The sequence below is a fragment of the Hyalangium sp. genome (assembly GCF_045802625.1).
Lineage (GTDB): Bacteria > Myxococcota > Myxococcia > Myxococcales > Myxococcaceae > Hyalangium.
Genome location: NZ_JBJMQP010000036.1, coordinates 1 through 46,162, shown reverse-complemented (window position 1 = coordinate 46,162; position 46,162 = coordinate 1). Strand labels below are relative to the sequence as shown.

General features: G+C 68.8%; 40 protein-coding genes and 1 pseudogene. 22 read left to right on the top strand and 19 right to left on the bottom strand.

Annotated features, from left to right (window positions below; genetic code table 11):
- Together ACJ8AT_RS05865 and ACJ8AT_RS05860 are read left to right on the top strand one after the other, a co-directional pair.
- Positions 1-254: hypothetical protein (locus ACJ8AT_RS05865; protein ID WP_407736616.1), on the top strand; the 254-nt coding region annotated here is incomplete at its 5' end.
- A gap of 113 nt (positions 255-367) precedes the next feature.
- Positions 368-1,216, top strand: coding sequence for an SDR family oxidoreductase (locus ACJ8AT_RS05860; protein ID WP_407736615.1), 849 nt, complete (start codon positions 368-370; stop codon positions 1,214-1,216).
- 16 nt (positions 1,217-1,232) lie between these two features.
- On the opposite strand, the gene ACJ8AT_RS05855 is transcribed toward ACJ8AT_RS05860, so the two are convergent.
- On the bottom strand, positions 1,233-3,044 hold the full coding sequence (locus tag ACJ8AT_RS05855) for an ABC transporter ATP-binding protein (protein ID WP_407736614.1): 1,812 nt from the start codon (positions 3,042-3,044) through the stop codon (positions 1,233-1,235).
- A 104-nt stretch (positions 3,045-3,148) separates the two neighbouring features.
- On the bottom strand, positions 3,149-4,111 hold the full coding sequence (locus tag ACJ8AT_RS05850; RefSeq protein ID WP_407736613.1) for a universal stress protein: 963 nt from the start codon (positions 4,109-4,111) through the stop codon (positions 3,149-3,151).
- 337 nt (positions 4,112-4,448) lie between these two features.
- On the opposite strand from ACJ8AT_RS05850, the gene ACJ8AT_RS05845 reads away from it, so the two are divergent.
- Positions 4,449-4,607, top strand: a complete 159-nt coding sequence (locus ACJ8AT_RS05845) for a hypothetical protein (protein WP_407736612.1) — start codon at positions 4,449-4,451, stop codon at positions 4,605-4,607.
- A 67-nt stretch (positions 4,608-4,674) separates the two neighbouring features.
- Here ACJ8AT_RS05845 and ACJ8AT_RS05840 read toward each other — a convergent pair whose 3' ends face one another.
- The 4 genes from ACJ8AT_RS05840 to ACJ8AT_RS05825 all read right to left on the bottom strand — a co-directional run bounded on the left by ACJ8AT_RS05840 (position 4,675) and on the right by ACJ8AT_RS05825 (position 7,250).
- Positions 4,675-4,869, bottom strand: a complete 195-nt coding sequence (locus ACJ8AT_RS05840; RefSeq protein ID WP_407736611.1) for a CsbD family protein — start codon at positions 4,867-4,869, stop codon at positions 4,675-4,677.
- A gap of 118 nt (positions 4,870-4,987) precedes the next feature.
- Positions 4,988-5,815 (bottom strand): hypothetical protein, encoded by an 828-nt coding sequence (locus tag ACJ8AT_RS05835; protein WP_407736610.1) that lies wholly within the window; start codon positions 5,813-5,815, stop codon positions 4,988-4,990.
- Positions 5,816-5,902: 87 nt separating this feature from the next.
- On the bottom strand, positions 5,903-6,661 hold the full coding sequence (locus ACJ8AT_RS05830) for a hypothetical protein (protein WP_407736609.1): 759 nt from the start codon (positions 6,659-6,661) through the stop codon (positions 5,903-5,905).
- Between the two features lie 154 nt (positions 6,662-6,815).
- Positions 6,816-7,250 carry a response regulator gene (locus ACJ8AT_RS05825; RefSeq protein WP_407736608.1) on the bottom strand — a complete coding sequence of 145 codons (435 nt, stop codon included), beginning with the start codon at positions 7,248-7,250 and terminating at the stop codon, positions 6,816-6,818.
- A gap of 262 nt (positions 7,251-7,512) precedes the next feature.
- Here ACJ8AT_RS05825 and ACJ8AT_RS05820 point away from each other — a divergent pair, with 262 nt between their 5' ends.
- The 14 genes and pseudogenes from ACJ8AT_RS05820 (at position 7,513) to ACJ8AT_RS05755 (ending at position 20,381) form a co-directional block, all read left to right on the top strand.
- Entirely contained in the window at positions 7,513-7,692 is a 180-nt protein-coding gene (locus ACJ8AT_RS05820; RefSeq protein WP_407736607.1) for a hypothetical protein, read from the top strand.
- 121 nt (positions 7,693-7,813) lie between these two features.
- Positions 7,814-9,286, top strand: coding sequence for a sensor histidine kinase (locus tag ACJ8AT_RS05815; protein ID WP_407736606.1), 1,473 nt, complete (start codon positions 7,814-7,816; stop codon positions 9,284-9,286).
- Positions 9,268-10,638, top strand: coding sequence for a sigma-54-dependent transcriptional regulator (locus ACJ8AT_RS05810; protein WP_407736605.1), 1,371 nt, complete (start codon positions 9,268-9,270; stop codon positions 10,636-10,638). The genes ACJ8AT_RS05815 and ACJ8AT_RS05810 overlap by 19 nt, the downstream gene beginning before the upstream one ends.
- Before the next feature lie 40 nt (positions 10,639-10,678).
- Positions 10,679-11,350 (top strand): hypothetical protein, encoded by a 672-nt coding sequence (locus ACJ8AT_RS05805; RefSeq protein ID WP_407736604.1) that lies wholly within the window; start codon positions 10,679-10,681, stop codon positions 11,348-11,350.
- The gene (locus ACJ8AT_RS05800) at positions 11,347-12,756 is read left to right on the top strand and encodes a glycoside hydrolase family 1 protein (protein WP_407736603.1); all 1,410 of its coding nucleotides are present in this window, start codon (positions 11,347-11,349) and stop codon (positions 12,754-12,756) included. Before ACJ8AT_RS05805 ends, ACJ8AT_RS05800 begins: the two co-directional genes overlap by 4 nt.
- Before the next feature lie 53 nt (positions 12,757-12,809).
- Positions 12,810-14,051, top strand: a complete 1,242-nt coding sequence (locus ACJ8AT_RS05795; protein ID WP_407736602.1) for an ATP-binding protein — start codon at positions 12,810-12,812, stop codon at positions 14,049-14,051.
- A 90-nt stretch (positions 14,052-14,141) separates the two neighbouring features.
- Positions 14,142-14,975, top strand: a complete 834-nt coding sequence (locus ACJ8AT_RS05790) for a hypothetical protein (RefSeq protein WP_407736601.1) — start codon at positions 14,142-14,144, stop codon at positions 14,973-14,975.
- The gene (locus ACJ8AT_RS05785; protein WP_407736619.1) at positions 14,941-15,294 is read left to right on the top strand and encodes an AHH domain-containing protein; all 354 of its coding nucleotides are present in this window, start codon (positions 14,941-14,943) and stop codon (positions 15,292-15,294) included. Before ACJ8AT_RS05790 ends, ACJ8AT_RS05785 begins: the two co-directional genes overlap by 35 nt.
- 15 nt (positions 15,295-15,309) lie before the next feature.
- Positions 15,310-15,873: an imm11 family protein gene (locus tag ACJ8AT_RS05780; RefSeq protein ID WP_407736600.1), complete on the top strand. Its 564-nt coding sequence runs from the start codon at positions 15,310-15,312 to the stop codon at positions 15,871-15,873.
- A 43-nt stretch (positions 15,874-15,916) separates the two neighbouring features.
- The gene (locus ACJ8AT_RS05775; protein WP_407736599.1) at positions 15,917-17,296 is read left to right on the top strand and encodes a serine/threonine-protein kinase; all 1,380 of its coding nucleotides are present in this window, start codon (positions 15,917-15,919) and stop codon (positions 17,294-17,296) included.
- Positions 17,297-17,706: 410 nt separating this feature from the next.
- Positions 17,707-18,065: pseudogene (locus ACJ8AT_RS05770) on the top strand (ISKra4 family transposase); the annotation flags it as partial.
- A gap of 482 nt (positions 18,066-18,547) precedes the next feature.
- Positions 18,548-18,886, top strand: coding sequence for a hypothetical protein (locus tag ACJ8AT_RS05765; RefSeq protein WP_407736598.1), 339 nt, complete (start codon positions 18,548-18,550; stop codon positions 18,884-18,886).
- Positions 18,887-18,915: 29 nt separating this feature from the next.
- A complete protein-coding gene (locus tag ACJ8AT_RS05760) occupies positions 18,916-19,455 on the top strand; it encodes a hypothetical protein (RefSeq protein ID WP_407736597.1) in 540 nt (179 codons plus the stop codon).
- A 74-nt stretch (positions 19,456-19,529) separates the two neighbouring features.
- Positions 19,530-20,381 (top strand): hypothetical protein, encoded by an 852-nt coding sequence (locus ACJ8AT_RS05755; protein WP_407736596.1) that lies wholly within the window; start codon positions 19,530-19,532, stop codon positions 20,379-20,381.
- A gap of 138 nt (positions 20,382-20,519) precedes the next feature.
- Here the strand turns inward: ACJ8AT_RS05755 and ACJ8AT_RS05750 are convergent, their stop codons facing one another.
- Positions 20,520-20,687 carry a hypothetical protein gene (locus ACJ8AT_RS05750; protein ID WP_407736595.1) on the bottom strand — a complete coding sequence of 56 codons (168 nt, stop codon included), beginning with the start codon at positions 20,685-20,687 and terminating at the stop codon, positions 20,520-20,522.
- A 350-nt stretch (positions 20,688-21,037) separates the two neighbouring features.
- On the opposite strand from ACJ8AT_RS05750, the gene ACJ8AT_RS05745 reads away from it, so the two are divergent.
- Positions 21,038-21,691, top strand: a complete 654-nt coding sequence (locus ACJ8AT_RS05745; protein WP_407736594.1) for a dihydrofolate reductase family protein — start codon at positions 21,038-21,040, stop codon at positions 21,689-21,691.
- Positions 21,692-21,772: 81 nt separating this feature from the next.
- Complete coding sequence (locus ACJ8AT_RS05740; RefSeq protein ID WP_407736593.1) at positions 21,773-23,755, top strand: acyl-CoA-binding domain-containing protein; 1,983 nt, start codon at positions 21,773-21,775, stop codon at positions 23,753-23,755.
- Positions 23,756-23,789: 34 nt separating this feature from the next.
- Here the strand turns inward: ACJ8AT_RS05740 and ACJ8AT_RS05735 are convergent, their stop codons facing one another.
- The 9 genes from ACJ8AT_RS05735 to ACJ8AT_RS05695 form a co-directional block, all read right to left on the bottom strand.
- Entirely contained in the window at positions 23,790-25,178 is a 1,389-nt protein-coding gene (locus ACJ8AT_RS05735; protein ID WP_407736592.1) for an MFS transporter, read from the bottom strand.
- Positions 25,179-25,431: 253 nt separating this feature from the next.
- Positions 25,432-26,469 (bottom strand): chemotaxis-specific protein-glutamate methyltransferase CheB, encoded by a 1,038-nt coding sequence (cheB, locus tag ACJ8AT_RS05730; protein WP_407736591.1) that lies wholly within the window; start codon positions 26,467-26,469, stop codon positions 25,432-25,434.
- The gene (locus tag ACJ8AT_RS05725) at positions 26,466-27,314 is read right to left on the bottom strand and encodes a CheR family methyltransferase (protein WP_407736590.1); all 849 of its coding nucleotides are present in this window, start codon (positions 27,312-27,314) and stop codon (positions 26,466-26,468) included. The genes cheB and ACJ8AT_RS05725 overlap by 4 nt, the downstream gene beginning before the upstream one ends.
- Positions 27,290-29,644 carry a HEAT repeat domain-containing protein gene (locus tag ACJ8AT_RS05720; protein WP_407736589.1) on the bottom strand — a complete coding sequence of 785 codons (2,355 nt, stop codon included), beginning with the start codon at positions 29,642-29,644 and terminating at the stop codon, positions 27,290-27,292. The genes ACJ8AT_RS05725 and ACJ8AT_RS05720 overlap by 25 nt, the downstream gene beginning before the upstream one ends.
- Positions 29,641-32,187 (bottom strand): methyl-accepting chemotaxis protein, encoded by a 2,547-nt coding sequence (locus tag ACJ8AT_RS05715; protein ID WP_407736588.1) that lies wholly within the window; start codon positions 32,185-32,187, stop codon positions 29,641-29,643. Before ACJ8AT_RS05715 ends, ACJ8AT_RS05720 begins: the two co-directional genes overlap by 4 nt.
- A complete protein-coding gene (locus tag ACJ8AT_RS05710) occupies positions 32,177-32,614 on the bottom strand; it encodes a chemotaxis protein CheW (RefSeq protein ID WP_407736587.1) in 438 nt (145 codons plus the stop codon). The genes ACJ8AT_RS05715 and ACJ8AT_RS05710 overlap by 11 nt, the downstream gene beginning before the upstream one ends.
- A complete protein-coding gene (locus ACJ8AT_RS05705) occupies positions 32,611-34,653 on the bottom strand; it encodes a chemotaxis protein CheA (protein WP_407736618.1) in 2,043 nt (680 codons plus the stop codon). Before ACJ8AT_RS05705 ends, ACJ8AT_RS05710 begins: the two co-directional genes overlap by 4 nt.
- A gap of 2 nt (positions 34,654-34,655) precedes the next feature.
- Entirely contained in the window at positions 34,656-35,033 is a 378-nt protein-coding gene (locus tag ACJ8AT_RS05700; RefSeq protein WP_407736586.1) for a response regulator, read from the bottom strand.
- 198 nt (positions 35,034-35,231) lie between these two features.
- Positions 35,232-37,217, bottom strand: a complete 1,986-nt coding sequence (locus ACJ8AT_RS05695) for an ATP-binding protein (RefSeq protein ID WP_407736585.1) — start codon at positions 37,215-37,217, stop codon at positions 35,232-35,234.
- 400 nt (positions 37,218-37,617) lie between these two features.
- Here ACJ8AT_RS05695 and ACJ8AT_RS05690 point away from each other — a divergent pair, with 400 nt between their 5' ends.
- The 3 genes from ACJ8AT_RS05690 (at position 37,618) to ACJ8AT_RS05680 (ending at position 42,723) form a co-directional block, all read left to right on the top strand.
- Complete coding sequence (locus ACJ8AT_RS05690) at positions 37,618-38,148, top strand: hypothetical protein (protein ID WP_407736584.1); 531 nt, start codon at positions 37,618-37,620, stop codon at positions 38,146-38,148.
- A 41-nt stretch (positions 38,149-38,189) separates the two neighbouring features.
- Complete coding sequence (locus tag ACJ8AT_RS05685) at positions 38,190-41,036, top strand: DUF6851 domain-containing protein (protein ID WP_407736583.1); 2,847 nt, start codon at positions 38,190-38,192, stop codon at positions 41,034-41,036.
- Positions 41,037-41,283: 247 nt separating this feature from the next.
- Positions 41,284-42,723 carry a glutamine synthetase family protein gene (locus ACJ8AT_RS05680; RefSeq protein ID WP_407736582.1) on the top strand — a complete coding sequence of 480 codons (1,440 nt, stop codon included), beginning with the start codon at positions 41,284-41,286 and terminating at the stop codon, positions 42,721-42,723.
- A gap of 95 nt (positions 42,724-42,818) precedes the next feature.
- Here the strand turns inward: ACJ8AT_RS05680 and ACJ8AT_RS05675 are convergent, their stop codons facing one another.
- Genes ACJ8AT_RS05675 through ACJ8AT_RS05665 form a run of 3 tightly spaced genes read right to left on the bottom strand, consistent with a single transcriptional unit; the run spans position 42,819 to position 46,128 of the window.
- The gene (locus ACJ8AT_RS05675; protein WP_407736581.1) at positions 42,819-44,312 is read right to left on the bottom strand and encodes a DUF4215 domain-containing protein; all 1,494 of its coding nucleotides are present in this window, start codon (positions 44,310-44,312) and stop codon (positions 42,819-42,821) included.
- 32 nt (positions 44,313-44,344) lie between these two features.
- Positions 44,345-45,379, bottom strand: a complete 1,035-nt coding sequence (locus ACJ8AT_RS05670; RefSeq protein WP_407736580.1) for a hypothetical protein — start codon at positions 45,377-45,379, stop codon at positions 44,345-44,347.
- Positions 45,376-46,128, bottom strand: a complete 753-nt coding sequence (locus ACJ8AT_RS05665) for a hypothetical protein (RefSeq protein ID WP_407736617.1) — start codon at positions 46,126-46,128, stop codon at positions 45,376-45,378. The genes ACJ8AT_RS05670 and ACJ8AT_RS05665 overlap by 4 nt, the downstream gene beginning before the upstream one ends.
- Positions 46,129-46,162 lie beyond the last annotated feature (34 nt).

Here is a 46,162-nt window from a genome sequence, read left to right as displayed (position 1 = left end):
TGGGCAAGGGCCAGGAGGCGCGCCAGTTCCTGCTCAAGTCGTTGGACCTGGAGGGAGCGAACACGCTGGCGGGCTATGACTGGTACGTGGTGGGACGGATCGCCGAGAGCTACGGACTGCTGGAGCAGGCCCGGTCCGCCTACGCGCGGGCGAAGAGCGCCAAGCCGGACATCAACAGCGTGGACTCCCTGGCCAGCACGCGGCTCAAGACACTGGAGACAATGCCCAAGGCCGTGGCCAAGCCGCTTCCGTGACGCCCCGCCGTTGCTTCGGGGATTGAGGGATCAGCACCGTAGGAGTTCCCTCCGGCGCTCCAGGCCGAGGTACGCTGCCGGGCCTTGCGTTCAAGGAGTGTCACATCAGCCGCATGGATGGAAAGCAGTGCCTTATCACCGGTGGGACCAACGGCATCGGCCTGATCGCGGCCCGGGAGCTGGCCAGGCAGGGCGCGCACGTGGTCATCGTCGGCCGCAACCCGGAGAAGACGGCTCACACCGTCGAGCTCCTGCGCCAGACGACGGGCAACCCGAACATCTCCAGCCTCCTCGGAGACATGTCCTATATGGCCGACGTCCGCCGCGTGGCGCGCGAGTACACGGCGAGCCACTCGCGGCTGGACGTGCTGCTCAACAACGCGGGCGCCTTCTTCGGCAAGCGGCTGGTGACGAAGGACGGCTATGAGATGACCTTCGCCCTCAACCACCTGGGCTACTACACGCTGACGCGGGACTTGATGGACCTGCTCAAGCGCAGCGCCCCCGCCCGCGTGGTGAATGTCACCTCCGAGGGCCACAGGCTGGGCCGCATCGACTTCGACGATCTGATGAAGGAGAAGCGCTTCTTCAACCAGTGGGCCTACACCCAGTCCAAGCTGGCCAACATCATGTTCACCCTCGAGCTGGCGCGGAGGCTCGAGGGCACCGGCGTCACCGCCAACTGCGTGCACCCAGGCATCGTGGCCACCAGCTTCGGCAAGGAGCACCCGAGCGGCCTCATGAACTTCCTCATCGCCCTGTTCGGCCCTCTCATGCTCACCTCCGAGCAGGGCGCGGACACGCTGATCTGGCTGTCCTCGAGCCCCGAGGTGGAGGGCGTCACCGGCAAGTACTTCATCAAGCGCAAGGAGCGCAGGCCGAAGAGGCAAGCACGCAACCCCATGGCGTGCGCCCGGCTGTGGGAGGTGTCCGAGCAGCTCGTCAACAAGGCCGCGCCCTGAGCGCGCGGCCCCCGCTTCAGTCCCGGTAGCCGCGCGCCTGCAGGTGGAACAGGTGCGCGTAGCGCCCGTCCTTCGCCATCAGCTGGTCGTGGCTGCCCAGCTCCTCCACCTGCCCGTTGTGCAGCACGGCGATCTGATCCGCCATCCGCACCGTCGAGAACCGGTGCGAGATGACGATGGCGATCCGGTCCGCCGCCAGCGCCTGGAAGCGCTCGAACAGCGCGTGCTCGGCCTCCGCGTCGATGCTCGCCGTGGGCTCATCCAGGATGAGCACCTCCGCGTCCTCGCGCATGAACGCCCGGGCCACCGCCAGCTTCTGCCACTGGCCCGCGCTCAGCTCCTGCCCCTTCTCGAACCACCCGCCCAGCATCGTGTCGAACTGCTGCGGCAGCGCCGTGATGACCGGGCTGGCGCCGCCCAGGTCCGCCGCTTGGATGATGCGGTTGCGATCCTCCAGCGCCGGCACGTGCCCCAGCCCGATGTTCTCCGCCACGCTGAACTGGTAGCGCACGAAGTCCTGGAACACCGCTCCGAAGCGGCCGCGCAGATCCTCCACGTCCATGTCCCGCAGGTCCACGCCGCCATAGAGGATGCTGCCCTCCGTCGGCTCGTACAGCCGCAGCAGCAGCTTCACCAGCGTGCTCTTGCCCGCCCCGTTCTCGCCCACCAGCGCCAGCTTCTCCCCCGGCTTCAACGTCAGGCTCACGCTCCGCAGCGCCCACGCCTCCTTGCCCGGGTACCTGAAGGACACCTCCCTCAGCTCGATGGAGTTGCTGCGCCCATGCGGCGGCTTCGCGGGCGGCATCAGCCGGGGCCGCTCGGCTCCCGTGGGGATGTCCAGGTACGCGAACAGGTTGCTCATGAAGAGCGCGTCCTCGTACATGGAGCCCAGGCTCGACAGGATGCCCTGGAACGCCGCCTGCCCCTGCCGGAACACCATCAGGTACATCGTCATGTCGCCCACCGAGATGGCCGCCGAGGCCGCCTTGTTCGCCACGAAGGCGTAGCAGCCATAGAAGGCTCCCAGCGACAGCACGCCCAGCCCCAGGCCCCAGCCCATCCGCTTGACCGCCAGCGCCCGGTCCTCGTTGAAGAACTTCTGGAAGAGCGTCCGGTAGCGCCCCAGCACCAGCTGCCCCAGCCCGAACAGCTTCACCTCCTTCACGTGGTTGTCCCGGGTGAGGATCCACTCCAGGTAGTTCAGCTTGCGGCCCTCGGGCGCGCGCCACGAGTACAGCCGGAAGCCCTCCGCCGCCAGCCGCGCCTCCGCGATGAACGCCGGAATGGAGGCCACCACCAGCACCGCCACGCTCCAGGCCGACAGCGACACCAGCAGCACCGCGTACGTGGACAGCGTCACCACGTTGCGGCCAATGGTGAACACCTGCATCACCAGCGACAGCGGGCGGCTGCTGGCCTCGCGCCGCGCGTTCTGCATCTTGTCGTAGGTCTCCGAGTCCTCGAAGTGCCGCAGCTCCAGCTCCAGCGCCTTCTGGAGGATGCGCTCGTTGAGCAGGTTGCCCAGGTTGGCCCGCAGCAGCTCGCGCGTGAGCGAGAGGCTGCGCTCCACCAGCGCCGAGCCCAGCATCAGCCCGAACTCCAGCCCCACCAGCTCCATCACCCGGGTGCGCAGCGCCGGGTCTCCCCCGCCCTTGGCCGCCGTCACCACGCCGTCGATGATCAGCTTGCCCACGTAGGCGATGCCCGCGGGCAGCACCGCCGCCACCAGGGTCAGCGCCCCCAGCACCACCGCCAGCCGGGGACCGGACTGCCAGAAGAGCCGGAACGTGCCCGGGAGCTGTTTGAAGAGACTGCCCGCGTTCTTCAAGCGGGACTTGAGGGAGGCCGGAGGGGAAGCGAGCGGTGGAGCCAAGATTCCCCGTTACTAATCGATCCGCGCTCCGTCCGCTCGCCCGTGAGTGCCGAGCCCCCTCATAAGGGGTGAGCCTTGGCCACCAGCACGTCGCAGTTGGCCCTCATCACCATCTGCTCCACCACCCCCGTCCGCGACAGCCCCTCCTCCGAGCCGCTCATCCCCACCGCCAGCAGGTCCGCCCCCCGCTCGGCCGCCTCGGCCAGCAAGGCCTCGTCCAGCGGCTCGCCACAGCGGATGGAGATCTCACAGTCCCGGCCCAGCTCCCGGTAGGGTGCCAGGAAGTGATTCACCGCCTTGCGCGCGGCCAGCTCCAGCTCCTGCCGCACCGCCAGCCAGTGCTCCCGCGACGTCATCCCCGCGTGCCACAGCCCCTGCGACAGGCAGGGCTCGGGCACATGCAGCACGTCCACTCCCACCGGCGGAGGGCACAGCCGCAGCACCAGCTCCAGCGCCCGCCGCGAGTCCTGCGAGAGATCCACCGCCACCAGCGGCCGGTGATACGCCCGCGCCGGGTGCGCGCTCACCACCAGCAGCGGCGCCTCCAGCCGGCGCACCATGCCTCGCACCGTGGCGCCGCGCCGAGACAGCTCCTGGCCCCGAGGCACATGCGGACGCCCGGCGATCACCAGCTCCACCTCCTGCTGCCGAGCCACCCCCACCGCCTCCTCGACCGCATCTCCAGCCCGCAGCTCCTCCTTCACCTGCACGGACTCTCGCTCGTGGAGCCTGCGGCGCGCGGCCCCAGCGGCCCGCCTCAGGCACCGCTCCTCCAGCGACATGTCCCCGGGCTCTCCCCGCCCCGGCACCGGCCGCGGCGCGTGGAAGAGCGTCAACGAGGCCCCTTCTCCCACCGGCAGCCTCAGCGCCCGCGCCAGTGCCAGGTCCGCGCCCATCGAGAAATCCGTCGCCACCAGCAGCCGCGTCAGGCCCCGGCTCTTCTGGCTGGCGTGCAGCAGCCGCTCGAGGAACGGAGGCGAAGCGGCCGCGGTCCCTGAGTTGTGTTGTGAAGTTCCGGCCATCACGCACCTCCCTTCCCCCTCTTCTCAAGCTTCCGACTGCGAGACGTTGCCGCCACACATTCGGGCACAGCCCGCTCCCTTGCTCGCACAGCCAAAGGCTCCGTCCTCCAGTCCACGCCCTGCCTGAAGGAATTACAGGACTGTGCGCAGTTCCGCGCACTTGAGCGTAGGCAGGCGTGCATGCCCCAACGCGGAATCGCCGCCTTGCCACGTTCGCTGAGCGACACGCCGAGGCCCGGCGCCAAGCCGAAGGTCGGCCAGACCTTTGCAGAGAGCTGGGGTGTCAGAGCTGAAGCACCCGCGGTGACAGAGCGGGGGCGTAGAAGGGGGAGCAGCCATGCGCGGGGTCATCACAGGTCGAGAGGTGGTCGCCAACCTGGGTCTCATCTACCGGGAGTTTGGCGCCAGCTGCCTGATGCGCTGCTTGTGGGCTCTCGTCAGCGGCAAGTCCACCACGTTCCTCGAGGTGGCCTGCAGCTGCGAGCGCCACCGCTGAAAACACAAAGGGCCGCGGGCAGCACAATGACCCACGGCCCCTCGTTCCCCCCCATGCCGGTGTGAGGTTACGGCTCGTCCCGGTGAATCTTCCGGTCCGGCTCCACCGCGTCCTTGATGACCCGCTTGGCGTCCTCGGCCTTCTCCTTCACGTTGCCCTTGAGCGTGTCGGCCTTGCCCTCGGCCTCGAGTTCCCGGTCGCCCGTCGCCACGCCCGCGGTCTCCTTGACCTTGCCCTTCACCTTGTCGGTCCACTCACCCATGGTGCTCCTCCTTGCGTGCTGCGCGGTGTTGCGCCCTGACTGAGGGAAAGCTGGGCACTCACTCGCAGGCTGACAGGAGCCGAGCCCTCGTACGCCCGCCAGCCCTCGGAGGCGGGGCTCAGTCCGGCAAGGGCTCGGGGAGCGGCGCGAGCCCACCGCTCGCGGTCAGCACGGGGAGCCGCAGGGACTCGGCCAGCGCACCCATGAGGACACCGAGCCGCAGCAGGCGATCTCTCGGCTCGGGGCGGCCCTCCTCGAAGCTGGCCGCGTCCAGGTACTCGAGCTGGGCGGAGGCCCGGCCGTGGAGCGTCGCCACCCTCGCGTCCAGCGCCTCCAGCCGCACGTGCGCCGCTTCCAGGAAGGCCACGGCGCGGCCGAGCAGCTCGCACGCGGCCTCGAAGGCGCGGAGGGCTTCGGCCTCATTCTCGGGCCCCGGGCTGCAGGCCGCCGCTGGATAGAGCGAGACGCCATCCATCCTCACGCCGGGCGCTCCCTCCGAGAGCCAGCCCCGGTCGAGCCACTCGAGCACCGGCGCCAGCAACGGCGGCTCCACCGCGCCCACGCCCAGCAGCGCCCAGGCCCGGCGTGCGCTCTGGGACACGGGGTGCAGAGGGAGCGTGCTCAGCGCGGACGTGCCACTCGGAGTCAGCACCTCGGCGGCCCGCGCGTGCTCCCAGCGCTCCAGCCGCTCCAGCAGCGCGCGGAAGGGCTCCACCGTCTCGCGCAGCACCCGCCCCTGCCGCTCGGCGTAGACGCGGGCGAGTTCCTTCAAGTGCTGGCGCGAGGCTCTCAGCGCCTTCACCGCCTCCTGGTGCCGAGCCCAGGCCTGCCGGGCGGGACTGCCCTCCGGAAAGGCCGGGGGCGCCAGCTCCTCCAACACCCGCTTCAGCCCGAGCCCGAGCGTCGTCACGAGACCGCCGAGCGCGGCGGGCACAAGGAAGAGCACGTGGACACCTCCTGCTTCAGCCTAGCGCCCTCGGGCCGAGGAAGGGGCACGCCTCGGGGACGAGCCCCTTCCACCTCGGAGGGAGGGCTAGCCAGTGCTCACCCGTGCGGCGGCCTGCCCCGCGAGCGGCGGCACCTGGGGAGGCGCTGGCGGTGCGGGCTTGAGGATGGACCGCAGCGCCTCGAGCAGCCGCCCCAGCTCCCACAGCCGCAGGTGGCGGATGCGCACGTGGAGCCGCCGGTTGTGCACCCGCGCGTCGATCTTCGGAGGAAACTGGGTGTTCTCCTCGAAGTGCTGCTGGAGCGTCTCGAGGTAGGCCTCGACCGGCTTCTCTTCCGGCTCCAGCCGCCCCTGACCGGGCCAGGCCCGCCGGGCCTTGATGGCATCCCTCAAGTCCTCCGCGGTGCAGTCCGCGAAGGGCTTGCTGATCTCCAGCCCGCCCTTGCGAGGAATCCACACCGGCGTGGAGCCCGGATCACGCCAGCTCACATGCGTGCACGAGAGCCTCGCGTACTCCAGCAGCGCCCCGAGGTTGGCCATGCCGTACTTCTCACACTCCTCCAGGGAGAACTGGCGCGCCACCGCGCCGTACATCGTCAGCGTCGACTGCGAGAGCACCCGCACGTGCCGACGAAAGTAGCGGCGCGTGGTGGCGTAGCCCTGACTCACGGCCAGGCGGTTGCGCACGATATGGTTGTAGAGCTTGCCGATCCGGTAGTGGCCCGCCGGGCCCTGCATGAGGCACTGGAGGATGGCCTCCTGGGCCTGCTCGAGCGTCATCGCCGGGGGAATGCTCGGCGGGGGGTTCGGCAAAACGGTGATCTTCCTCAACACGTCCAGGTCCATGGGTGCCTCCGGGTGCCGCGAGTGGTGCATCGCCCCAGAGCAGGATCCAGACCAAGACAAACCGCCGTCATTCCAAGCACTTACCCGGCGGCCGAGAAACGAGGAGTCTCGCGGCGTGGACAGGCCCGTCCACGAAAGCGGACGCTCGGACCGCTCACTCGCCGGGCGAAGGGACGCTCACCGCCAGCACCGCAGCCTTCAGCTCGTCCATGTCCACGGGCTTGTCCAGCAGCGCCTTCGCGCCCAGCTTCCGGGCCTCCTCGCGCGTGGGCTCGTCCGCGAACGCGCTGAGCAGCAACACCGGACACGTCATCCCCATCTGCCGCACCTGCGCCAGCACCTCCAACCCCGTGCGCCCCGGCATCCTCACGTCCGAGAGGATCAGATCCGGCAGCTCCACCCCACCCCCCGAGCGAACCAGCTCCAGGTAGTCCGCCAGCTCGAAGCCATCCTCCACCGCCACCACCGTGTGCCCCGCTCGCGTGAGCACCTGTTGGATCATCACCCGCATCGCGTCGTCATCCTCGGCCAGGATGATCCGCAACCCCCGCCGCGAGGAGGGGGGTACCGCCGTGGGAGCTGCCGCCATGAGAGGACACCCGGAGAGATGAAGGCTCCCTCCTGCGTAGAGCACTTCGCATGCCAGCGGCTCCCCCGGGCCACAGCCCTCTTGAAGCTCCGGGGCATCCTGCCTCACGGGGCAATGTGCCCCAGGGTTTGCGGGCCTTCCGTGCTGGGTTCTGGTCCGCCCCGCTCGGGGCTGCTAGAACCCAGCACTGGCACGGGGGCTGCTTTAGCCCTGCCCAGTCCCGCATTCCCGCGGGCCTGACTCCCACCAAAGGATTGAATCCATGAAGCGTACCGCGCTCGTTCTCGGCCTGGCCCTGTCCCTGTCTTCCGTCAGCGCGCTCGCTGCGGACTCCAAGCCCGCCGCCGAGAAGACCGAGAAGAAGGCCAAGGCCCCCAAGGCTCCCAAGGCCCCCAAGTCCAAGAAGGCCCCGACTGCGGCCGACCAGGGCGGCATGAAGTAATTCAGCGCTTGTCTCGCTCTCGGGTCCGTGCGCTCCTGCCTCGCGCACGGATGGATGAGTCCGTGACAGGCCGCGAGGGTGCCTCCCCAGGTGCCCTCGCGTCCGTCCCCCCGAGGACCTGTTGAAGCTCGCGCGAAAGATCACCCTCGCCCTGGCCCTGCTCGCCATCGCCGTGCTGGCGACCATGGAGACCTTGGAGGTGAGGCGAGAGCTGGCGCGCTCCGCCGTCGACATGCGGCATGACCACCGCCTGATCGGCCACACCGTGGCTGGCTCCATCGGCAAGGCGTGGCAGCAGGAGGGGGAGGCCGAGGCGCTCTCCCTGCTCGAGCAGACCAACCGCTTCCAGGAGCAGGTCCGCCTGCGCTGGGTGTGGCTGGATGAGGCGCCGGACCACCCGCCCCTGTCCACCCTCTCCCCGGCCATGCTGGAGCGGCTCGGCGACGGAGAGGACGAGGCGCTGACGGACCTGAGCCAGCCCCCCGGCGTGCTGCGCACCTATATCCCCGTGTCGGTCGGCGAGCGGCAGGGCGCCATCGAGGTCTCCGAGTCCCTCATTGAAGAGCGCCGCCACGTGCGCAGCACCGTGGTGGGGACCACCATCGCCACGCTGGCCATCGCCGGGGCGTTCCTGCTGGTGGCCATGGCCATGGGCAACCGGCTGGTGGGCCGCCCTATTGATCAGCTGGTGCAGCTGGCCCGGCGCATTGGCGAGGGGCAGCTGGAGGCCCGCGTGCAGCTCCACCAGCGCGACGAGCTGGACACGCTGGCCCTGGAGATGAACCAGATGGGCGAGATGCTCCAGCGCGCCCGGGAGGACATCGCCGCGGAGACGGCGGCGCGCCTGGCCACGCTCGAGCACCTGCGCCACGCGGACCGGCTCACCACCGTGGGCAAGCTGGCCTCCGGCGTGGCCCACGAGCTGGGCACCCCGCTCAACGTGGTGCTCGGCCGGGCGAAGATGATCTCCTCCGGCGAGGCGGTGGGCGAGGAGGTGGGCGAGTGCGCGCGCATCATCTCCCAGCAGGCGCAGCAGATGACGCGCATCATCCGCCAGCTCCTGGACTTCGCGCGGCGCAGGGCGCCCCAGCGCAACCCGGAGCAGCTCTTCAACCTCGTCACGCGGACCTTGAGCCTGCTCCAGCCCATGGCCTACAAGCGCGGCGTGAAGCTGACCCCCGAGGTGCCCGAGGCGCTGATGCTGGAGGTGGATGCCGGGCAGATTCAACAGGTGCTCACCAACCTGGTGATGAACGGGCTGCAGGCCATGAAGAACCCCGGCGCCCTGCGGGTGCGCGCCGAGCCCACCCGGGCCACGCCTCCGGCGGACGTGGGCGGCCCCGAGGCGGACTGGGTCCGGCTGGACGTGGAGGACGAGGGCGAGGGCATCTCCCCCGAGGTGCTGCCCCACATCTTCGAGCCCTTCTTCACCACCAAGGACGTGGGCGAGGGCACCGGGCTGGGGCTGTCCGTGTCCTACGGCATCATCCGGGACCATGGCGGGTGGATCGCCGTGCGCAGCGAGCTCGGGCGTGGGAGCTGCTTCTCCATCTACCTGCCAGGGGGCAACACCGCATGCCAGGCCGTGTCCTGATCGTCGAGGACGAGCGCGAGATGCGCGTGATGCTCGAGAAGGGGCTGGCGCGCCGGGGCTTCGAGCCGCGCGCCTGCGAGACGGGGGACGAGGCGCTGGCGCTGGTGGCCACCGAGACCTTCGACACCGTGCTCACGGACCTGCGGATGCCGGGCATGAGCGGGCTGGCGCTGTGTGAGCGCATCGTCCTCAACCGGCCGGACATCCCCGTGGTGGTCGTCACCGCGTTCGGCAGCATGGAGACAGCCATCGCCGCCATCCGCGCCGGGGCCTATGACTTCATCACCAAGCCGGTGGACCTGGACGCGCTGGTCCTGGTGTTGGAACGCGCCGTGCAACACCGGGCGCTCCGAGAGGAGGTGCGACGGTTGCGGCAGGCACTCGATCAAGGTGGAGAGACCGGTGGACTCATAGGCCAGAGCATCGCGCTGCGTCAGGCCTACACGCTCATCGACCGGGTGGCGGACGTGGACACCACGGTGCTGATTACGGGCGAGAGCGGCACGGGCAAGGAGGTGGCGGCCCGGGCGCTCCACACCCGGAGCCGGCGCCGGACCGGCCCCTTCGTGGCCATCAACTGCGCGGCCATGCCCGAGCAGCTCCTGGAGAGCGAGCTGTTCGGCCACGTGAAGGGCGCCTTCACCGACGCACGGATTACCCGCACCGGCCTGTTCGTGCAGGCCAGCGGCGGCACGCTCTTTCTGGACGAGGTGGGCGAATTGCCGCTGGGGCTCCAGCCCAAGCTGCTGCGCGCGCTGCAGGAGCGCAAGGTGCGGCTGCTGGGGAGCAACGAGGAGGTGGAGTTCGACGCGCGCATCGTCGCCGCCACCAATCGGGATTTGGAGCTGGCGGTGGAGGAGGGGCGCTTCCGGGAGGACCTGTACTACCGGCTCAACGTCATCAACATCGAGCTGCCGCCGCTGCGCGCCCGAGGCAATGACGTGCTGCTGCTCTCCCAGCACTTCGTGGAGCACTTCGCCGCGCGCACGGGCAAGCGCGTGCTGGGGCTCAGCCCCGCGGCGGCGCAGAAGCTCCTGGCCTACAGCTGGCCGGGCAACGTGCGCGAGCTACAGAACTGCATCGAGCGCGCCGTGGCGCTCACCACCTTCGAGCAGCTCACGGTGGAGGATCTGCCCGAGCGCGTGCGCAACTACACCGCGCCCCAGGTGCTGCCCGAGGTGGCGGACATGTCCGAGCTGGTGACGCTCGAGGAGGTGGAGCGCCGCTACATCCACCGCGTGCTCGAGGCGGTGGGCGGCAGCCGGACGCTGGCCGCGCGCATCCTCGGCGTGGACCGCAAGACGCTCTACCGCAAGCTCCACCGGGGCGCGGAGGAAGAGCCGAAGGCCTGAGGCGCTCCAGGGGCTGCTCAGGGTATCGTGCCGGCCTTCCATGCGTCTCCTGCTCCTTGTTCTCGTCCTCACCGCGGGTGTGAGCGCCCGCGCCCAGGACGGCTCGGGCGTCCTGCCCTACGAGCCACCGCCGCGGGCCCTCACGAACGAGATCCACTCCCAATGGGGCCTGCTCCGAGGGGGCTACTCCTTCGCTGGGGGAGGCTGGGATGATCTCTATCTGGCCAGCCTCACCGGAGGGCACTACCTGTTCAACGGCTTCACCGTGGAGGCCGCGCTGGTGTCGCTCACGCCGCTGGAGAGCGGCGGCCCTGGCCCCAGCGTCAACCTCGGCGTGCGCCTGGGCTACACCGGCGAGCGCTGGAGCGTGCTGGCCGGCCCCGTGCTCCAGGCGGCGTACCCCTCCACGCCCATCGTCACCTTCCTGCCCTCGGTGAGGGGGCTCTACCGGCTCGGAGCGGTGGCGCTGGACGCGGGCCTGCTGGACATGGCGGGCATGGTGCCCGCGCACGTGGGCGTCTCGTACGGGCCGGTGGGGCTGGCGTACGTGCTGCCCCTGGGCGTGAAGGCCTCCGCGCGCATCCCCCTCTCCGCTCGAGCGGGCATCCTGGTGGATGGCTTCGCCTTCCGCGTGGGCAGCTCCCACAGCGCCATGCTGATCCTCGGACTGGTGGGCAACCCTCCGTCCTCGCGCCCGGGAGGCAAGTCATGAGCCGCGGGCTCCTGCTCGCCCTGCCCGTCCTGCTGGCCGCGTGCGGGGATCGGCCGAGCTTTGATCCGGACGTGGTGAAGGCGGCCCCCCTCGGTAAGGGCCTGCCCACGGGCTTCATGCTAGGCACCTCCACCGCCGCCCATCAGATCGAAGGCGGCAACCAGAACGACTGGGCCGTGTGGGAGCGAGGCCAGTGGCCGGATGGCCGCCCGCATATCAAGGATGACTCGGTGTCCGGGGCGGCCACGGACTCGTGGAACCGCTTCGACGAGGACGTGCGGCTAATGGAGAGGCTGGGCGCCAACGCCTACCGCTTCAGCGTGGAGTGGGCCCGGCTCCAGCCCACGCCGGACACGTGGGACGAGGCGGCCCTGGCGCGCTACCAGCAGTGGGCTCGCACGCTGCGCCAGAAGGGCATCACCCCGCTGGTGACGCTCTACCACTTCACCCTGCCCACCTGGGTCATGGACGCGGGCGGCTGGGAGAACCCCGCCACGGTGGACTTGTTCGAGGCGTACGTGGCGCGCGTGGCCGAGGCGCTCGGCGGGGACGTGGACTGGTGGTGCACCATCAACGAGCCCAACGTGTACGCGGTGCTCGGCTACCTCAATGGCGAGTGGCCTCCAGGCAAGAAGGACATGAAGGCCACGGCCACGGTGCTCGCCAACCTGATGGAGGCCCATGCGCGCGCCGCCCGCCAGCTGCGCGAGCGGGACACGGTGGACGCGGACGGGGATGGCTTCGCCACGCGCATCGGCCTGGCCCACCACGTGCGCGTCTTCCAGCCCGCCACCGGCTCCACGGCGGACCTCACCGTGGCGGCCCTCACCGACACCTTCTTCAACGAGAGCGTGCCGGAGGCCCTGCGCACCGGCCGCATCCACCTCTCCGTGCCGGGCCAGGTGACGCTCGACCGGGAGGTGGCCGGCCTGAAGGGCTCCATCGATTATTTCGGCCTCAACTACTACACCCGGGACTATGTCCGGCAGTACCTGGGCGAGCCGGCGCTGTCCCGCCAATATGTGCCTCGCGGCCGGGAGAGGAATGATCTGGGCTGGGAGCTCTACCCGGAAGGCCTCTACCTCTTCCTCATGCGATACGCGAAGTTCGGCCTGCCCCTCATCGTCACGGAGAACGGCATGGCGGACCGCGGCGGCGAGCGAAGGCCCTACTACCTCCAGAGCCACGTGTACGCCGTGGAGCAGGCGGTGGCGCAAGGGGCGGAGGTGCGCGGGTACTTCCACTGGAGCCTGCTGGACAACTTCGAGTGGGCCGAGGGGTATGCGCCCAAGTTCGGGCTGTTCTCCGTGGACCTGGAAAGCCCGGAGAAGACTCGCACGGAGACGCCCGCCGTGGCCACCTTCCAGGAAATTGCGCGCAACCTGGGCCTGGCGCCCAGTCCCTAGCTTTCCCAGGCGCACACAGGGCTCCGTTGCCGCTAGGATGATCTGACCCCCGAATGTCCGAGCCTCCCGCCAAGAAGCGCTCCAGGCGCACCGAACCCGCCCCGGCCTCTGCCCCGGCCTCGGGTAAGCCCACCCTGGCTGTGACGGAGCCCGCCCCGGCGCCCGAGCTGGCCCTGCTGCGCGAGCAGCTCCGCCTCAGCCTGGAGGCGAGCCAGCTCGGCCTGTGGGACTGGGACGTCCAGGCTGGGCGGATCCGCTGGTCCGAGAACATCGACTCCCTCCTCGGAGGCGTGCCGGGAGGGCCGGGAGACACGTACGAGGCCTTCCTGCAGCGGGTGCTGGCCGAGGACCGGACCCGCTTCGCGCAGCAGGTGGCCGCCGCGCTGAAGGCTCCGGCGGACTTCGAGGCCGAGTTCCAGGTCTACGTGCCCACGGGGGCGCCGCGCTGGATGCGGGCCAAGGTGCGGGTGCTGGCCGAGAACGGCAAGGCCACGCGGGTGCTGGGCACGCTGAGGGACGTGACACGCGAGCTGCAGCTGGAGGAGGAGTCCCGGCGCGCGGTGGAGTTCCAGGAGCAGCTGGTGGGCATCGTCAGCCATGACATCCGCAGCCCGCTGGGAGCCATCATCTCCTGGGCGCGCATCATGGCGGTGGGAGGCCCGCCACCCGAGGAGAACCAGCGCACCTTCAAGCGCATCACCTCGGCGGCGCTGCGGATTGAGCGGCTGACGCGGCTGCTGCTGGACTTCGCGCGGGCGCGGCTGGGGGGCGGGATTACCCTGGAGCCTCGGCGGTGCGAGATGCGCGACTTGCTCCAGAAGGTGACGCACGAGTTCCGCGTGGCGTACCCGGACCGGTCCGTGGTGTTCGAGGTGGAGGGAGACGACGTCCAGGGGACGTGGGATCCGGACCGGCTGGCGCAGGTGCTGTCCAACCTGCTGGAGAACGCGCTCAAGTACAGCCCGCCGGACACGCCGGTGCGGCTGTGGGCGCGCGGGGAGAAGGAGCGCGTGGTGCTCGAGGTGCACAACCAGGGCAAGCCGATTCCGCCCGAGCTGGTGCCCCACATCTTCGAGCCCTTCCGGCGTGGGCCGCAGGCCTCGCGCACGGCGAAGACGAGCTATGGGCTGGGGCTCTACATCGTCCAGGAGATCGTCCACGCGCACGGGGGCACCATCGATGTGCGCTCCAACCTCGAGGAGGGCACCGCCTTCACCGTGAGCCTGCCGCGCCTGCCCGAGGTGGCAGCGGAGCTGATGCGGCGCCCCTCGCCGGCGGGACCGAAGGGCCCCTGAGCCCGGCCCCGCGGCCCACTCCGCTTGGGGTGTTGTGAATCGCGGGGGCGGCCTCCTCACCTGAGCCCCTGCTCACAAGAAGGAGTGCCCATGAGGCCGTGGCGGATTCTCTGGAAGGCCGAAGCGCTGTTCCTTGCCCTGCTGGTCGGGTGCAGCGCTACTCCGCAAGTGGTGCGGATGGAAACCGGCGCCGAGGGAGAGACCCTCCTTCACATCCCCCGCACCGCCACGGTGGAGCCGGTGGAGGTGACGCCGGAGGAAGTGACAGCGGCCCTTCGGAGACTGGCGCGCCAGGTGCGCCTCACGGGCTCACCCCGTGAGACAGTGGAGCGCCTGTTTCAACTCGACGCGCTGTACGGGGATTACCTCTACCTGCTCCGAGAGCGAAAGCTTATCCCTCTGGAGTCGGGCGTGCCCCTGAAAGGGGCGTTGACGGAGGGGGAGCAGAAGCTCGTCAGCCGGTACAAGGCGTGGTGCCGGAGCGCCCAAGGCTTCGAGGGCGACTGCCTGGGAGGCGCGCTCGTGGGCGGCAAGTACCTGGACATGCAAGGCCGCTACATGCTGGCCATGGCCTTGAGCAAAAGCCCCGTGCTGGAGGAGTTCCAGAAGGCGCTGGGAGAGATGGTGAGCATGCGGGCCGTTCTGCAAGCAGCGGTTGGAACGGTCGTCACACTGCTGGTCTTGCTCGCGTTGCCCGAGCCTGTGACGAAGTTCGTGGCCGCATGGGCCACCGCGGCGCTCGTGCTCTGGGTCGTTGCCCGGTTCCGCGCAAGTGTCGATGCAGGCAGCCAGCCAGGAAGGAGTGCTGCTGTCGGAGGTGGGCGCGGTGGAGTCGGTGGCGGTGACGGACGAGGGCTTCAGCGTGGCCCTGGCGCCGGGCGCGGTGGCCATGGCAGCGCGCGGTGGGCGCCGGAACCGGGTTGAGAATCACCACATCGGAACCAACGCGAATGAGATCTCTGCCTTGCGTGGTGGCCCGTGGACCCCCAGGCTTCGGGAACTCTACGCCCGGGCGGGAATGCGGCTGGAGGACACTGAAAACATCGTGCCCATCGAGGGGCACAAGGGGCCTCATCCGCAGCGGTATCATGAGCTCGTCTACAAGCGCTTGCGGGAAGCGCTAGGGGATTGTCGCAGCATCGCGGCATGCCGAGCACGGTTACTGCCCGCGCTGGATGAACTTGCCCGGAAGATCGCCACACCCGGCACGGAGTTGAACCGGCTCGTCACCCTGGGGCAATGACGCTAGAACTTCTCCATGCCCCGGCGCTTCTTCGATCTGTCCGACGATGTTTATGTCCCCCACCGCTGGCATCTGAAGACCCCCATCGGCAAGCGGGGCCGCAAGGTCCACGACTGGGACTTCACGAAAGGAACGCCCGTGCATGTGGAGGGACGGTTGAAGATCCCCATCGAGATTGCGGGCAGGCCGTTGGACTTCTCCGAGGCAGGATTGGGCATTCCCGTTGTCCACATCAAGGTAGCCTCTATGCTGTCAGAATTGGCCCCCAGCGATGTGCAATTCATCCCTGCGGACATCAAGGACCAACCGGATCAATACCTCGTCCTCGTGGTAACACGCCTCATTCGCTGCATCGACGAAGCGGTGTCCGAGGTGAGTTTCTGGACGCCAGAGCACGGAGTTCCCGAGAAGGTCGGGCAATACATGGGCGTGGATCGCCTGCGCATCGACAGGGCCAAGGTAGGGAACGCCAAAGTGTTCCGCCCCGAGGGCTGGGAGGTCGCCCTCATCGTCTCCGGGCAGATCAAAGATGCTTTAGAGCGCATGGGCGCTACGGGCACGAGATTCACGGAGGTCTGAGCAGTCGCGTCAGAGCACGACGCCTCATTGCTCCACGCACGCCATGGACAGCCCCCTTCCCCTCGCGCTCCACCCCGCGGCGCTCCCTCCGGGCACGGTGATCGGGTCCTGGCGCGTACAGGCCTGGGCCGGCCGCGGCGCAAACGGCGCCGTCTACCGCGCCGTGCACCGGTACAACGAACACGCCTCCCCCGTGGCCCTGAAGCTGGCACTGCACCCGGACGACCCTCGCTTCGCCCGCGAGGGGGCGCTGCTGTCCCGCTGCCACCACCCCAGCATCCCGGGCCTGGTGGATCAGGGCTCCTGGCCATCTCCCGCTGGCACGCTCCATCCTTTCCTTGTCATGCAGTGGGTGGACGGCGAGCCCTTGTATGAACAGGCCCGGCTTCAGCCGCTGGCCGCCGAGCGGGTGCGGCGCTGGCTGGGCCAGCTGGCTCAGGCGCTGGCCACCCTCCATGCTCAAGGCGCCCTCCACCGAGACCTCAAGGGCGACAACGTCCTGGTGCGCCGCTCCGATGACCGAGCCATGCTCATGGACTTCGGCACCGGCCTCTACCCGGGCGCCGCCGCTCTCACCCCGGCCATGGGCTTTCCGGGCACTCCGCTCTACCGCTCTCCACAGTCCTGGCTCTTCGAGATTCAGTTCCACGGCAGCACCACCGCTCGCTACAGGCCCTGTGCCGCGGATGATCTCTATGCCCTGGGCGTCACCGCGTGCCGACTGCTCACCGGAGAGTACCCGGAGCTCTCCGAGCCCTTCCGGGATGAGCAAGGCACCTGGCACTTGGAGGGCGTGCGCCAGCCTCGGGCGCTGCTGAGCAGCCCCGACGTGGAGCCCTCCCTGCGCAACCTCATCCTGCGCCTGCTCTCGGTGCACCCCGGGCAGCGCGGCACCGCGGCGCAATTGGCGCGGGAGCTGGAGCCCGCCTCACCGGTGAGACACTCCCGGCAACCCTTCAGGATCCGAGCGCCTCGGAGGCGCGCATGGCTCTGGATACCAGCGGCAGCGTCGGGGCTGGCTCTGGCCGTCTGGCTGGGGCGGACGGTCTCCCATGAGCTTCTGGAGCAGCCCTCCGTGGCACGCGCCGAGCCCGCGAGGCCCGGCTCCGCGGATGCAGGCACCACAGGGCTCGGGGAAGCCGCAACGGTCGCGGCCCTGGACAAGCCGCCCTCTGGCTCGACGAATGAGGGGATGAGCGAGGACACTCTGCCCGAGCCGCAACCAGGACAGATACGGCCCGACGGGAAGGGGCTTTGCCCTCGCAAGTGGCTGGTTGCCCTCAACGGAGCGTGCTGGGCAGAGTGGGAGCCTGAGAAATGCCAAGAACTCGGCGGCCAGATGTTCAAGGGCACCTGCTACGTGCCCTTCATCCCTCCCGGGCGCAAGCATCCTCCCACCTCCGAACCCCTGAAGAATCCGTGAGGACCTGACCCATCACATCGGGTCCTCGGAAACGACGGGGCAGGTTGTATAGATCAGCGGGGTTCACTCCTGACCGGTCAGTACCAACAGGGCCGCTCCGACTGGTCGGTACCGGCAGGTCTGTTCCTGAACGTTCAGGACCGGCATGCGGTGGCCCAGCAGCAGGCACCCATACGCAGATGACTGAGCGGCTCTGCGCGGCATCCTCTTCGTTCTCAGAACCGGGTAGACTTGCCCCAGTTCCGTGGCTCTCCCGCACTTTGTGTGGCTCCCCTGCTCAAAGTGGAGAAGCCCGAGCCTAAATTTTTGTGCACGATCTGCTACCGAATCGTGCATTTTGCTAAAGCCCCATTTGAGTTTGGTGCACATCCACAGGAAGTTCGACCGAGTTGGCCTGCGCGATCTTCTGTCTCAACAAGCCCGGCGCCATCTGGCGCATCGCCAGCGAGCTGCACCAGTCGGGCAGCGCGAGGTGGTGGTAGGCGACGGACGGCCCGTCCACGAGGCGCTCACGTACATCGAGAACCACGGCGAGCGCATGCACTACGCCGATGCCCGAAAGGCAGGACTGCCCATCGGCAGCAGCAACGTCGAGGCCACCTGCAAGTGCCTCATCGGCGTGCGTATGAAACGGCCGGGCAGCAGGTGGAAGCACCAGAGCGGCCAGCACGTCATCGACCTCCGCTCCCTCGCCCTCTCCGACTGCTGGGATACCGCAATGGACCTCACCCTCGCTCCCCTGCGCGCTCAGGTACGACGGGCTGCGTGATCAGGACGGCAGCCACACCCCATAGCGAGGGCAAAGATTGATCCAGGGTTGCTTCGCTCTCGTGTTGACTTGGTGAGGTACCATTACCTACACTTGCCACACCGCTTAATCACCCATCGGTTCCTATGGAGGCTTCTTCGCCTATGCCGCCGTCGCCTCAGAAGAAGTCGGCGTGGTTGCGCGCAATCCTCTGGTCTTTCTTTACAGCGATGATCATTATTCCGTTCTTCGTAAGCTTGGCCGCGAGCTTGGTCGCGACAAACAGAAGCCTCAACAATTGGTGGTGCACTACCGCCTTGGGGAAGGACGCGACCGGCTGCTCGAACCAACCACAACCACAGTCATCCTCATCACCGCACACATCCACACCTCCGGATCCACAGACTCCAGATCCAGCCATCAAGCCAGGCTCCGGTCCAGGGCCCAAAAAGAAAGTGCGCCCTCAACCTGCGCTCCCAGACGATCAGGAGCTTGTCGAGAAGATGGAAGCGCTCTTGCGGGCAGGCAGCGCTGAGCAGTCCGGGGCCATCAACACCGCACTGCAGGAAAAGATCAAAACTAGGCACGTGCGAGTCTTCTTTACCAGCGCCACCATCCAGACCGCTGCCAAGATGTGCCTTCGACTGTCACGACTCGGAGGAATTGTCGAGTACCAGGCTGTCTCTCCTGAGCAGGTCGCCAACCGCGATGGCCTGCTACTGTATTCCGGCTCAAGCCCCAATACAGCGAAAGCCGTTCAATCCGCCTTGTACGACCTTGCAGAGCTATCTCCCATCAGCCGAGGCGATAGCAATCCTGAGATGCAAATATGGCTCAAATGAGCTCATGGCGGAGGCCTTGGACCCTTCGAATGCTGGCAGTATTCGTCCTTGAATCCTTGCTCGCTGGCGGATGCGTCATCGAGCGAGACCATGCCAGCCGCACCACTGTTTCGCCGATCTTCGACGCACGGCCCTACGAAAAGATCGCCATCGTCGTGATGGATCAGGATGGGCGCGTCCAACAGAACGGCGAGATGAGGCAGATAGAGGGTATCTTCCTGAAGGAGTTACTCGGCAAGGGCTATGCAGTTGCCGCGCGCTCCGACATGGATAGCGTCCTCTCGGAAATCGCTCTTCAAATGGCGATGATCACCGAATACGACGCGATGCACATCGGCCAGATGATCCGCGCGAGAGGCATCCTCTTGATAAGCATCGGCCATGCCCTCAACACCTTCAGCATCACCGCAAGACTTCTAGACACAAGCCAGGCGCAGATCATGTGGGTCTCCAGCTACACTGGCAGTTACTGGACGTATCCGGTGAACGCCTCCGCCATGTCGTCCGAATTGATGACTGTTGCCAAGGTCATAGCCAAGGATTTTCCGTCGTCCGCACCCAAGCCCTAATCCCGCATCGCAGCAACTCTTGCGCCATCTCCTCGGCACCCCGAAAGAGCATGGCATAGAGGAGCGACATGACCATGACTCACCCTCTCCAGGCGCTGCGGAGACTTGCTCTGCTTCTGGCTCTGTCAATCCATTGCACTCCCCAGCTTGTCCAGGGCAAGCCAGTAGAGACCACCGTCTCTCCGGTTTTTGATGCGAGGCTTTATGAGAAGGTCGCCGTGGTTGTCACGGATCATAGCGGGACCATAACTCAAAAGGTCATTCTAAGGCCCGTGGAGGATGAGTTTTTTCACGAGCTGCTCGCAAAGGGGTATTCCATCGCCTCTCGATCGGATCTCGACAAGGTCATCAAGGAGCGCAGCCTACAGGTGATGAATCTTGTCGAACGCGATATGCCATGCGTTGGACGCCTACTTCATGCCAAAGCCATCTTGATAGTCAGTCTGGACGACGTTTCGCAGGGCGATATCGTGCACGTGTTCGACTCAAACGGGAAAGAAACGTTTGCGACACTCAAAATGACCATTGGCGCACGAATGATAGATAGCGAGAGCGCTCAGGTGCTTTGGACCTCCAGTTATTCGGGCGAATACTTCACGGGTAATATGCACCCCGATGAAGTCTCGATTACGGCTTTGGCTCTCATGGCCCGAGCCGTCGCGGCTGAGCTTCCAGCCCCCAGGCCGGCCGGCACGGAAAAAGAGCAGGCTCCTCCGAAATCAACGGTCCGGGTCGTGGCTTCCAAGCAAAACGTCCCGGATCCGTACGTTGAATGCCTCAACAGGCTCGCGCCTCCTCCCCCCGAGCCCAAAGCCCCAAAGCCCCAAACGAACAAACCCAAGAAGTCAAAGAATCCCCGCTCAGGGAAGCGCAAGGCAAAACAGCCAACCACCTCCGGGCAGGCCTCCACGAAGACAACTCCCTGAAGCTGGGGGCCTGAAGCATCTACCGGGCTGAGCGAGGCGCCTCATCCGCCAGGTGGAGTTGATCCGGTTTCGTGGAGTCCCTCCCGCTGTGGGAGCTCGCCTCCTCCGCTTGGGGGAGTGGGTGCCTGGGCAGCGGCCCTACTTCAGGCGTACCTTGTGACGCTCCACCGTGGCGTTGGGCCGCCCCATGAAGGTGTCGAGCAGGCGCTGTTCCACCCCCACCTCTTCCCAAACAGAGGAGCGTTCAAGCCCGATACATTCTTGGGGGTCGGCACTTCTCGTATTACCGGCAGTGTCGAAGATCACTCAGCGACGGAAATTCACCCGGTCCTGTTTGAAGTGCACAATCGGTTGGAAGAATGGCTCTACACGCCTGCCCAGGCCGCCCTCCCATGGGGTGCGCGCTAGGGGACGGGGCCTTTTGGCTCTGGGCAGGCGTCAGCCTCAACACCCCGCGGCCTGGGTTGAGCGGCGTCCTCTGCTTCATCCGCTCCTTCCGGGCCGCTGCCTCTCTCCTCCCGCTCGCCTCCTCCGCTTGGGGAGCGTGTACTGGCACACGCAGACCACGAACACCGCGGGGCGTGCGCTGTATGACAAGGTTGCCAAGCACCTGGGCTTCATCCTTTATTCGCGCGACCCGATTTGAGGAGCATCCGATGGCACGCGTCCGCGTTGAAAGCTTTTCCCTGTCGCTCGACGGCTTCGGCGCCGGCGTCGACCAGAGCCTGCAGAACCCGCTGGGCGTGCACGGCTCCGACTTGCACCAATGGTTCATCGGCACCCGAACCTTCCGGCGCATGGTGCTGCGGCAGCAGGACGGCAGCACGGGCCTGGACGAGGAGTTCGCTCAGCGCGGGTTCCAGAACATCGGTGCGTGGATCCTGGGGCGCAACATGTTCGGGCCGGTGCGCGGGGCGTGGCCGGACGAGAGCTGGAAAGGCTGGTGGGGCGACGAGCCGCCGTACCACGTGCCGGTGTTCGTGCTGACGCATCACGCACGGCCTTCGCTGGCGATGAAGGGCGGTACGGTTTTCCATTTCGTCACGGGCGGTGCCGATGAAGCGCTGGCCCGCGCGCGCGAGGCCGCGGCGGGCAAGGACGTGCGCATCGGCGGCGGGCCGCACACCATCCGCCAGTACCTGCAGGCCAAGGCGATCGACGAGCTGCACCTGGCGATCTCGCCTGTGCTGCTGGGGGCGGGCGAGCGATTGCTCGAAGGCGTGAACCTGCGCGAGCTGGGTTACCACTGCGTGCGCACCGCGGCTTCGGAGAAAGCCACGCACGTGATCCTGGCCAAGGAGGGCGACTGAAGTACCGCTACCTGGAGAAGACTCGGGAATCTCGCCGGGGGTACCATTCGGGCCGCACCCCTTCACATATCGAGACTGCACATGCTGGATCCCCGACGCGAGAAGCTCCACCCCCATAACAGCCACCCGGACCTCAGCACCTGGTCCGACTCCGAAGTCGAGGCGGAGTTCCTCGATGTGGCCAATGTCCGCATCCGCTACCTGGACTTCCGCGCGCTTGAGGACACGGACAAGCTGAGCCTCTACGCGCACTACAAGCAGGGCACCGTCGGGGATACCTCCGAGCGCACCACGCCCCTCGACGACAAGGGCGCCATCAAGAACCTCTTCTGGAAGAGCCTGCAGGGGATGTCGCGGGCCGACGCGCAACGCAACTACCTCGCCACCTACCACCGGCTGCGCCGGCAACTCCACGGCGAGGACGAGCTCCCCAAGATCCAGGAGATCCTGCTCGACACCATCATCCAGACACGTCACCGCAAGCAGTGGCTGCGCGAGGGCTACGCGCGGCAATCCCTGATCCCCTTCAAGACGGAATACTTCACCACCCTCTACCCGGATCAGCTCTCCCCGGAGATGGCGGCGGAGTACGCCTCGAAGGTAGGCGTCCGCTACAAGCACACCATCGCGCAACGCTATCTGATCGATCTCCGGGCGACCCGGCCCCCCACGCCCGTCAACGACGCCCAGTTCCAGTTCTTCCTCACCGGGATGAGCTACTCGAAGCTCATCTTCCCCTTGAGCTCCCTGGAGCGCTCGAAGCAGCTCCCGTACCTGGAGCTGTTCGGGCTGAAGGGCGACAGCGGGGACATCCACCTCATCGACACCACGCCCGTTCACGCCCTGCCCATCCAGCCCGAGAGTGGATGCCATCTCGGTCCCGCGGTCATCTGCCTCGTCAGGGACCCCGCGACCCGGGAGCTGCGCCCCACCGCGATCGCCCTCGAGAACATCAACGCCGTAGAGCGCTTCCCGCCCCGGGTGGACTTCCCGGAGACGCTGAAGACGCTTCACGTCGTCCACCCGGACCATGGGCTCGCCTGGGATCTGGCGAAGCTGTACGCCCTGCAGGGTGTCGACTACGTGCTGGGATTGGGCGGGCACGTCGTGTTGCACGTGTCGCTGATGACCCCCATCGCGCTAGCGCTGCAGGACACCCTGCGCCAGTGCGGTGCGCACTCCGTCTACGCCCGGATGCTCGAGGAGCACACCTACCTGCTGCTGGCGACGAACTCCTTCGTCCTCCACTCCGAGTATTCGGTGCTCTGGCCGGACTACCGGCAGCAACCTTATGACGCGTTCTGCGTCTCCGCCGACCTGGAGAAGGAAGACTTCGACGATCTGGGCGGGGCCTTCCAGATCGCCCGGCTCATGTTCAGCGGGTGGAGGAACCATCCGTTCTTCACGGAGGTGGACGACGCGCGGCTGCTCCACAACGTGGACGGGGCCAGCGATGTGGGGACCTACCGGTCCTTGTTGCGGCGCGTGAAGGAGACCGTGGACGCGTTCGTCCAGGGCGTCGCGGCGCTGGTGGGGAGCGATGACGAGGAGCAGCGCTTCGTCCGCGTCTTCCGCGAACGGCTGATGGCCCACCTGCCGGAGAAGAGCACGCTGGCGGGTGAGCTGCGCGCCGTGACGGACGACGGCTGGATGCGCGAGGTCCTCTCGTACGTCCTCTGCAACTCCATGGAGCACTCGATCGACCACTTCCACGCGGGGATGATGGCGGAGGCGACACACCCCAGGCTCCGCCAGCCCATCGACTTCGCGGACCGGAGCCGCGACCCGGCGCACATCCACACCCGGGTTGGAGCGCTCAACACCCTGAGCGATCGCTCGAAGTACTACCTGCTCAATGAGATCACCAAGAAGGACCTCACCGTGAAGACGTACGGCGACCTGTTCTTCAAGGAAGGAGGATACTTGGGTGGCCGCGCGCATGGGCGGAAGGAGGCTCTGCGGGGACTCGAGCAGCGGTTCGCGGCGCGGATGACGGAGCTGTGCGCCGCGAGCGGCTCGGACCACGTGGAGTTCTGCGACATCGCCACGAGCATCCAGTTCTGACGCCCAGCACTTCCACGCGCGCTGAGCAGAGCGCTCAGTGCCCGGCGGTCCGCCCGCGGGGCAGCACGTTCCACAGGGTGGCCATCACCGCCGCGCCGACCAGCGCGAAGGGCAGGGGCCACAGCTTCCACACCTGCCAGCCGTAGTCCTGGGTGATCCAGCCCACGAGCAGGCCCGTGAACGGCGCAGCGAAGAAGTACTGCATCCCATCAAAGAGGCCGGCCGCGGTCGCCGCGCCGCGCCTGCCGCCAAAGTCCATGGAGGCCGCGCCACCAATGAGGCCGTGCGCGCCGTTGACGAAGAACGAGAGCAGCGCCATGCAGAGGCACGCCGCCACTCCTCCGAGCGCCAGGGCGTCAGCTCCCCAGAAGAGGGCCAGGCAGGTCGCCATCCCCAGGAAGCCCATCACGACGACAGGAGCGCGGCGGGTTTGGAACACGCGATCCGACAGTATCCCCAGGGTGAAGCCCCCGGCGATGCCCGCCAGAGCGATGCCCCAGGCGGTGGCCTGGTACAGCGCGTCGCTGCCCTGAACGTGGTGAACCTCCTTGAAGTAGGCAGGCCACCAGGCGTCCACCACGCTGCGGCGCACGAAGCCGATCATCACCGAGGCGAGCGCGATGGTCCACATCGTCCGGGTGCTCAGCACCTTCTTCACCACGACGAGCACGCCCACGCGCTCGCCGGGCTCGCCCATCAAGGCATCTCCCGTGTCGAAGGGAGGAAAGCCCGCGTCCTCGGGAGTCTCCACCACGTAGGCCCACGTCAGCACCCCAAACAGCGTGACGCCGGCAGCCGGGATCCAGAAGCCCCAGTACCAGGGCAGGAGGGAGGCGATGAAGGGCACCACGGAGAAGCCCAACACGAGCCCGAGCCGGATGAGCACGCCGAAGATCGCGCCGAACGTCCCGCGCTCGCTGGTGTGGAACCACTGCGCGTTGATCTTCACGATCGACAGCGCACCGAAGGACTGGAAGTAGGCATTGCAGGCCCACACGCCAGACAGCACATAGGCCAGTTGCCTGGGAGTGAGCCCACCGGCGATCTGCGCCGCGGTGACGATCACCCGGGCCTTCCCCTCCCCCGTGATGACGGGCGGGGCGAGCACCAGCAGATGGCACAGCCCGAAGAGGATGTTGAACACCACGACGCCCACGGCGCCAATGAGGAACGCCTTGCGCCCCCCGATCTTGTCGGCGAGGGGCGCGTTCACCAGGACGGAGAGCCCGTAGATGAAGGGCATCGCTGTCTCCAGGAAGGAGAGATCCTTCTTCGTCCACCCGAACGCGTCGAGCAGGAGGGGACCGAGCGCGGTGTAGTTGTACCGCGTCATGTAGAAGAACGCGTAGAGCAGCCCCACCAGCATCCAGTTCAGGATACGGCGGCTGCGGTAGCCGTCGGCAAAGGCAGGGGCGGCGGACATGGGCACTCCGAGTCCAGGGGCGCGCTTGCCTACCACGGCAGAGAGCGCCTGCTCAACCGGGCTCTCCAGCAAGCGCCTAGGGAGAGATCCAGCGAGCGCGGCGAGCGGGGCCTCGCAGGGGTGGAACTCAGGAGGCAGAGGTGGGTTGGATCGCTCTCGCCAGAGGCTCCGAGCGGCGGGTTCGAATGCCGCCGCTTCCACTCGCTGATCCCATTCTCCTGCGCTGATCTCTTTACTCGCCTCCCTTGGCTTCTCAGCGCACGTAGCGCGCGAGCAGCGCCGCCATGTCCTCCAGCGGAGCGCTGGCGTTGGAGAGGCCAGCTTCCACCACCACGCGCGGCATGCCGTACACCACGCAGGACTCGGCCGACTCGGTCAGCACACTCCCGCCTGCTGCACGGATGGCGCGCGCGCCCGCCAACCCGTCATCCCCCATCCCCGTGAGCACCACTCCCACGGTGGCCGAGCCCCAGCTCGCCGCCGCGCTCTCGAAGAGGACGTCCACCGAGGGGTGATGCGGCGCCTGGACCGGCACCCGATCCAGCCGTGTCCAAGCTTGATCCCCGTCCCGCTCCACGCGCAGGTGCATGCCGGCCCGCGCCAGCACCGCCCGCCCAGGCTTCAGCTCCACGCCCTCCGCGGCCTCCACCACCTCCAGCGCGCTCTGGTTGTCGAGCCGCCGCGCCAGCGCCTCCGTGTAGCCCGCGGGGATGTGCAGCGCGAGCGCCAGCGGCGCCGGGAAGTCCTCTGGCAGCGCCGAGATCAGCCGGGTGAGCGCGGCGGGGCCTCCCGTGGAGGTGCCCACCACCACCAACTGCTGCGCTGGCGCCGCTACCACGGGGACAGCGCGCTTCTCCCGCGGCTGTAGCTCCACAGCCGGGCGCACCACCGCCCCCGCCGCCGTGCGCACCTTGGCCACCAGCTCCGCGCCCAGCTCGTAGAGCCGATCCGTGGCCAGCGCCGTGGGCTTGTGCACCAGCTCCACCGCCCCCACCTGGAGCGCGGCCATGGCCAGCTCGCTCTCCTCGCCCGCGCTGCTCACCACCACCACGCGCGGCGAGGGCACTCCCGCCAGCGCCTTCAGCACCCCCAGCCCATCCAGGTGCGGCATCACCAGATCCAGCGTCACCACGTCCGGGCGCAGCTCGGCGATCTTCTCCAGCGCATCCAGCCCGTCCCGCGCCGTGTCCACCACCTGGATCCCCGGCGCCGCGGAGAGCACCTGCCGCAGCACCTTGCGCGCGAAGGCCGAGTCGTCCACGACCAGCACCTGGATGGGGGAGGCAGTCACGGGCCCTCCTTGGGGCGGGTATAGAAGAAGGCGCCGCGCCGCTCCTCGCACACCAGCGCGGTGCCGAAGCGCAGCAGCGACTCGGAGGTGCTCACCAGCAGGCTGCCGCCGGGCACGAGGGCGCGCGTGAGCGAGTCCACCACGCGCCGCGCGGTCTCGTCCTGGAAGTAGATGAGGACGTTGCGGCAGAGGATGGCGTCGAAGGGGCCCAGGGCCGTGATGGCCGCCGCGTCCACCAGGTTCAGCCGGCGCCACTCCACCGCGGCGAGGAGATCCGCGCGGACCCGCGGCCGACCGTCCACCACGGTCAGGTACCGCCCCTCGATGCCCGCCGGCAGCGCCCGCATCGCGCGCAGGTTGTGCTCGCCCGTGCGCGCCCGGTCCAACGCCCGCTGGCTGTAGTCACTCGCCAGCAGGGCCACCCCGTCCAGCACGCCGCGCTGGTCGAGCATCATCGCCAGCGTGAGGGGCTCCTCGCCCGTGGCGCACGCCGCGCACCAGAGCCTCGGCCGACGCCCCGCGCGCACCGCGAGCGCCACCTCGTCCGCGAGCACCTCCAGCGGCAACGGATCACGGAAGAAGTAAGTCTCGTGGACCAGCAGCGTGTCGATGAGCGCGTCCAGCTCGGTGGTGCCAGCCGGGTCGAACTTGAGGAAGCACCAGTAGTCATAGAGCCGCGCGAACCCCGCCTCCTGCGCCCGAGCGGAGATCTTGTCCGCCAGGATCTCCCGGTCCTCTTGCGAATAGTGCAGCCCCGCGCGCTCCTCGATGAGCGTCGCGAGGATGGAGAAGACCGGGGGAGACAGCGGTAGCGAGGGCATCAGCGGCTCAGCGCAAGGAGGCATGCACGACGCACCTCCGCGTCCTCATCCTGGGCGGAGGCCCGCTCCAGCGCTTCTCGAGACTCCACCGTGCCCAGCGCCGCCACCGCCGCCGCCGCCGCACGCCGGCCCGCGGGGCTGCTCGACTCGAGGGCGCTGATCAGCGCCGCCCGCGCATCCGCGCGCTGCATCCGCGCCAGGGCCGCCACCAGCAGCGGCGCCACACTCTCGTCCGCCGACTCCAGCGCGGTGAGCAGTCCGGGGATGCGTCCCTCGGCCGGCAGCGCCAGGGCGCTCACCACCCGCTCGCGCAAGGCCGGATCCCCCAGCAGCGAGACGAGCGCCTGCGTGGCGGCCGTCCCCGCGCGGGTGGCCAGGAAGCCCACCGCCGCGCTGCGCACGCTCTCATCCGGATCTCCCGCCGAGCGCAGCAGGGCCGTCACCGTCTCGGGCGTGTCGTACTCGGCCACCGCCGAGAGGGCCACCAGCCGCGTGGCTGGATCTCCCTGCGAGGCGGCCTCCATCAGCACGGGCAGCGCATCCGGCCGCTTGGAGACGCCCAGGCCCAGCAGCGCCGCCCGCCGCACGTCCGAGTCCCCCGACGAGGCCGCGCGACGCAGCGCCAACATGGCGCTCTCGGTGTGCAGGTGGGCCAGCGCATCCACCACCGCCACGCGCACCTGGCCCGCATCGTCGTTGGCCAGCGCGACGATGGCGTCCGCGGCGGCCTCTTCGTTCAGCTTCCCCAGGGACTGGCACGCGTAGTAGCGCACCCACGGATCCTTGTCGTTGAGCCCGCCCAGCAGACACGAGGTGACGCGGGCCTCCTTCTCCGTCTGTCCCAGGGCCCGCATGGCCGCCGCTCGCGTGCGCTCGGAGTCGTGGCGCGAGGCCTCCAGCAGCGCGTCCACCGCGCGGGGATCATCGATGAAGGGCAGGCCGTAGATGGCCGCGTCCCGTAGCCGCTCGTCCTGCTCGCGCATGGCCTGGAGGAGCACGTCCAGCCCGCGGGAGTAGCCGAAGTAGGAGATGATCCGCAGGGCCGCGCGGCGGCGGCGGGGATCCGCGGAGCGCGCCGCGGTCAGGGCCAGCTCCTCCGTCTCCTCGTTGCCGAGCGACTGGATGGCGCCCACGGACGCCTGGGCCACGCGCTGATCATCGTCTCCCAGGCGCTCGAAGAGGGCACCCACGGCGGAGGGATCTCCAATCCGGGAGAGGGTGTCCGCGGCCAGGGCTCGCACCGTGGGATCTCGATCCTCCAGGCACAGCATCACCTCCGGCACCGCCGCTGCGCGCCGGGCGACCAGGGGCAACAGCACCAGCCGCCGCGCGCTGTCTCCCTCGCGCAGGGCCTGGAGAATGGGGCCGTCCGCCTCCGGGCCCAGCTCGATGAGGGCGCTGGCCGCCGCGCGCGCCACGGTCGGCTCCGCGTCCAGCAGCGCCAGCAGCCCCATGGCCGCATCCGGGCCTCCCGCCCAGCCCAGCAGCCGAGAGAGGGCCGCCTTCTCCGCCGCGTCCGCGCCCGAGAGACACCGGGCCAGCCGGCGCCCCAGGTCTCCCGGGACCGAGCGCGAGCGCAGCGCCGACTGCACCACCCGCGCGCCGCCGAAGCGCTGCACCTGCGCGTCGTGGATCTCCACCAGCGCCACCGCCGCCACGCGCATCATCGCATCGGTGCCCCGCTGGAGCAGCCCCACCAGCGCGGGCACCGCGGCCTCCTGGCCCGTACGCCCCAGGGCGCGCGCCGCCTCGGTCGCGTAGAAGGGATCCGCCAGCAGGCCCAGCAGCGACGGCACCACGGAAGGATCCCCGGAGCGCCCGAGCACGTCGATCGCGGGGAAGATGCGGAAGAAGTTGCCGCTGCCCAGCGCCGCCAGCAGCGCGTCCACCGCGGCGCCGCCGCCAATGCGCCCCAGCGCCTCGATGGCGGCCACCGCGACGTTGTCATCCGGGTGCACCGTCAGCGTCGCCAGCAGCGGCACGGCGCGCCGGCTCCGGCGCCGGCCCAGCACCTGGGCCGCGTCACAGACGACGGCGGGGCTGGACTCCCCTCCGAGCGAGATGACCGCGTCATCCACCTCCCCCGTGGAGGCCACCAGCGCCTCCACGGCCGCGGCGATCCGGGCCTCGTTGTCGCGCCGGTGACGGAGCAGCTCGCACAGCGGCGCCACGGCCGGAGCGCCCATGCGCGCCAGCGCGCCAATCACGGCCCGGCGCACCGCCCAGCTCGGCTTGTCCAGGTCCGCCAGCAGCGCGTCCAGGCTGGTGGGCCCGCGGCGCGCGAGCGCCTCCACCGCCTCCACCTGGAGGCGGTCCTCCGAGGACAGGGACAGCGGATGACTGGGAGCCCTCACGCCTTCTCCATCGCGCGAGCCGGCTTCCCCTCCGGCCTCCACGCGCCTCCGAGCAGTCCGTTCAACCGCGCCAGGTGCTCCACCTGCTCCCCCTGCATCCGCGACAGCTGCGTCAGCCGCGCCGTCACCTCACGCACCTCGCTCGCGGTGGTGGCCGTGCCGCGCGCCTGCTGCACCGTGGTGGAGGCGATCTCCCGGGACCTGGCGCGCATGTCCTCCACCGCGCGGGCGATCTGCTCGCTCATGCTCGCCTGCTCCGTGGAGGCGCGCGCCACCGCGGCCAGGGTGGACACCTGGCGGTTGGAGGTGGTGGTGATGGAGGAGAGCACCTCGGCCTGCTCGTCCAGCGCGCGCGCCGTCTGCTTCGACACCCGGCGCACCTCCTCGCCGCTGCGGGTCAGCGCGGAGAGCGCCTGGCTCTGCTCCTCGGTGGCGCGCGTCACCTCCGTGGCCAGCTTCGCCACCTGGCGCGCGGCCATCTCGCTCTGCTTCACCGCGCGGCCCTGCTCGGTCACCGCCTTGGCCACGTGGGACACCTGCTTGCGCGTGTCCTCCATGGCCCGAGCCACCTCCGCGGCCCCCTTGGCCTGCTCCGAGAGGCCGGCGAGGCTGCGCTGGGTGACCGACGCCATCTCCTGCGCGACCGTGGTCATGCCGGACACCTCCTTGCTCTGCGCCACCATGGCCGAGCTCACCTGATGCACCAGCGTGCGCATCTGCGTGGCCGTCTTCGCCAGCTCTCCGGCCGCCGTGGCCTGCTCCTGCATCGCGCGGGACACCTGCTCGGCGGCCGTGGCGAGCTGTCCGTTGGAGCGCACCGCGTCGCGCAGCGCGCGGGCCTGATCCCCCGTGGCCTGAGTCGTCTGCTTGGCCATGCGGCGCATCTCCGCCGCGCCCTGGGCCAGGGCCTGGGACGCCTGCGCCTGCTCCGCGGCCGAGGCGGCGATGAGGCGCCCCTGCTCGCTCACCCGGGCGGTGGCCTGCGAGAGGCTCTGCACCGCCTGCACCTGCTCGCTGGTGGCGCGGGACACCTCGCGCACCGTCGTCCCCAGCTCCTCCACGCCCTTGAGGATGGAGCCGAGCGCCCGCTCCGCGTCCGTCGCGAGTGACGCGCCCTCGTCCGCCGCGCGCACCCCGTCTCCCGTGGCCGCCGCCGCCTCGCGCGCCGTGTTCTGCAGCCCGCGGACGATCTTCGCCACGTCCGCGCTGGCCGCCGCCGCCCGGTCCGCCAGCGCGCGGATCTCCTCGGCCACCACCGCGAAGCCGCGCCCGTGCTCGCCCGCACGCGCCGCCTCGATGCTGGCGTTGAGCGACAGCAGGTTGGTGCGGTCGGCGATGAGGTTGATGGTCTGGACGATGTCGCCGATCTCCTCGGCGCGCCGGCCCATCTCCTTCATCACCCCGGCGGACTCGGTGATGGACTGGCGGATGCGGGTGAAGCCGGAGATGGAGCGGGCCACGGTGGCACCGCCCTCTCGCGCGGTGGTGCCCACGCGCTCACCGGTGGCACGGGCCTCCTCGGCCATCTGCGCGATGCGGCGCGTGGCCGTCTCGAGCTGGCCGGAGGCGCTGGCGCTGGCGCTGGCCAGGGAGTTGATCTGCTCGGCGCCCCGGGCCACCGTCTGCGCGGAGCGGGCGAGCTGCTCCACGGTGGCGGCGTTGGCATCCACCGTCGCCGCGTTCTTCTCGGCGGTGGCGGCCACCTCCTCCACGCTCGCGGCCACCTCCGTCACGGTAGAGGCGGTGGCGGCGGCGGAAGTCTCCAGCGTCCGGGCGTGCTCGGCCACCCCGCGCACCGAGCGCGCGAGCTCCTCGGTGGTGGAGGCCGTCTCCTCGACGCTGGCCGCCATGGTGGTGGCGTCCTTGGACACCTCGCTCAGCCCCTTGCCAATGCCCACCACGGCCGTCGTCACGGCGGACACGCGCTCGCCCACGCCCTGGGAGTCCGCGGCCAGCCGCGAGATGCCCTTGGACATCTGCTCCATGGTGGCGGCCACCTCCTCGGTGGCGGCGGCGCTGGCCTGGTTGCGCGCCACCATGTCCGTCACGGTGGCGTTCATCTGCGTCATGGTCGCCAGCAGCTCCTCGCTGGCGGCGGCCAGGTCCTCCGCGCTGGCGCTGACCCCCTTCACGGAGCGGGCGGCCTGCTCCAGGGTGGCCGCGGTGCTGTCGGCCGTGGCGGACAGCGAGGACGCATCCTTGCGCACGCCGGAGATGGAGGCGTTCAGCTCCTGCAGCGCCCCGGCCGTGGCCTCGAACTCCTGCTGCACGCCTCGGGCGGACTCGCTCACCGAGCGCTGCGAGCGCACCAGCGCTTGCACCGAGACGGCCGTCTCCTCCACGCTGGCGGCCACGGACTCGATGGAGGCGCGCACCTGCTCGCTGGCGGCGGCCTGCTCGTTGCCGCTGGCCGCCAGCCGCGTGGCGAGCTGCTCCACGCCCTGCAACACCCCGGCGCTCTCCTGCACCGAGCGGGAGGCGCTCTCCGCGAGCACCCGCGCATCCTCCACGCCCGGCGTGCCAACCATGTTCTCAGTCGCCATGAGCCTTCTCCTCCCCAATGACGCGGGAAAAATCGATGAGCATCACCAGCCGCGGGCCAATCTGGGCCACGGCCTTCACGAAACCTCGGGCCTGATCCGCCACCATCGGAGGCGGCGGTTGGATCTGATCAGGCGCCAGCTTCATCACCTCTCGGGCGCTGTCCACCAGCAGCCCCACGGTGCGCGAGCCGAGCTGGCCCACCACCACGCGCGAGTCCAGCGTCCGCTCCCCCGGCGGCATGCCGAAGCGCGTCCGCGCGTCCACCACCGGCACCACCCGGCCGCGCACCTGCACCAGCCCCGCCACATGAGCGGGCGCTCCTGGCACGGGCGTGGCGCCGGTGAAGGACTCCATCTGCAACACCTCGGAGGCGGGGATGGCGTACTCGGCCCCAGCCACCTTGAACACGACATGCAGCGTGCTCATGCCACGCCCCCTCTCTGCACCCAGCGCTCGGTTCGCGAAGCCCCTCCGCGCGTGGCGCCCAGCGCGGGCAGATCCAGCACGAGCGTGGGCAGCCCATCTCCCAGGTCCGTGGCCCCCGACACCCCTGGCACCCGGACGAGTGGATCCTCGAGAGGACGCAGGACGATCTCCTGCTGGCCCAGCAGCCGGTCGACGGCGAAGGCCACGGGCGCGCCGCGCTGCCGGACGATGAGCGCCTTGGGCCCCAGCCCCTCGCGTCCGGAGTCCCGGCTCAGCAGCCGCTCCAGCGCCACGAGCGGGACGGCCTGCCCGCGGCGCTCCACCATCGTCACCCCGCCGTCCGCGAGCCCGGGCGGGCGGATGAGGCGGGTGGAGTCCACCTCGATGATCTCCTCCACCGCGCTCACGGCCACGGCGTAGCGCATGGCGGCGCACTCGAAGACGAACGCGTCCACGATGGTGATGGTCAGCGGCACACTGAGGATGAACGTGGTGCCCTGGCCGGGCCGCGTTTCCAGGCTCAGCTCGCCGCCGAGCTGATCCACGATGATGCGCTTGACGATGTCCATGCCCATGCCACGCCCGCTGGTGGCGTCCGCGGACTCGCGGGTGGAGAGGCCGGGGCGGCACATCAGCTCCAGCAGCTCGGCGGAGGATTCCGGCACGGGCACTCCCGCGCGCGCGGCCACGGAGGCGGCATCCACGCCTCGTCCGTCATCGCTCACGCTCAGCTCCAGCCGCGTGCTGGTGCGCGCATGGCAGGCCAGGCGCACCACCCCTTCCTCGGGCTTGCCCGCGGCGCGGCGCTCCTCGGGGCGCTCGAGGGCGTGATCCACCGCGTTGCGCACCAGATGGACGAGCGCGGGCAGCAGCCGATCCGCCACCGCCTTGTCCAGCTCCGCGTCGCCCACCTCCTGCACCAGCCGCACCTGCTTGCCAGTGGCGCGGCGCAAGCCTCGGACCAGCAGCGGCATCCGCTCCAGCACATCGCCCATGCGCACCATGCGCAGGTGAAGGATGGCGGCACGCAGATCCCTCAGCTGGCGCGCATTCTCCTGGAGCACCTGGAGCAGCTCGCGCGTGGGAGCCCCCGCCGCGGTGAGCTTCGCCACGGCGTGCGCCAGCTTCGAGCGGTTGACGACGAGCGCGGCCAGCCGCTCCAGCGCATCATCCAGGCGGGGCACCTCCACGCGCAGCACCCCGTTGCGGCGGGACTCCACGGAGGGACCTTCGTCCTCCAGCCCGAGGGGCTCAGCGGAGGCCGCTGGCGCGGGAGGGGGCTCGGCGGGAGCGGACGACAGGTGCTTCACCTGGGCGGGAGGGCCTCCCACCGCGTCGAGCAACGCCGCATCCTCCGCGTTCGTGAGCAGCAGCAGCGCGAAGGTGAGGTTGCCTCCGCCCGTGGCGGGGCCTGCCACGGGGACGACCTTGACGATCTCCGCGAGCTGCCCCAGGCGCTCGCGCACGGTGTTGATGGTGAGCCCCTGGGAGGCCCGCTCGGCGGAGGGCACGTAGTCCAGCCGGATCGCCCGCCGGCCGGAGCTCACTCCCGCGAGCAGCTGCTCCTGCTCGGACAGGGAGAGCTTCGAGGCCAGCGCGGGCTCCAGCTCCAGCATCTCGGCGGCCGGCCGGCCGGCACGTCCCTGGGGACTGGGCTCCAAGGCCTCCAGCCGCTCCAGCAGCTCCTTGGGGACGGTGGAGACCGGCTTGCCCGTGGCGAGCTGACGCACCCGCTGCTCGATGGCGCGCAGGCCCTCCATCATCGGCTCGATGCTGGCCTCGGGCAGCCTCCCGCCCGCCTGATCGGCGTGACGCAGGGCCGTCTCCATCCAGTGGGAGAGGGAGACGATGGGCTCCACGTCGATCATCGCCGACAGGCCCTTGATGGTGTGCAGGGCGCGAAACAGCTCGCGCACGGTGCGCGGGCTGGCGGAGCGCTGCCTCGCCGCCGTCTCCAGCGCTAGCAGGTGGGTGTGGGCAGCTCCGAGCAGCTCCTCCACCTCGGCGAGGTAGGCGGGGAGGAAGTCCGCCAGGTCCACGCTCAACCGCGCCCCCTCTCCAGCAGTCCTTTCACTTCGGAGAGGATGGAGTCGGGGGTGAAGGGCTTGGTCATGAAGCGGTCCGCGCCCGCCGAGAGCGCCCGGGTGCGCGACGCCTCGTCACCTCGGGTGGTGACGATGACGATGGGCAGGTGGCGCAGCGTGTCCTGGCCGCGAACGAACTCGACCACCTCGATGCCGCCAATATCCGGCATGTTCAGGTCGAGGACGATGAGATCATACGGCTTGAGCGACAGCCGCTCGATGGCCTCCAGGCCGCTGGAGGCATGGGTGAAGGTGAGATCCGGGTAGGGCCGCAGGCAGGCCACCACCATGTCCCGCATCACCTTGCTGTCATCGACGACGAGTACCTCAGGCATGAAAGTCCTCTGGAAACGACCGGCGAACCTAGAGGGATTCCACGGGAGAAAAAGGTTCTACCCGCCGAGCTACCACTGCATCGCCCAGTGGGCGACATTCCGGAGCGTGAGCTGTACAAGGATGTAGCGGCGCTCGTACCTCGCGCCCATGAACTCCACCTGCTCCAGGTGCGAGCAGCCTGGGTAGCGCCCGTCTGCTCAGGCCTGCGCGGGCGGCCGGAGGTCCCTGTCCCTGTCCACGGTCGCTCCCCCCCGCGGCAGGTGGACACGGAAGGTGGCGCCCTGGCCCGGCACGCTGTCCACCGTCACCGCGCCGCCATGGGCCTCGACGATGCGGCGCACCCGGTACAGCCCCAGCCCCAGCCCGCCATAGTGCCGCGCGGAGACAGCCCGCTCGAAGCGCTGGAAGAGGCCCTCTACCCGCTCGGGGGCGATGCCGATTCCGTGGTCGCGCACCTGCAGCACCGCCGTGTTCGACTGGGACTCGAGCGCCACCTCCACGGGCTTGCCCGGGCCGAACTTCATCGCATTGGCCAGCAGGTGCTTCACCACCTGCGCCATCCGCACGCGGTCCCACCGTCCCGGGGTGCTGGGCATGGGGTTCACCACCAGGTGACAGCCGGCCCGCGCGGCCTCTTGCTCCGAGCGGGCCACCGCCTCGCGCACCACCTGCGCCAGGTCCACGTCCTCCAGCTCCAGCCGCGGCGCCTGGCTCTGGAGCTGGGACACGTCCAGCAAGGTGTCCACGAGGCTGGCGAGCCGTTCGATCTGCCGGTCCGCGGTGGCCAGGGTCTGGGTGAGCCGCTCCGGCGTCCAGGGCCTGTCCTCCAGCAGCGTCGTGCTCACCCCTTGGAGCCGCAGCCGCAGCGCCGTCAGTGGTGTACGCAGCTCGTGGGCCGCCACGCTGAGGAACTCGTCGCGCGTGCGGACGGCCTCCTGTGTCTCGCGCAGCAGGCGCAGCCGCTCGGTGACGTCATCGATGATGCCCGCCATGCGGATGGGCCGGCCCGCGGCATCGCGCAGGGCCCGTCCCCGGCTCACGCAGGCGCGGTAGCCGCCCTCGGCGTGACGCAGCCGGAAGGCGACATCATACGGCGTGCCCTGCTCCAGGTGCAGGGACAGGGCATTGACCACGGCGTCGCGATCCTCGGGGTGCAGCCGCTCGACGAAGCCCTCGTAGGTGCCCAGGAAGACCTCCGGTGGCAGCCCGAGCATCTCCAGCAGGCGCGGGCTGCACCAGAACGTGCGGCGGCGCAGATCCCAGTCCCACACTCCATCGTAGGAGCCGGCGACGATGAGCCGGTAGCGCTCCTCGCTCTCGCTCACGGCGCGCTCGGCCTGGGTCAGCAGCCCCACCTGGCGCTCCAGCCGCCGGACCATGCCGTGCAGGTGCTCGTCCACCGAGGGGCTCGGCTCCGAGGCGGCGGCGACGAAGCCCCCGTGGCGCAGCTCTCGCAGGAGCGAGCCCAGGATTTCATCTCCCTCCTGGGTGCGGCGCACGAAGCCGTTGGCGCCCACGTTCTGCGCCATGCGCAGGTCCAGCTCATTCGGAGCGTCGAGGTGCGTGAGGAGGACGGGCACATGGGCCAGCCGAGGCTCCTTGCGCAGCGTCAGACACAGCCGGAAGCCATCCAGCCGAGGCATCAGCACGTCGGCGAGCACGGCATCCGGCTGCCGCCGCCGCGCCAGCTCCAGCGCGGCCGCTCCGTCGTGAGCCATCACCACATCGAAGCGGAAGGGCGCGAGCAGCAGCTGGAGCAGCTTGCGCGAGACGGGATCATCATCGGCAATCAGGATGGTAGGACGGTGCAGGCCCTCGATGGCCTGGGCCCCGGGCGGCAGCACGGCGCGGACGGCCTCCACCAGCGCCCCGAGGGAGAGCGGGTGCCCCAGGAAGAGGGCCTGGAGCTTCTGCCGGTTCAGCCGCTCCTGCTCCGCCGCGGAGGCGATGACCAGCAGGGGAACGCCCAGGGCCTCCAGCGCACGGCGTGGCGCATCCTCGGAGGCCAGGCCGTCGAGGGGCGCGCTCGCTTCCAGGACAATGGCATCGGGCCGGGGGCCCCAGGCGGTGATGGCCGAGACTGTCTCCGCCTCATGCACCTGCCAGCCCTGGCTCTCGAGCGCGAGGGTCTGGAGCGCTCGAACATGCGGCGAGCCCGAAATAAGGAGGAGGAGGGGCTTCATCAAGGTGTACGAGCGGGATGCACGGGCATGGGGGAGGCCCTCTTCCAGAATGGAAGGGGCCAAGTGTCGGCATCGATGCCATCGAGTCAAGACGCCATTCCGGCATGTGTTGAAAGTTGCAACACAAAACGCACGCCGGACCGGAGGTTGGAGCGCCGCCTCGCCCGATCCCTGGAGGACTCTGCAGGGAGGCCCTTCGGCTCGCGGTCTCGCGCCAGGGCGCCCTACCGCTTGAGCTTCCGGTACAAGGTGGCGGCTTGCTCGCGCGGCACCCTGGCACATACGCTCGCGCTCCCATCCGGAGGCCACGTCCTCCGTCCCCACCGTGAGAGCCTGGGCGCTGGCCGGCGGCGCTCCTCACTGAAGAGAGCTTCGCGGTGGCGCCCTTGGAGCAAGTCCCATGACCCCCCACCCGATGGCCGACACGCGCGGCGGAGCCGTGACACGCTGGCCATGCGTGGCACTGGCGCTCGCGCTGGCCCTGGCCTTGCCCGGTTGTCCGGGCCCCACTCCGGATCCGGATCCCGAGCCGCCCTCGCCGACCTTCCGCCTGGAGCTGGGCCAGGGAGCGTCGTTCACACCCATCACCGAGGGAGCTCCCCTGTTCGTGCAGCAGGGCTACCAAGGCGGCCAGATGACGCTCGTGTCGCTGCGAGCCTGGGAGCTCTCGCCCCTGTCCACCACCGTGGAGCTGGCCCTGACGAACGTCGACACCGGGAAGAAGGTGTCCCAGGACTACCGAGTGCGCCTGTCCTTCTCGCCCGGCGGCGATCCGGAAGCGCCCGCCGAGCTGACAGGCCTGCAGCTCGTCCTGTCCGGCACTCCGCCCGTGGGCCAGACTGTGCGGCTGACAGCCACCGTGCAGTCCGCGTCCGGGGAGAAGGTCACCGACTCGCGGACCGGTCCCCTGCAGTGGCAGCCCAGCCCCTGAGAGCGGTTGCTCCACCCCGCACGCCCAAGGAGGGCCGTGTCATGCATGAAGACTCATCTCCACCCCTGACCTCGAGAACACTCGGCGGAGGGCTGGCCCTGCTGCTGGGCGTTCTGCTGAGCGCGTGCCCCGACCCGAAACCGCCGCCGGAGCCCGAGCCCTCCTGGAGCGTCGTGGCTCAGTCGCGCCGCGAGGCGCTGCTGTCGATCTCGGGCCGCTCGCGCTCGGACATCTGGGCCGTCGGGGCGGACCGTGGACGAGGCCCCCTGGTGCTGCACTACGACGGGACGGCCTGGCAGGAGCTGGCCACGGGATACCGCGGAGATCTGTGGTGGGTGCACGCCTTCGAGCAGGGCCCGGTGATGCTGGCGGGAGCGTCCTCCACCATCCTGCGCTACGAGAACGGCCAGTTCACCCGGATGAGCACGCCGGGGCTGGCTCGGCACATCGTATATGGCCTGTGGGGCTCGCGGCCGGATGACGTGTACGCGGTGGGCAGCGCCTCCGGCCGAGGCGGCTTCGTGTGGCACTACGACGGGACACGGTGGAGCAACGTCGAGCTGCCCTACGCGACCATGCCCCGCACGCCGGACGGAGACCTCCCCGGCCTCTTCAAGGTGTGGGGCAACGGCCAGGGAGACGTGTACGTGGTGGGAGCCTCCGGCGTGGTGCTGCGCTCGCGCTCGGGCGGGGCCTTCGAGCTGCTCCCCACTGGCACCACGAGCCGGCTCTTCACCGTGCACGGCGCGGGCGACACGGTGGTCGTCGTCGGAGGCGAGGGCCAGGGCGTGCTGCTCGAGCTGAACGCCTCCGGGCAGTTCGAGGACCGGACTCCGGACGGGAGCCCGCTCTTGCAAGGCGTGGCCATCGCTCCGGACGGCACCGGCTGGGCCACCGGCTTCCGCGGAGAGATGTTCCGCCGGGTGAAGGGCCAGTGGGAGCACGTGGACCACGGCCTGCAGCTCGACGTGCAGTCGCTCCACGCGAGCTGGGTGGATCCAGCGGGAGGCGTGTGGGCGGTGGGCGGCAACGTGCTGTCGAGCGGCCTCAACAACGGAGCCCTCCTGCAACGCGGCCCCGAGGTGCCCGCCGTCCCGCCCTCGATCATCCCCGAGACTCCCCCGGCGAGCTGTCCAGCGGAGCAGGTGGATCCAGTCCCCGCTGGCTCCATCGCGCGCCGGTGGGACGAGCAGCTCCTCGGCGCCATCCGCCGGGACGTTCCCCGCCCCACGGTGCACGCGCGCAACCTCTACCATGTGTCCGCCGCCATGTGGGACGCGTGGGCCGCGTATGACGCCACCGCGGACGGCCTCTTCGTGCGCGAGAAGCACACCGCCGCGGACGTGGCCGCCGCTCGCGCCGAGACGCTGAGCTACGCCGCCTACAGCGTGCTCCTGCACCGCTACTCCCAGGCGACGGGAGGCGCGACCTCCAAGGCGTGCTTCCGCGCCTTCATGCAGAAGCTGGGGTACGACCCGGATGACACGAACACGGTGGGAGACAGCCCTCGGGCGCTGGGCAACCGCATCGGCCAGACGCTGATCAGCTTCGGCGCGGATGATGGGGCCAACGAGCAGCAGGACTACAAGGACACCACGGGCTTCACGGCGGTGAATCCTCCCCTGGTGGTCGAGGATCCCGGGGCGACGGTGTCGGATCCCTCGGTCTGGCAGCCGCTCAACCTCGCGGTGGCCGTCACGCAGAATGGCATCGACGTCACGGCGGGCGTGCAGGGCTACATCGGCGCGCACTGGGGACGCGTGACGCCGTTCGCGCTGGTGCGGCCCACCAGCGGCGGGCTGTACCTGGATCCAGGCCCCGCGCCCACGTTCGGCGCCGAGCTGCGCGACCACGCGGTGGAGGTGATCCAGAAGTCGAGCTGGCTGGGCGATGAATCGCTGGTGGACATCTCTCCCGGAGCGCTCGGCAACAACAGCGTGGGCGCCAACGATGGCACGGGCCGCGCGCTCAACCCCGTCACTGGCCAGCCCTACGCCCCCAACCTCGTGAAGCGCGAGGACTTCGGGCGCGTGCTGGCCGAGTTCTGGGCGGACGGCCCGAAGTCCGAGACGCCACCGGGCCACTGGAACGTCATCGCCAACCAGGTCGCGGACTCGCCGGGGTTCTCGCGGCGCCTGTTCGGCGCGGGCCCGCCGGTGGACGCGCTCGAGTGGGACGTGAAGGTGTACCTGGCGCTCAACGGCGCCGTGCATGACGCGGCCATCACCGCCTGGGAGATCAAACGCGCCTTCACCACCGTCCGTCCCATCACGCTGATCCGCTACATGGGCGGGCTCGGGCAGTCGTCGGATCCGAGCGCTCCCTCCTACAACCCGGCGGGCCTGCCGCTGGTGCCGGGGCTCATCGAGCTGATCACCGCCGAGAGCTCCGCCCCCGGCGCCCGGCACGCCCACCTGGCACGCTTCCAAGGGCAGGTGGCGGTGCACGCCTGGCGCGGAGAGCCGGCCGACAAGCTGCACGAGGCGAGCGGCTCGGGCTGGGTGAGAGCCGTCGAGTGGATGCCCTACCAGCTCCGCACCTTCGTGACGCCGGCCTTCCCGGGCTTCATCTCCGGCCACAGCACCTTCAGCCGGGCCGGGGCCGAGGTGCTCGCGGCGCTCACCGGCAGCGCGTCCTTCCCGGGCGGCCTGGGCGAGCACGTCGCCGCCCGCGACACCTCCCTCGGCTTCGAGCGAGGCCCCACCTCCGAGGTGCGCTTGCAGTGGGCCACCTACTATGACGCTGCGGATCAGGCGGGACAGTCCCGGCTCTGGGGCGGCATCCACGTGGAGCCGGATGACTTCGTGGGACGCCGGCTGGGGCAGAAGGTGGGACTGGCCGCCGTGGAACGCGCCCGCCACTTCTTCGACGGCACCGCCGTGCCCTGACCCAATCCCTGGAAATCAGGCAAGCCCCCAGGGCTCCCCCCGTCCGCGTGTTCACTACCGGGCGTGCGGGAGCCCTTCAGCGGGTCAGTCCAGGTCGCATGCAGCCCTACAGAACAAAGAAGCGAACGTTTACAATAAGTCTCTATGACTTTAAGCTTGATTCCAGGACACGAAGTGCAAATACATGGCGCCGCAGATTTTCGCCCCTGATCTGGAAACAGCGAGGGGGCCGCCTGGAGGCACATACATGGAGACGAAGGGGCTGCGCGACTTCCTGGAGATTCCGTACGACGAGCTGGAGGGGATGAACCTCCGGGTGAAGGAGCAGCGCCTGCGGCGCGAGTCTCCGGACAAGCTGCGCGAGGAGCGCATCAAGTACCTGACCGACGAGAAGCGCATCAAGGCGGTCACCGTGTGCTTCACCGATCTCGAGGGTCGGCTGCACATGCTGGACTACGACAAGAAGTTCCTCCTCAAGAGCTCGGACAACCTCACCTTCGACGGCTCGTCCATCCGCGGCTTCTCGGCGCAGGCCGAGAGTGACTTGCGCCTCAACCTGGACTGGCCGTCCTTCTACTGGCTGCCCTCGGACATCTTCGGGCCCGGCAAGGTGCTGATGTTCAGCGAGGTGCTCGAGCGCGACGGCACCCCGTACCACTCGGACATGCGCGGCCTGCTCAAGCGCATCACCGAGCAGATGTACCAGAAGGACGGCACGGTGTTCCACGCGGCGCCGGAGATCGAGGGCTTCCTCTTCAAGGGCCGCGACGCCGAGCGCCACTACCACGAGACGGGCAAGCTCGAGTTCGTCTCCACGGGCGGCTACTACCACTCGCTGCCGGGTGACGCGCTGCGCTCCTTCATCGACAAGGCCGCCGAGGCCCAGCGCGCCATGGGCTTCCAGAACGAGAAGGACCACCCGGAGGTGGCGCCCAGCCAGTTCGAGATGAACTTCTCGTACAGCGAGGCCCTCATCTCGGCGGATCAGATCCAGCTCTACAAGCTGCTGTGCCGGCAGGTGGCGGCGCAGATGGACCTGACGGCCAGCTTCCTGCCCAAGCCGGTGACGGGCGTGAACGGCAACGGCATGCACATGAACATGTCGCTGTCCAAGGGCGGCAAGAACCTGTTCCACGACAAGAACGGGCAGGATGGCCTGAGCCAGCTGGGCTGGGACTTCCTGGACCGCATCCTGAACAACGCCAACGACATCTGCCTGGCGCTCAACTCGAGCGTCAACGCGTACCGCCGGTTGGATCCGCACTACGAGGCGCCCAACCAGATCAAGGCCAGCCCGAACAACCGCGGGGCCATGGTGCGTATCCCCTTCGGCAACGAGCGCAGCGCGCGCATCGAGTGCCGCTCGGTGGCGCCGGACGCCAACCCGTACATGGTGCTCTACACGCTGCTGAAGACGGGCCTGGAGGGGCCGCAGCCGCAGGAGGACGCGGAGAGCAAGCGCAGCCGCACGCGCTTCCTGCCGGACAACATCTTCGACGCCATCCGCCTGTTCAAGGGCAGCCAGTTCGTGGCGCAGGCGCTGGGTGAGAACGTGCAGGGCAAGTACGCGGAGCTGAAGCAGGCCTCGGCCGAGCGCTGCCCGAAGCAGCTGGGCACCCGCGTGAAGACGGCGGAGATCCAGTTCCACCACGAGGTGACCAACCAGTACCTCTGGAACCAGTTCTAACCCGTCAGTGCTGAGCTGATGTGACGAGGGCCGCCACTCTCCCGAGGGAGGGCGGCCCTTGTGCTTTCAGCGTGGGAGCGCGGAGTCAGGGCGCTTCAGTGGATGCAGACTCCGTTCGTGCAGTTGCCCGAGGCACAGTCCTCGCCATACACGCACCCCGTGCCTGCCGGGCAATCGCTGGCACTGCCGCCATACATGCCCTCCACCTTGAAGCCGTCGTTGTCGACCGTCTCGACGATACGCTGGTTGCCGAAGCTGCCAGCCCTGGGGGTTTTCGTACCGTTCGTGAGCCTCACCGTGGGAGAGCTGGCCCAATCCACATCCATGGAGAGGCCGGGCGCATTGTAGACGGCCGACCGGATGGCATTGGCCACGTCGTTGGCGCTGTACCTCTCGGTGATGAAGACGGCCACGTTCCCGGGCTCGACGCGACCATCCTTGTCGAACTCAAAGACCTTTGAAGGGTGGACACCGTCACTGACGGTGAACGTCTCTCCACCGTGAATGGATTTGCCCTCCACAGCGGTAATGGTCCCGGTCGCCTGCGCATAATGATACTCCTGACAGGAGGCACCACAGGTACCGCAGGCATCCCTGTTGCCATCATCGCAGGCTTCCCAGGATTGGAGATGATGGTCGCCACATGACGCGCTCCACTTGCAGTTGTCGAGACAACTACCGTGACCATTATTGGCCCCGTCGTCGCACTGCTCTCCCGCGCTCGTGTTGAGGACGCCGTCTCCACAGCGCGCCACCGTGCAGTTGGCGTTGCAGGTGCCGGTCTCGCCTCCGGTGTCGCACTGCTCGTGGGCGGTGACGTTCACAATTCCATCACCGCACCGAGCGGCGGTGCAGTTGAAGTTGCAGCTGGCGGACTCGCCCTGGGTGTCGCACTCCTCGTGGTATTTGCTGCCCTTCGAATCGACCACTCCATCACCACACCGGGCCACGAGACACTGACGGCAGTCGTCGTTGTCGTCGGCGTTTCCGTCATCGCACTCCTCGTTGGAGCTGAGGACGCCATTGCCACAACCCGAGCCCGAGCTGCAGTTGGCGTCGCAGCCGTCACCATCCTGCGTGTTGCCGTCGTCGCACGTCTCCCCCACGGCGAGGTCGACGATCCGGTTGCCACACTCCTCCATGGAGCGGCAGTCCGCGCTACAGCCGTCTCCGTCCTTCTTGTTGCCGTCGTCGCAGACCTCTCCCGCGGCCTGATCCACCTTGCCGTTGCCGCACAGCTCATTGGAGCGGCAATCCGCGCTGCAGCCGTCGCCGCTCACGTTGTTGCCGTCGTCGCAGGCCTCTCCCACGGCCTGATCCACCTTGCCGTTGCCGCAGCGCTCATCCGATCTGCAGTCATGGCTGCAGCCATCTCCGTCGCGGAGGTTGCCGTCGTCGCACTGCTCGTCGGCCTGGACTTCGCCATCGCCACAGGAGGTGGAGATGCACACCGCCTCGTTGGCGGCGCAGCGCGTCCCTTCAGGGCATTCGAGCCCATCCACGCACTTCTTGCTCCCCAGTTCGAGGCAGGAGGCCAGCGGAATCATCAGGAGCGCCCACCAGAGCGCCACGGAACGAGAAATCACCACGGGAATGGGGTTTTCGCGTCTCATCGGGAACCTCAGTACTGAAGGGTGAGGACGACACCGTTCACGTCTCGACCGAGCACGGGCATGACCATCAGCCCCTGTCTGCGATCGAGTTCGTCTGGATCGAGCCGATGGACCTGGTCGCGGTTCAGGAAGATCAGCGCCGTGCCAGTCACGAGGGCCGCCCCTCCCGCGGCTATCGTCCCGAAGGACACCTTGTTGAGTGTCTCCAACCGGCTGCGTCTGGAGGCCAACTCTGGCTCGCGGCAGCCCCCGTCCACCGCCCCTCTCGAGCAGTCAACGACGTGGGTATCAAAGGAGTGGTAACCCTGACGGGTCTGCCAGTAGAGGAGCCCGCCGCCCGCGGCGAGAGCTCCTCCCACTCCCATCACTGTCCTGGAAAGCCAAGGCGTCCATCGGGGCTCGTACTCCAGGAGCTCGTCAGGCTTGTAGAGCTTGAGAGATAGGCGATGAATCTTCCCCGCCGAGAGGGCGACCGTCTTTTCCCGGCGCTGATAGCCCTCCGCGCTGACCGAAAAGATGACGGGCCCCGGGTGCATCAATCCCGTGTAATGCCCGTTGGCCAGCGCTACCGGCAGACCGTTCATCATCACGATGGCGCCCGGGGCGTCACACGTAAACTCCACCCGGGCCAGCTGGTTTTCCAGTTGCTGCTTGTGGAAGAGAGCATGCTGGTATTTCTGGGGTCCCAGCGCCGCTTCGCCGCCTTTCAGGGCCTTCTCCAGCTGCTCATACAGCTCGAGGGGGCGGTTCATCTGGATCAGCGCCAGCGCCAGGTTGTAGTGAGTGCCTGGATGGTCCCAATACTCCAATGACTTGTGATACATCGCCTCCGCGTCCGCGTAGGCAAATTGCTTCATCAGCTTGTTGCCATCCTCCAATATCCGCTGAGCGTTCTCCTGATTCTGCTTGGAGGCGGTGTGGCTCCAGAAGAAGCCCTCGCCGGTCAGGAGCTGGGTTGTCTGTGCGTTCGACGGGCTCGCACTCAGCCACAGCAGCGCGAGCGCCAGATAAGGACCGACGAGTTCCTTGATCAGCCGTCTCATCGGGTGCCTCCATTCAGGACTTCGATCAAGGAGCTTTCGCCGAGGGCCTTTTTGAGACGTTTTTCCTTTTCCTCCACCTCTCGGCGAAGTTCTTCCGCGCTCTTGTCCGCGCGGATCTTCTCTTTCTTCGCGCGAATCTCATCGCGCTTGGACTTTCTCAATGCGGCATTCTCTTGCAGCAGGGCAGCAGAGAGTCTCTCTTTGGCGCTCTCCGCCTCTGCTTTGGCCCTTACTGCATTCTCCAGGGCCTCCCGCCGCTGCTGCTCCTTGGCCTGCGCCTCGGCCAGGTTGCGCTCAGCCTCGTCCTTGGCTTTGCGTTGCTCGGCCTCTGCGAGCTGCGCGGCCTCGGCTTGGCGCACCGCCTCCTGCTTTTGGCGCACCGCCTCCTGCTTGGACTCACGGATGATCAGCAGCGCCACCGAGGAGGCCGCCACCAGCAGGCCCAGGAACACCATGGCGCCCACGGCCAGCGTCCGCTTGCGCCGGGTGTCCCTGGCCGCCAGCGCGAACACCGCCGCCAGGAAGTCCTGCTGCATCCGGGGCAGTTCCCCTCGGTAGCGGCGCTGGAAGCGCTGCGCCTCCTCCACCAGCTCGCCGCGCCACAGCAGATCGCTGTCTCGCTCCTTGGCCTGCCACTGCCGGGCCGCCACGCGCAGCTGCTCCAGGAAGGCCGTGTCCTCCTGGCCCTCGTCCAACCAGCGGCGCAGCGTGGGCCAGCTGTGGATGAGCGACTCGTGGACGATCTCCACGGTGGCCCCGCCAGCGCTGCCCCCGGTCTGCACC

Coding starts and splice junctions, on each gene's coding strand:
- ACJ8AT_RS05695 (WP_407736585.1), bottom strand. CDS start 37,217: ATGAAGCCCCTCCTCCTCCTTATTTCGGGCTCGCCGCATGTTCGAGCG.
- ACJ8AT_RS05780 (WP_407736600.1), top strand. CDS start 15,310: ATGCCCCGGCGCTTCTTCGATCTGTCCGACGATGTTTATGTCCCCCAC.
- ACJ8AT_RS05700 (WP_407736586.1), bottom strand. CDS start 35,033: ATGCCTGAGGTACTCGTCGTCGATGACAGCAAGGTGATGCGGGACATG.
- ACJ8AT_RS05790 (WP_407736601.1), top strand. CDS start 14,142: ATGAGGCCGTGGCGGATTCTCTGGAAGGCCGAAGCGCTGTTCCTTGCC.
- ACJ8AT_RS05795 (WP_407736602.1), top strand. CDS start 12,810: ATGTCCGAGCCTCCCGCCAAGAAGCGCTCCAGGCGCACCGAACCCGCC.
- ACJ8AT_RS05710 (WP_407736587.1), bottom strand. CDS start 32,614: ATGAGCACGCTGCATGTCGTGTTCAAGGTGGCTGGGGCCGAGTACGCC.
- ACJ8AT_RS05685 (WP_407736583.1), top strand. CDS start 38,190: ATGCATGAAGACTCATCTCCACCCCTGACCTCGAGAACACTCGGCGGA.
- ACJ8AT_RS05715 (WP_407736588.1), bottom strand. CDS start 32,187: ATGGCGACTGAGAACATGGTTGGCACGCCGGGCGTGGAGGATGCGCGG.
- ACJ8AT_RS05820 (WP_407736607.1), top strand. CDS start 7,513: ATGAAGCGTACCGCGCTCGTTCTCGGCCTGGCCCTGTCCCTGTCTTCC.
- ACJ8AT_RS05670 (WP_407736580.1), bottom strand. CDS start 45,379: ATGAGACGGCTGATCAAGGAACTCGTCGGTCCTTATCTGGCGCTCGCG.
- ACJ8AT_RS05725 (WP_407736590.1), bottom strand. CDS start 27,314: ATGCCTCCTTGCGCTGAGCCGCTGATGCCCTCGCTACCGCTGTCTCCC.
- ACJ8AT_RS05805 (WP_407736604.1), top strand. CDS start 10,679: ATGCGTCTCCTGCTCCTTGTTCTCGTCCTCACCGCGGGTGTGAGCGCC.
- ACJ8AT_RS05745 (WP_407736594.1), top strand. CDS start 21,038: ATGGCACGCGTCCGCGTTGAAAGCTTTTCCCTGTCGCTCGACGGCTTC.
- ACJ8AT_RS05775 (WP_407736599.1), top strand. CDS start 15,917: ATGGACAGCCCCCTTCCCCTCGCGCTCCACCCCGCGGCGCTCCCTCCG.
- ACJ8AT_RS05860 (WP_407736615.1), top strand. CDS start 368: ATGGATGGAAAGCAGTGCCTTATCACCGGTGGGACCAACGGCATCGGC.
- ACJ8AT_RS05850 (WP_407736613.1), bottom strand. CDS start 4,111: ATGGCCGGAACTTCACAACACAACTCAGGGACCGCGGCCGCTTCGCCT.
- ACJ8AT_RS05825 (WP_407736608.1), bottom strand. CDS start 7,250: ATGGCGGCAGCTCCCACGGCGGTACCCCCCTCCTCGCGGCGGGGGTTG.
- ACJ8AT_RS05760 (WP_407736597.1), top strand. CDS start 18,916: ATGCTGGCAGTATTCGTCCTTGAATCCTTGCTCGCTGGCGGATGCGTC.
- ACJ8AT_RS05840 (WP_407736611.1), bottom strand. CDS start 4,869: ATGGGTGAGTGGACCGACAAGGTGAAGGGCAAGGTCAAGGAGACCGCG.
- ACJ8AT_RS05740 (WP_407736593.1), top strand. CDS start 21,773: ATGCTGGATCCCCGACGCGAGAAGCTCCACCCCCATAACAGCCACCCG.
- ACJ8AT_RS05810 (WP_407736605.1), top strand. CDS start 9,268: ATGCCAGGCCGTGTCCTGATCGTCGAGGACGAGCGCGAGATGCGCGTG.
- ACJ8AT_RS05830 (WP_407736609.1), bottom strand. CDS start 6,661: ATGGACCTGGACGTGTTGAGGAAGATCACCGTTTTGCCGAACCCCCCG.
- ACJ8AT_RS05785 (WP_407736619.1), top strand. CDS start 14,941: ATGGCAGCGCGCGGTGGGCGCCGGAACCGGGTTGAGAATCACCACATC.
- ACJ8AT_RS05800 (WP_407736603.1), top strand. CDS start 11,347: ATGAGCCGCGGGCTCCTGCTCGCCCTGCCCGTCCTGCTGGCCGCGTGC.
- ACJ8AT_RS05735 (WP_407736592.1), bottom strand. CDS start 25,178: ATGTCCGCCGCCCCTGCCTTTGCCGACGGCTACCGCAGCCGCCGTATC.
- ACJ8AT_RS05690 (WP_407736584.1), top strand. CDS start 37,618: ATGACCCCCCACCCGATGGCCGACACGCGCGGCGGAGCCGTGACACGC.
- ACJ8AT_RS05765 (WP_407736598.1), top strand. CDS start 18,548: ATGGAAGCGCTCTTGCGGGCAGGCAGCGCTGAGCAGTCCGGGGCCATC.
- ACJ8AT_RS05680 (WP_407736582.1), top strand. CDS start 41,284: ATGGAGACGAAGGGGCTGCGCGACTTCCTGGAGATTCCGTACGACGAG.
- ACJ8AT_RS05845 (WP_407736612.1), top strand. CDS start 4,449: ATGCGCGGGGTCATCACAGGTCGAGAGGTGGTCGCCAACCTGGGTCTC.
- ACJ8AT_RS05755 (WP_407736596.1), top strand. CDS start 19,530: ATGACTCACCCTCTCCAGGCGCTGCGGAGACTTGCTCTGCTTCTGGCT.